Source organism: Amycolatopsis sp. NPDC024027 (assembly GCF_040638975.1).
Lineage (GTDB): Bacteria > Actinomycetota > Actinomycetes > Mycobacteriales > Pseudonocardiaceae > Amycolatopsis.
The window spans coordinates 1-57,467 of the sequence record NZ_JBEZYY010000021.1; the positions used below are offsets into that span (position 1 = coordinate 1).

50 protein-coding genes, 4 tRNA genes and 2 pseudogenes (1 of these 56 running past the window's edge) are annotated in these 57,467 nt (G+C 68.4%); 28 read left to right on the plus strand and 28 right to left on the minus strand.

Annotated elements, in window-relative coordinates; translation table 11 throughout:
* Positions 1-189: 189 nt before the first annotated feature.
* Entirely contained in the window at positions 190-1,713 is a 1,524-nt protein-coding gene (locus AB0F52_RS38375) for a sugar transferase (protein WP_360181712.1), read from the minus strand.
* 769 nt (positions 1,714-2,482) lie between these two features.
* Positions 2,483-2,554 (minus strand) — tRNA-Val (locus tag AB0F52_RS38380).
* Between the two features lie 390 nt (positions 2,555-2,944).
* Here AB0F52_RS38380 and AB0F52_RS38385 point away from each other — a divergent pair.
* From AB0F52_RS38385 to AB0F52_RS38400, 4 genes are all read left to right on the plus strand, one after another.
* Positions 2,945-3,370 carry an SsgA family sporulation/cell division regulator gene (locus AB0F52_RS38385; protein WP_013227152.1) on the plus strand — a complete coding sequence of 142 codons (426 nt, stop codon included), beginning with the start codon at positions 2,945-2,947 and terminating at the stop codon, positions 3,368-3,370.
* Positions 3,371-3,482: 112 nt separating this feature from the next.
* Positions 3,483-3,555, plus strand: a tRNA-Gly gene (locus tag AB0F52_RS38390).
* Positions 3,556-3,578: 23 nt separating this feature from the next.
* Positions 3,579-3,649 (plus strand) — tRNA-Cys (locus tag AB0F52_RS38395).
* Position 3,650: 1 nt separating this feature from the next.
* Positions 3,651-3,725, plus strand: a tRNA-Val gene (locus AB0F52_RS38400).
* A gap of 50 nt (positions 3,726-3,775) precedes the next feature.
* On the opposite strand, the gene AB0F52_RS38405 is transcribed toward AB0F52_RS38400, so the two are convergent.
* Together AB0F52_RS38405 and AB0F52_RS38410 are read right to left on the minus strand one after the other, a co-directional pair.
* Positions 3,776-4,987: an integrase gene (locus AB0F52_RS38405; protein ID WP_360181715.1), complete on the minus strand. Its 1,212-nt coding sequence runs from the start codon at positions 4,985-4,987 to the stop codon at positions 3,776-3,778.
* Positions 4,988-5,143: 156 nt separating this feature from the next.
* Positions 5,144-5,482, minus strand: coding sequence for a helix-turn-helix domain-containing protein (locus AB0F52_RS38410; RefSeq protein WP_360181718.1), 339 nt, complete (start codon positions 5,480-5,482; stop codon positions 5,144-5,146).
* A 218-nt stretch (positions 5,483-5,700) separates the two neighbouring features.
* Here AB0F52_RS38410 and AB0F52_RS38415 point away from each other — a divergent pair, with 218 nt between their 5' ends.
* Complete coding sequence (locus AB0F52_RS38415) at positions 5,701-6,126, plus strand: Lsr2 family protein (RefSeq protein ID WP_360181721.1); 426 nt, start codon at positions 5,701-5,703, stop codon at positions 6,124-6,126.
* Positions 6,127-7,266: 1,140 nt separating this feature from the next.
* Here the strand turns inward: AB0F52_RS38415 and AB0F52_RS38420 are convergent.
* Complete coding sequence (locus AB0F52_RS38420) at positions 7,267-8,142, minus strand: hypothetical protein (protein ID WP_360181724.1); 876 nt, start codon at positions 8,140-8,142, stop codon at positions 7,267-7,269.
* A 105-nt stretch (positions 8,143-8,247) separates the two neighbouring features.
* Between AB0F52_RS38420 and AB0F52_RS38425 the strand changes: the two genes are divergently transcribed.
* Positions 8,248-8,628, plus strand: a complete 381-nt coding sequence (locus AB0F52_RS38425) for a hypothetical protein (protein ID WP_360181727.1) — start codon at positions 8,248-8,250, stop codon at positions 8,626-8,628.
* A gap of 321 nt (positions 8,629-8,949) precedes the next feature.
* Here AB0F52_RS38425 and AB0F52_RS38430 read toward each other — a convergent pair whose 3' ends face one another.
* The 4 genes from AB0F52_RS38430 to AB0F52_RS38445 form a co-directional block, all read right to left on the minus strand.
* A complete protein-coding gene (locus AB0F52_RS38430) occupies positions 8,950-9,507 on the minus strand; it encodes a hypothetical protein (RefSeq protein WP_360181730.1) in 558 nt (185 codons plus the stop codon).
* A complete protein-coding gene (locus AB0F52_RS38435; RefSeq protein WP_360181733.1) occupies positions 9,507-10,415 on the minus strand; it encodes a hypothetical protein in 909 nt (302 codons plus the stop codon). Before AB0F52_RS38435 ends, AB0F52_RS38430 begins: the two co-directional genes overlap by 1 nt.
* On the minus strand, positions 10,412-10,669 hold the full coding sequence (locus tag AB0F52_RS38440) for a helix-turn-helix domain-containing protein (RefSeq protein ID WP_360181736.1): 258 nt from the start codon (positions 10,667-10,669) through the stop codon (positions 10,412-10,414). The genes AB0F52_RS38435 and AB0F52_RS38440 overlap by 4 nt, the downstream gene beginning before the upstream one ends.
* Positions 10,670-11,229: 560 nt before the next feature.
* Entirely contained in the window at positions 11,230-11,601 is a 372-nt protein-coding gene (locus AB0F52_RS38445; protein WP_360181739.1) for a hypothetical protein, read from the minus strand.
* Between the two features lie 1,265 nt (positions 11,602-12,866).
* Here AB0F52_RS38445 and AB0F52_RS38450 point away from each other — a divergent pair.
* Together AB0F52_RS38450 and AB0F52_RS38455 are read left to right on the plus strand one after the other, a co-directional pair.
* Positions 12,867-13,013, plus strand: coding sequence for a hypothetical protein (locus tag AB0F52_RS38450; RefSeq protein ID WP_360181742.1), 147 nt, complete (start codon positions 12,867-12,869; stop codon positions 13,011-13,013).
* Between the two features lie 85 nt (positions 13,014-13,098).
* A complete protein-coding gene (locus tag AB0F52_RS38455) occupies positions 13,099-14,736 on the plus strand; it encodes a hypothetical protein (RefSeq protein ID WP_360181745.1) in 1,638 nt (545 codons plus the stop codon).
* A 394-nt stretch (positions 14,737-15,130) separates the two neighbouring features.
* Here AB0F52_RS38455 and AB0F52_RS38460 read toward each other — a convergent pair whose 3' ends face one another.
* The 3 genes from AB0F52_RS38460 to AB0F52_RS38470 all read right to left on the minus strand — a co-directional run bounded on the left by AB0F52_RS38460 (position 15,131) and on the right by AB0F52_RS38470 (position 18,064).
* Positions 15,131-15,307 carry a hypothetical protein gene (locus tag AB0F52_RS38460; RefSeq protein ID WP_360181748.1) on the minus strand — a complete coding sequence of 59 codons (177 nt, stop codon included), beginning with the start codon at positions 15,305-15,307 and terminating at the stop codon, positions 15,131-15,133.
* Between the two features lie 592 nt (positions 15,308-15,899).
* A complete protein-coding gene (locus AB0F52_RS38465) occupies positions 15,900-16,121 on the minus strand; it encodes a hypothetical protein (protein ID WP_360181751.1) in 222 nt (73 codons plus the stop codon).
* Positions 16,122-16,381: 260 nt separating this feature from the next.
* Entirely contained in the window at positions 16,382-18,064 is a 1,683-nt protein-coding gene (locus tag AB0F52_RS38470) for a pentapeptide repeat-containing protein (RefSeq protein WP_360181753.1), read from the minus strand.
* A 111-nt stretch (positions 18,065-18,175) separates the two neighbouring features.
* On the opposite strand from AB0F52_RS38470, the gene AB0F52_RS38475 reads away from it, so the two are divergent.
* The 6 genes and pseudogenes from AB0F52_RS38475 (at position 18,176) to AB0F52_RS38500 (ending at position 24,604) form a co-directional block, all read left to right on the plus strand.
* The gene (locus tag AB0F52_RS38475) at positions 18,176-18,433 is read left to right on the plus strand and encodes a hypothetical protein (RefSeq protein WP_360181756.1); all 258 of its coding nucleotides are present in this window, start codon (positions 18,176-18,178) and stop codon (positions 18,431-18,433) included.
* Positions 18,434-18,583: 150 nt separating this feature from the next.
* Positions 18,584-19,351 carry a DUF6283 family protein gene (locus tag AB0F52_RS38480; RefSeq protein ID WP_360181759.1) on the plus strand — a complete coding sequence of 256 codons (768 nt, stop codon included), beginning with the start codon at positions 18,584-18,586 and terminating at the stop codon, positions 19,349-19,351.
* A gap of 22 nt (positions 19,352-19,373) precedes the next feature.
* Positions 19,374-20,849 (plus strand): Mu transposase C-terminal domain-containing protein, encoded by a 1,476-nt coding sequence (locus AB0F52_RS38485; protein ID WP_360181762.1) that lies wholly within the window; start codon positions 19,374-19,376, stop codon positions 20,847-20,849.
* 2 nt (positions 20,850-20,851) lie between these two features.
* The gene (locus AB0F52_RS38490) at positions 20,852-21,973 is read left to right on the plus strand and encodes a TniB family NTP-binding protein (protein WP_360181765.1); all 1,122 of its coding nucleotides are present in this window, start codon (positions 20,852-20,854) and stop codon (positions 21,971-21,973) included.
* A 177-nt stretch (positions 21,974-22,150) separates the two neighbouring features.
* Positions 22,151-22,402, plus strand: a pseudogene (locus AB0F52_RS38495) (TniQ family protein); the annotation flags it as partial.
* 270 nt (positions 22,403-22,672) lie between these two features.
* Positions 22,673-24,604, plus strand: coding sequence for a LysR family transcriptional regulator (locus AB0F52_RS38500; protein ID WP_360182251.1), 1,932 nt, complete (start codon positions 22,673-22,675; stop codon positions 24,602-24,604).
* A gap of 406 nt (positions 24,605-25,010) precedes the next feature.
* Here AB0F52_RS38500 and AB0F52_RS38505 read toward each other — a convergent pair whose 3' ends face one another.
* A complete protein-coding gene (locus AB0F52_RS38505; protein ID WP_360181768.1) occupies positions 25,011-25,394 on the minus strand; it encodes an SH3 domain-containing protein in 384 nt (127 codons plus the stop codon).
* Between the two features lie 851 nt (positions 25,395-26,245).
* On the opposite strand from AB0F52_RS38505, the gene AB0F52_RS38510 reads away from it, so the two are divergent.
* Positions 26,246-29,140: a BTAD domain-containing putative transcriptional regulator gene (locus tag AB0F52_RS38510; RefSeq protein WP_360181771.1), complete on the plus strand. Its 2,895-nt coding sequence runs from the start codon at positions 26,246-26,248 to the stop codon at positions 29,138-29,140.
* 441 nt (positions 29,141-29,581) lie between these two features.
* Here AB0F52_RS38510 and AB0F52_RS38515 read toward each other — a convergent pair whose 3' ends face one another.
* The 4 genes from AB0F52_RS38515 to AB0F52_RS38530 form a co-directional block, all read right to left on the minus strand.
* Complete coding sequence (locus AB0F52_RS38515) at positions 29,582-30,418, minus strand: pentapeptide repeat-containing protein (protein ID WP_360181774.1); 837 nt, start codon at positions 30,416-30,418, stop codon at positions 29,582-29,584.
* Positions 30,419-31,979: 1,561 nt separating this feature from the next.
* Positions 31,980-32,273, minus strand: a complete 294-nt coding sequence (locus tag AB0F52_RS38520; protein WP_360181777.1) for a hypothetical protein — start codon at positions 32,271-32,273, stop codon at positions 31,980-31,982.
* Between the two features lie 30 nt (positions 32,274-32,303).
* Positions 32,304-32,606: a hypothetical protein gene (locus AB0F52_RS38525; RefSeq protein WP_360181779.1), complete on the minus strand. Its 303-nt coding sequence runs from the start codon at positions 32,604-32,606 to the stop codon at positions 32,304-32,306.
* Positions 32,607-32,833: 227 nt separating this feature from the next.
* The gene (locus AB0F52_RS38530; protein WP_360181782.1) at positions 32,834-33,256 is read right to left on the minus strand and encodes a hypothetical protein; all 423 of its coding nucleotides are present in this window, start codon (positions 33,254-33,256) and stop codon (positions 32,834-32,836) included.
* A gap of 109 nt (positions 33,257-33,365) precedes the next feature.
* On the opposite strand from AB0F52_RS38530, the gene AB0F52_RS38535 reads away from it, so the two are divergent.
* The 4 genes from AB0F52_RS38535 (at position 33,366) to AB0F52_RS38550 (ending at position 38,329) form a co-directional block, all read left to right on the plus strand.
* Positions 33,366-35,582: a BTAD domain-containing putative transcriptional regulator gene (locus AB0F52_RS38535; RefSeq protein WP_360181785.1), complete on the plus strand. Its 2,217-nt coding sequence runs from the start codon at positions 33,366-33,368 to the stop codon at positions 35,580-35,582.
* Positions 35,579-37,342 carry a type VII secretion-associated protein gene (locus AB0F52_RS38540; RefSeq protein ID WP_360181788.1) on the plus strand — a complete coding sequence of 588 codons (1,764 nt, stop codon included), beginning with the start codon at positions 35,579-35,581 and terminating at the stop codon, positions 37,340-37,342. The genes AB0F52_RS38535 and AB0F52_RS38540 overlap by 4 nt, the downstream gene beginning before the upstream one ends.
* Before the next feature lie 104 nt (positions 37,343-37,446).
* Positions 37,447-37,680: a hypothetical protein gene (locus AB0F52_RS38545; RefSeq protein WP_360181791.1), complete on the plus strand. Its 234-nt coding sequence runs from the start codon at positions 37,447-37,449 to the stop codon at positions 37,678-37,680.
* 124 nt (positions 37,681-37,804) lie between these two features.
* Positions 37,805-38,329 carry a hypothetical protein gene (locus AB0F52_RS38550; RefSeq protein ID WP_360181794.1) on the plus strand — a complete coding sequence of 175 codons (525 nt, stop codon included), beginning with the start codon at positions 37,805-37,807 and terminating at the stop codon, positions 38,327-38,329.
* Between the two features lie 300 nt (positions 38,330-38,629).
* Here the strand turns inward: AB0F52_RS38550 and AB0F52_RS38555 are convergent, their stop codons facing one another.
* Positions 38,630-39,235 (minus strand): hypothetical protein, encoded by a 606-nt coding sequence (locus AB0F52_RS38555; RefSeq protein ID WP_360181797.1) that lies wholly within the window; start codon positions 39,233-39,235, stop codon positions 38,630-38,632.
* 47 nt (positions 39,236-39,282) lie between these two features.
* On the opposite strand from AB0F52_RS38555, the gene AB0F52_RS38560 reads away from it, so the two are divergent.
* The 4 genes from AB0F52_RS38560 to AB0F52_RS38575 all read left to right on the plus strand — a co-directional run bounded on the left by AB0F52_RS38560 (position 39,283) and on the right by AB0F52_RS38575 (position 44,184).
* Positions 39,283-42,075, plus strand: coding sequence for a BTAD domain-containing putative transcriptional regulator (locus AB0F52_RS38560; RefSeq protein ID WP_360181800.1), 2,793 nt, complete (start codon positions 39,283-39,285; stop codon positions 42,073-42,075).
* An 864-nt stretch (positions 42,076-42,939) separates the two neighbouring features.
* Complete coding sequence (locus tag AB0F52_RS38565) at positions 42,940-43,125, plus strand: hypothetical protein (RefSeq protein WP_360182265.1); 186 nt, start codon at positions 42,940-42,942, stop codon at positions 43,123-43,125.
* A complete protein-coding gene (istB, locus tag AB0F52_RS38570; RefSeq protein ID WP_360181803.1) occupies positions 43,122-43,895 on the plus strand; it encodes an IS21-like element helper ATPase IstB in 774 nt (257 codons plus the stop codon). Before AB0F52_RS38565 ends, istB begins: the two co-directional genes overlap by 4 nt.
* 88 nt (positions 43,896-43,983) lie before the next feature.
* A complete protein-coding gene (locus AB0F52_RS38575; RefSeq protein ID WP_360181806.1) occupies positions 43,984-44,184 on the plus strand; it encodes a hypothetical protein in 201 nt (66 codons plus the stop codon).
* A 40-nt stretch (positions 44,185-44,224) separates the two neighbouring features.
* On the opposite strand, the gene AB0F52_RS38580 is transcribed toward AB0F52_RS38575, so the two are convergent.
* The 4 genes and pseudogenes from AB0F52_RS38580 to AB0F52_RS38595 all read right to left on the minus strand — a co-directional run bounded on the left by AB0F52_RS38580 (position 44,225) and on the right by AB0F52_RS38595 (position 48,376).
* Positions 44,225-46,099 (minus strand): WD40 repeat domain-containing protein, encoded by a 1,875-nt coding sequence (locus AB0F52_RS38580; RefSeq protein WP_360181809.1) that lies wholly within the window; start codon positions 46,097-46,099, stop codon positions 44,225-44,227.
* Positions 46,100-46,284: 185 nt separating this feature from the next.
* Positions 46,285-46,533, minus strand: a pseudogene (locus AB0F52_RS38585) (leucine zipper domain-containing protein); the annotation flags it as partial.
* A gap of 203 nt (positions 46,534-46,736) precedes the next feature.
* Entirely contained in the window at positions 46,737-47,888 is a 1,152-nt protein-coding gene (locus AB0F52_RS38590) for a nitroreductase/quinone reductase family protein (RefSeq protein WP_360181812.1), read from the minus strand.
* Between the two features lie 47 nt (positions 47,889-47,935).
* Positions 47,936-48,376, minus strand: coding sequence for a hypothetical protein (locus AB0F52_RS38595; protein WP_360181815.1), 441 nt, complete (start codon positions 48,374-48,376; stop codon positions 47,936-47,938).
* A gap of 276 nt (positions 48,377-48,652) precedes the next feature.
* Between AB0F52_RS38595 and AB0F52_RS38600 the strand changes: the two genes are divergently transcribed.
* Positions 48,653-48,952, plus strand: a complete 300-nt coding sequence (locus tag AB0F52_RS38600; protein ID WP_360181817.1) for a hypothetical protein — start codon at positions 48,653-48,655, stop codon at positions 48,950-48,952.
* A gap of 37 nt (positions 48,953-48,989) precedes the next feature.
* Here AB0F52_RS38600 and AB0F52_RS38605 read toward each other — a convergent pair whose 3' ends face one another.
* The 6 genes from AB0F52_RS38605 to AB0F52_RS38630 form a co-directional block, all read right to left on the minus strand.
* Positions 48,990-50,327, minus strand: a complete 1,338-nt coding sequence (locus AB0F52_RS38605; protein ID WP_360181820.1) for a wax ester/triacylglycerol synthase domain-containing protein — start codon at positions 50,325-50,327, stop codon at positions 48,990-48,992.
* Positions 50,324-51,343, minus strand: a complete 1,020-nt coding sequence (locus tag AB0F52_RS38610; RefSeq protein WP_360181823.1) for a nitroreductase — start codon at positions 51,341-51,343, stop codon at positions 50,324-50,326. Before AB0F52_RS38610 ends, AB0F52_RS38605 begins: the two co-directional genes overlap by 4 nt.
* 6 nt (positions 51,344-51,349) lie before the next feature.
* Positions 51,350-51,811, minus strand: coding sequence for a DUF6292 family protein (locus AB0F52_RS38615; protein WP_360181826.1), 462 nt, complete (start codon positions 51,809-51,811; stop codon positions 51,350-51,352).
* Positions 51,780-52,229, minus strand: a complete 450-nt coding sequence (locus tag AB0F52_RS38620; RefSeq protein ID WP_360181828.1) for a hypothetical protein — start codon at positions 52,227-52,229, stop codon at positions 51,780-51,782. Before AB0F52_RS38620 ends, AB0F52_RS38615 begins: the two co-directional genes overlap by 32 nt.
* Before the next feature lie 171 nt (positions 52,230-52,400).
* The gene (locus AB0F52_RS38625; protein ID WP_360181830.1) at positions 52,401-53,135 is read right to left on the minus strand and encodes an ABC transporter permease; all 735 of its coding nucleotides are present in this window, start codon (positions 53,133-53,135) and stop codon (positions 52,401-52,403) included.
* Complete coding sequence (locus tag AB0F52_RS38630; RefSeq protein WP_360181832.1) at positions 53,132-53,857, minus strand: ABC transporter ATP-binding protein; 726 nt, start codon at positions 53,855-53,857, stop codon at positions 53,132-53,134. The genes AB0F52_RS38625 and AB0F52_RS38630 overlap by 4 nt, the downstream gene beginning before the upstream one ends.
* Before the next feature lie 166 nt (positions 53,858-54,023).
* Here AB0F52_RS38630 and AB0F52_RS38635 point away from each other — a divergent pair, with 166 nt between their 5' ends.
* The 4 genes from AB0F52_RS38635 to AB0F52_RS38650 form a co-directional block, all read left to right on the plus strand.
* Entirely contained in the window at positions 54,024-55,574 is a 1,551-nt protein-coding gene (locus tag AB0F52_RS38635; RefSeq protein WP_360181835.1) for an AAA family ATPase, read from the plus strand.
* Positions 55,574-56,584, plus strand: a complete 1,011-nt coding sequence (locus tag AB0F52_RS38640; RefSeq protein ID WP_360182254.1) for an NAD(P)H nitroreductase — start codon at positions 55,574-55,576, stop codon at positions 56,582-56,584. The genes AB0F52_RS38635 and AB0F52_RS38640 overlap by 1 nt, the downstream gene beginning before the upstream one ends.
* A 13-nt stretch (positions 56,585-56,597) precedes the next feature.
* On the plus strand, positions 56,598-56,834 hold the full coding sequence (locus tag AB0F52_RS38645) for an SHOCT domain-containing protein (RefSeq protein WP_360181838.1): 237 nt from the start codon (positions 56,598-56,600) through the stop codon (positions 56,832-56,834).
* A 100-nt stretch (positions 56,835-56,934) separates the two neighbouring features.
* A protein-coding gene (locus AB0F52_RS38650) for a wax ester/triacylglycerol synthase family O-acyltransferase (protein ID WP_360181841.1) crosses the window boundary here: on the plus strand, positions 56,935-57,467 show its 5' portion. The gene runs 898 nt beyond the window's last position; the window shows 533 of its 1,431 coding nt (coding positions 1-533); it begins with the start codon at positions 56,935-56,937; its stop codon lies off the right edge, out of view.

Genomic DNA, 57,467 nt, shown 5'->3' on the forward strand with positions numbered 1-57,467 from the left:
GGGGCCCCGCCCCGGGGCCCCGGCCGGCCCCCGGGGTCGCGAATGCCTCTTCCGGGCCGGCGGTGGCCCCTATTGTGTAATACGCGACCTCGGCGGGGTGGGGGCCGCGGCCCGGAAACGGACACGGCCGCCGGCTCCCTGGAGTGGGAGCCGGCGGCCGTGGTGCGCGGCGCGCGGTGTGCGGACGGGTCAGTAGGCGCCCTGCCCGCCCATCACCGCGCGGAAGGTCTTCCAGAGGATCACCAGGTCCAGGGCGAGCGACCAGTCCTCGACGTAGCGCAGGTCCAGCCGGATGCTCTCGGCCCACGTGAGGTCGCTGCGCCCGCTGACCTGCCAGAGGCCGGTGAGGCCCGGCTTGACGAGCAACCGGCGGCGGGCGTCCGGCGGGTACTGCTCGGTTTCCTCCGGCAGCGGCGGCCGCGGGCCGACGAGAGACATCCTCCCGGACACGACGTTGAACAGCTGCGGCACCTCGTCGAGCGAATACCGCCGCAGGAAACCACCCACACGGGTGATACGCGGGTCGCGCTTCATCTTGAAGAGCGGGCCCGCGCCTTCGTTGTCCGCCGCCAGGGTCTGCTTGATCGCGTCGGCGTCGGTGACCATCGTCCGGAACTTGAGCATGGTGAACGTCGCGCCGTCGCGGCCGACGCGGCGCTGGCGGTAGATCACCGGGCCGCGGTCGTTCAGCTTGATGGCGACCGCGATGACGAGCAGCAGCGGGGACAGCAGGGTGAGCAGCAGGGCCGAGCCGCAGCGGTCGACGATCTCCTTGACCACGCGACGGCCGCCGGTGAACATCGGCGCGGTGACCCGCAACAGCGGCATGCCGAGCACGCCGGTGACGTTGAGCCGGGGCCCGGCGACCTCCATCAGGACGGGCGCCACGACCATCTCCGCGCCGGTGCCCTCCATGTCCCACGCCAGCCGCTGCAGCCGTTTCGGCGTCCAGTACTGGTCGGCGGTGATCGCCACGACCCGGTAGCCGCCGCGCCGGACGTGCCGGGACAGCTCTTCCAGCCGCCCGACCACCGGGACGCCGTCGATCTCGCCGCTGCCGCGGTCTTCGCCGTGGCCGCTGAACGTGCAGGCGGCCTCGACGCGCCAGCCGACGTGCACTTCCGAGCGGGTGCGCGCGATCAGGTCGGCGACGGTTTCCGGGCTGCCCGCGGCCATCACGGGCAGCAGGCAGAGTCCCTTGGCGCGCTTGCGGTGCAGCACCTGGCGCAGCAGGTAGCGCTGCGGGAAGGCGACCAGGGCGATGGCCGGAACCACCACGAACACCCAGACCTGGACCTCGAGCGCGCCGAACAGCAGGCCGCCCAGCGCGACCAGGACGGCCGCGGTGATGAAGCCGCGGCCGAGCGTGCGGTACTCCTCCGCGCCTTCGCCGAGCACCCGCGGGCTCCACGCCCGGCTGGCGGGCAGCGAGACGAACACCGCGAGCATGGTGCCGAAGGCGTGCATGTCGTGCGGGGCAACGCGATCGATGACGAACGCGCTGATCGCGATCACCAGCAGCGTGATGAACACATCGCTGCCGATGACCCAGGCTCTGTACCGCGCTTCCCAGGCCGCGGGCCACGCCTTGGCGGACGGGCCCCCGTTTTCGCCGGGGTGGTCGCCTCGCTGGGCGGGACGCGGGATGGCCTGGAGGTCGATGTGCGGCGGTGGCTGGCTCACCGTGTACGAAGGCCGCACCGACTCTTCCATCTGACCTCCCGGGAACTGGATCGAGTTGAGCCGCGGGCACGCAGCGTCACCGGAGATAACTTCGGAGAGTCACTGCCTATTCGTGGTCGCGCAGAGCCCGCGGAGGCTTCACACGGCAAGTTATCGGCGACTCTCTCGGCAGTGTTACAAGGGATTTCCAGCCACATGCTGCGTGACATCCCCGCCAGAAAATGGCCGGAAGATAACGAGATGAAGACGATGCGCGAGAGGGCGTATCCCCACGAAAACTACGTTCTGTAGCCAACAGGGTGATGCCCGCACCCGGGTGGACCAAGCTGAGCCGAACGGCCCAGCGGGGCTTTCCGGAATCTACAGTGGACACTACGGCGCCGACCGGTCCACAGTGGACCAGCCGGGGCCGGCGATCGCCGGCCCGCGGGCCCGGCGGCCACCGACGGTGACATTCATCGCCGCGCCGTCACGCGCGCCGGTTCTGTCACACGTCGTCGTCGCGCGGCCTCAGGGCGGCGCGACGTGCCGAGGATCACATCCGGCCTCCCACAGGTGGCGTTCGACAGAAAACCGCCGCAGCGGCAGGCTTCGAAGGCAGTTCCGGCGAGCCCCGGCGGCGGGGGCGCGAACCGCTCTCGTGAGCTGATACGGATGATCCGAACGGATCGTTCACTCCGGTTCGGCGGACGAGGGGACTCGGCCGCAGAAATGCGGGCCGACCTCGGAGCCCGATCGCCGGAGGCAGCAAAAGAGCCCCGCCGCCTCTTCGGCGAACAGGGCTCTCTCGACTCTCGCGTGGGCGATACTGGGATCGAACCAGTGACCTCTTCGGTGTGAACGAAGCGCTCTCCCGCTGAGCTAATCGCCCGCTCGCGGCGTTGCCCGCAACTTTAGCGTACGACTTTCAGGCGCCTGCAAACGGGTGGTCCTCAGCGACCACACTCCGCTTACCGGCGAGTACGGAACGCACAATCCCGAGCTAGCCAGGGTTGTCCGGCCGGGGGGCCGCCTGACGCCACGTTCGACATCCGTGCGACGGTGCTATCGCCCGGCGACTAAACCGCGCAGTATGGAGGCGTGGGCTCCGCGGGGCGCGCCGGTCAGTTGCGCGCCGCGGGTGGTCACGGGTGAGGACGGGAGCCGAAGCGCCCGGACGGGTGATCTGCGGCGCACCCGCGACGGAATCGGCCTCCTGATGCGTCCAAGTGGTGACGCCCTCGGCCGGGCCGGGCCGGGAAGGGAGACGAAGGGTAGGACGATGCGCAACGATCACGTGACGCTCCGCTCGACGGCGGTCTTCGACCTGCTGGCGCCGCGGACTCCCGCGGTTCCGGTCAAGGTGGAGCTGCGCTACGACACACGCGACCCGTACGCGGTCGTAGCCGCCTTCCGCACCGGCCGCGCCGGCTGGGTCGAGTGGGTGTACGCCCGCGACCTCCTCGCGGACGGCCTCCTGGCCGACGCGGGTGACGGTGACGTCCGCATCCGGCCCTCCGTCGAGGACCCCGAAGCCGTCCTGATCGAGCTGAACTCGCCGTCCGGGCACGCCATGTTCGAGGCGTCCGCCCAGGAGCTGGCCGACTTCCTCGACCGGACGTACGACGTGGTCCTGCCGGGCAACGAGCACCTCTGGGTCGACGTCGACGACGCGCTCACCCACCTCATCCCGCACGATCTCGCCTGATGACGGCCCCGCAACAGCGGAGTGACACCCCGGTGTCGAACCCGCTTCCGGGGTCCGATATGGTTTTCCCACACCACGGCGACGGGGGAACGACCTCCCGGAGCTGCGGAATGCGGATGTAGCGCAGCTGGTAGCGCATCACCTTGCCAAGGTGAGGGTCGCGGGTTCGAATCCCGTCATCCGCTCGGTAGGCTCTCGAGCCTGTCACGGTGGAGTGGCCGAGAGGCGAGGCAACGGCCTGCAAAGCCGTGTACACGGGTTCGAATCCCGTCTCCACCTCGCGCGATTAGCTCAGCGGGAGAGCGCTTCCCTGACACGGAAGAGGTCACTGGTTCAATCCCAGTATCGCGCACCACATGTTTTCGCAGGTCAGAAGCCCTGTCCCTCCCCGGAGGGGCAGGGCTTTTAGTCTTCAGTCGGCGACGATCCGGCGACGGCCCCCGGACCCGGTCCGATCGCCCGCCGGGACCGCAGGTGCGGGAACCATGCCACCAGTTTCGCCCGCTCCCCCGGGTACAGCGACGCCAGCGACCGCAGCCAGCGTTCCTCCAGGACGTCCAGGATCTGGTTCACCATCGCCGGGGTCACGTGGTCATAGACCCGGGCGATGCCCTTCATCTTCTGCCCCAGCCGCGCCCGTCGGGCGACCTCCGGGATTCCGTCTTCGGTCAGCCACGTGCTGTGGGTGTGCCGGCCTTCGTGGAAGGTGAAGGTCGGCAGGATCGGCGGGCGCCGCTCCCCCGCGCCGGCGTCGTCGAGCTCGACCCCGTCCCACGCCGGCCGCCAGAACCGGATCCGGAAGTTCGAGCGCCGCCACGGATGCCCCTCCGGCGTGCACAGCACGAAGGGCTCGCGGTGGCTGTCCATCAGCTCCTCGTAGAGCACCGCGATCCCCGGCGGCAGGGCCACGAACCGCGTGCCCGCAGGAGTTTTCGTCCGGCCCTTCCTAGGCCGGGAGTTCCCTCGCCGCGTCGGCGGCCGCTGACGACCATCCGCGTGATGATCATCACTCTTCCGGCCTCCTTTGTAGACCTTCCCGCCGACCTCCTTCAACGGAGTGCGGATCTCGATCCCGCGCTTCTCGGAGTCGTACTCGTGCCGCTGCTGCCCGACGAGTTCACCCCATCGGGCGCCGGTATAGACATCCATCAGGCACAGCACAAACCCCGACATCCCCAGACCCAGCTCGTAGAGCCGCATCGCGGCCCGCAGCGCCTGCGCCGGCGTCGCGACGAGTCGCTCGGTGTCGAACTCGCCATTGGACACGCGGACACCGCTACAAGGGTTGGCCGGGATCATCCGCGCCCGCACCGCGCCGTTCAGGATGGTCGAGAACAACGCGAAATACGAGGACACCGACGACTCGGCGTAGTCCTCGTGCAGCTCCGATAGCCACCTCTCGATCTCCACGTAACCGTTGAAGATCGCAATGAGAGGCCACGCCTTCCACTGCGGAAGCAGCTGCGTGTCGAGGAACGACCGGTACTTCGCGACCGTGTTCAGCTCCAGCCGCGGAGATACAGCCGCCAGCCACTCCTCCGCAAAGTCGTCGAACCGGGTTTCGCCATCACGTGGGTCCAGCCACAGGTTTCGCCGGATCAGCGCCTCCTGTTCCACTGCCCAGTCCTCGGCAGCCTTCTTGGTGGGGAACCCTGACCTGCTCCCCCATGTCCCATCGGGACGCTTGTACCGGGCACGCCACTCACCCGTGCCGGACTCTTCCTGTCCGAAGGCCATCCTTCACTCCTCTTCTTCTCTGTTATTCCGGCCGCCTCACGCGGCCCGGAAGTCCTTAGCGACGTCCTCAACGGACACCCGCCGCCGCAGCGGCTTCACCGGAGCAGCGCTTAGCCGAACGATCTCGGCGACATCACTCCGGGTGAACCGGTAGTGCTTCCCGAACCGGTGATGCGGCAACACTCCAGCGGCGGCCTGGTCCTTCAACGTCCTCGGCGACAGCTGCAGCAACTCCCCCACCTCTTCCGCAGTGAGCAACGCGTCCGGATCCGCCGGTGGCACCGGCACAGTCGCTCGCACCGCATCCGCCAGCTCACGGACCGCGGCCGCAACAGCACAATCGCGGGCCTGAACCTGCCCCCGTTCGGTTTCCATCACCTACTCCTTTGCGTTTCTCGTTTCTCACACAAGACGGGGACAGGGAAGTGTTCGCTGCAACACATGACCATCCATGCGGACGAACCAACGAGCAGTCAATGGCTTCTCGAAAAAACCTCAAAGAGCCTCGTCAGAACACACACCGCCGACCGGCCGTGAATTTCGGACGTTACTATCAGACCGGTTCATCACACGACACAACGAGGGATGCGCAGATGACCAAGAAAGTCACGATTGAAATTTCCGACGACATCGACGGCAGCCAGGCCGACCAGACTGTCCCGTTCGGACTCGACGGCGCGGCCTACGAAATCGACCTGTCCAACTCGAACGCCAACGCGTTGCGTGCAACACTGGAGCCGTTCGTGGCGGCTGCCCGTCGCACCGGCGGACGCCGGATCAAGGTCGCAGTCGGCCAGGCGACCGACGCCACGGAGAAAGAACCTCGAACGGCGGACGACTACACCGCAACTCACGACATCCGCTCTTGGGCCCGGAACAAAGGGTACGAAGTAGCCGACCGGGGCCGAATCCCGGCTTCGGTCGTCGACGCATACCACGCATCCCGCACGACCGGCAGCCCGAAGATTTCCCGGAAACCGGCATCTCGATCCAAGCGACAGCAACGAACCATGCGTTAGAAAACACTCCAAGTGACACAGCACAGAAGAACCATCAACGCCTCCCAAGTAGCCATCAGCACCGGACATAGCGTCATTCACGCCTCTAACTCCGGCAATCCACGCGTCGGGAGACAAGCTGCGACCGACTTTCCGATTCCACCGAGCGCCGCCGGGACGACGCAGCCACTGCGAGACGCGACTCGTCGAAGTATCCGGCCGAAGCACGGAACTCCTGACCAAGCGCACGGCGACGCGCGGTGTACGACGCTCATGTCAGAACGCCGAAGCCCCAGCCGCGTGGCGACTGGGGCTTCGGCGCGTATCAGCGGATCGAGTTGATCTATAGTCTTACCCTGAACTTGGCCACCAACCTGCAGCTCAAGAGCCGGCGCCGGTTCGCGAACTACGCGGTCCGGACGACGAAACGATCGCCGAACGCCTCACAGAACACCCGAGCCACGACATGGGAGGTTCTCGTATCAGTGTGTTCAAAGGGGGACTCGAACACATGTTCGTAGCATCCATGCACAGGATGCGTGTTCATGCGACAGACCATAGCTGTACGCCCCCGCCCATCGCCAGTTGACATTCGTCCATCTTGGCCGGTCAAGCACCTGTTCCCCTCTTCGGCGCCGCCGCGCCGATCGTCTGCTGCAACGGATTCAAAACCCGTCCAGTGTGAGTTCGAATCTCACCGGGGGCACCATGTCTGACCTGCGGAAACAGGTCTCTGGCTAGGGATTTTGGAGCGGCGTTCCAGTCCGGGATGTCCGGTTGTGTACGGCTGAAACCGGTGGTCTGCGGCCAGTCGCGGTCTATTCGCGGTCTACTTTTTGGCTGGATCCGGGGCCTTGGACAGGCGAGGAGCTGGCTGCCCGCTCCGTGATCCGGGGAGCGGGAGACGACGGTAGCGAGCGGCGGCGCCCGTGCCGGCGCGGAGTGCCTCCGGACCACCGATGTCGCCGGCATTGGTGGCCTGGCGCGATCGGCGTCGACGGCCACTTCCGAGGCGCGGCCCGAGCTCCAGGCCGGCCGGCGCGTGCAGGCCAAGGTCGTCATCGATCTCGAGATCAGATCCGCAGCGCGAGGTGGGCGTATCCCGGCGGGCCGGGATCGCGAGCTGGCTGGCTGCCGGGCCGGGCGGAGCCGGGAGAACTCCTAACGCGCGATCGCGTCGATGCGGACGTCGTCGCCGACCGGGATCACGTAGACGGCGTCGCGTCCGCGCTGCCACTGGCGGGACACCAGCAGGTACCGGTCCGAAGTGTGGATCAACGAGACGAGACCGGTGTAGCAGAATTTGTACTTGGCATCCTTCTGGATGATTTCCGTCGCCGAGACGCCCGGGCCCGACACGGCCAGCCGACCGGCGCTGTAGAGGGCGATCGCCGGGCGGGCGTCCAGGTGCCCGGCGACGTCACCGGCGGACTGCTCCCCGGTGGCGTACGCGTAGGAGGAGACCGTCCACAGTGCACCGATGACGGCCAGCGCCACCAGCGCCGACTGGCGAACCGCCGAGTTTTCCGGCGGCGGGCCGCTGGTGCGTTTCTGCCGGCGGCGCAGGTGGTCCGGATAGGCGATGAGCCCGGTCGCGGCCAGCAGCGCGAGGGACAGCACGATGGTCGGAGCCCAGCCGAGTGCGGCGGGAACCAGCAGCCCGACGCCGATCACCGCGAACACGGCGAAGCCGGTGACGTACCCGACGACGATCATTCGGTCGGCCAGCCGGCGCCGCGCGGTCGTCCGCGAGGAAACGGCGGCCGGCAGCAGTACCGACCGGTGGAGCAGCACCGAGAACACGACCAGGATGCCGGCGCCGATCAGCGGCAGGAAGGTCGAGTCGATGCTGCGCAGGGCGTAGTCCGGGGTCGAGAAGCCCAGCAGACTGGTGTCGATCCCGAAGTACTCCCACGCGGCCTGCGTGCGGACCCAGCCAAAGTAGTACAAGACGGCGGACAACAGCACCGTCTGCGACAACAGCACCGAAATCCGGGACCACGGGCCGTCCTGCTCACGGGGTTTCCCCGTCGTCACGGCGATTCGGTCGTCGTCGGCGACGGGCGGTCGGAACCCTGCGGCTCCGGCGGCGGCTTCGGCGTGGTAGTCCCGCTCATCGAAGGCCAGGGGATCGTAATTCCGGTGGCCTGGGGCTTCGGCACCGGTCCAGGCGGATCGACCGGTCGGCTCGTGGTGACGACATCGCCGCCGTCGGTGGGCGCGACGCTGCCGCCGCCGTCGGTGGGCGCGACGCTGCCGCCGCCGTTGGTGGGTGCGACGCTGCTGCCGACGGTCGGCGTATCAATACCGGCCGGACTCCCGGCGTCGTCGCAGCTCTCCGCCGTCAGCCAGGGAAGCAGGACCACGGCCAGGAGAACCCCGGCGGCGCGCCGCTGGAATCGTGTCATCGGGTACCTCGTCTACGAAGTCTCGTCCGGCGTGAGTCGTGACGTTCTTGACGAACGTGACATCTTCGCGTGGGTTTCCGTCGAATGGCGGAACGGTGACACCTTCGCCGCGTGAACGCCCCAGCGCCGGACCCGTCGCCGCGGGGCGACCTTCGCAAAGGCCAACCTCTGCGACACGATCGTCACCGGCAAACCTCATTCGACCGGGCGATCGTCGGTGTTGTTCCTGTTTCCGTGGCGCATCCAGGTTCACGCAGAGAATTTCGTCGATCGCTGGCTTGAACAATTCTGTTTTCGACCAACTCGACGACGGCTTCTTCCGCCAAATTTCTCGTCGGCCCGACCTGACAGCGCCGAGCCGACAACGGCGCATGCCACCTGCCCGAGCAAACGGGCTCCGATCGACCAGCCCTACCGTTCTTGGCTGTTCGCGGGCCTACTCGCGGCCGAGGTCGTCCTCGTCATCGAGGGGCAGGCCGAGGATGCGGGCGATCTTGCCCAGCGATTCTTCTTCCAGCCCGGCCAGCACCTTGGCGTACACCTCGTGCAGGACGGCCACCGAGTGCCCCGCCCACAGCGCCACCTGAGCCGAGATCACGCCACCGGCGAGCCACGTCGACACACAGGCGTGCCGCAGATCGTAGGGCCGGCGAGCCAGCGGCGACCGGTACTCTTCGGGCGTCAGCGCTGCTTTGCGGGCCTTGTCCCACACCCGCGCCAGGGTCGACTCGGCGACGTCGCCGCCATCGATGCTCCGGAACAGCCGGCCATCGTCGGCGACGCCGTACTGCTCGATGTGCTGCTGCAGCAGGGCGGTCAGCGGCGGCGGGGACGGCACCGGCCGCACCTCCCCCTTCGCCCCCTGCTTGAGCTGACGACGGTCACGCCGCTGCCCGCTGTCGGTCCACGCCGCCCCCGCGATGGGCGCTGTCTCCGACACCAGCAACTCGCCCCAGCCCTTCCGCGGGAGCTTCAAGTCGATGTCGCGCAGCATCACCGCTTCCTCGGGGCGCAGCGCCGAGTAGTACATCGTGGCGAAGCACGCGACCAGCCGCGGCCCGGACGAACGCCGCTCCACGACCACCGGCTCGGACGCCCCGGCGGTACCCGCATCACCTTCTGGGCGGCCATCGCGGCCAGCAACTGCGGGCCCTGCTTCGTGTTGACCACCACGCGGGTGTCAATCGCCCGGACCCGCTTCGGTGCCGTCCACTTCACCTCAGGCAACCGGTTCGCCGGCAGCAGGTCCCGCTCCACTGCGTACTCCAGCGCGTTGAACACCACCGCGCGCTTGCGGTACACCGTCTTCGCCGCGGCCGCCGTCCCATCCATCTTCAATGCCAGCTGACCCAGCACACCCCGCAGAGTCGTCAAGTCGCCCAGCCGCGACACGGTGACAGTGTTCGACTCCAGCCACGCCAGCGCAGCCTCGATCGCTGGGGGCTTGTCGGTGTCGCGTCGGACAGTGTTGAATGCCCAGCCCGTCATGGCCCGGCGCAGCACCGCGTCGGCCGGCTTCCCGCGGCGGGTCGCGAGCAGAGCCAGCGTCGCCGTCGCCAGCGCGTCAGCGTTGCCGGAACGGGACTTCGCCGCCGCCCGGCGCCACTTCATGTCCACATACGCCTGCGCGAAGCTGAACCACGACTGGTCGTTCTGCACTCGCGCCATGGACACCGGAAGGCCGTCCACCACCCGGAAGGCCTCACCGTTGCGCTGAGCCACGATCAGCTTGGAGCGGAAGCTCTCTGCCAACGTCGCGTTCGCGTACGTCTCCGGGAACACCGTGCCCGCGACCACCCACCGGACGATGTAGGACTTCTTGGCCGGCTTGCCGTCCTTGCGGGCGCGGCCGGTCTTGACCCGCACGTCCCAGATCCGGACATCGAACGTCGTGTCCGTCACGCAGAGGCCTCCTCGTGCGAGGCAAGCCAGCGCTCCAATGCGGACCGCCGGAACCGCAACTGTCGGTTGGGTAGTCGCACGCAGGGCGGCGCGCACTGCTTGGCACGCCAGTCGTTGAAGGTCGAACGGGTAACGCGCAGTCTGGCGCAGACTTCATCGACGGTCAGGAGGTCCTCAGGAACCGGTGACTCGGCAACAGACGGTGCGCTCGAGGACTCACGCTGTGGCAGACGTGCGGGTCGGTGGGCGGGCATCGGAGACCTCTCCCCTTGTCGAAGAGCTGTCTCGTTCCATCCCGCGCTCCGCGCGGCGAGCCCCGTCCGAGTCCGTCCCTCGTCCCGCGAACCCCGACAGGGCTACAGCGGTCTGGCATCCGCCTGGATCGGCAGTGTCATCCGGACACCACCTTGCCCCCAGACTATCCAACCGCAGTGCGATCGCAACACTGGATACGTTGATGCGATGTGATTTCCACACTGTCGCAGGGTGTTCTTGGCTCCGGGCGCGCTGCGTTGAGGCGTGGCAGGGCTCGCGATCCCTGCCATCGGCTAGCGGCAGGCCAGCTTCACGAGCTCACGGCATCCGTCTCGTCGTGAGCTTCCCCGACTGGGAAGGCTCCGGAGACCTCCGGCTGGGGCCGGTCTGGGTACATAACGGCCGACACCGCGGCGTCGTAGGCATCGTCGAGTCCGGCTCCGCTCGTGCCGAGGATGCTTTCCCAGTCGAATCCCATGGGCGGACCCTATCCGCACCCCAGGTTCGCCCGGGTCCAGCATGCGCCCCTCCGGCGTACGGCTCCCTGACCGGGATTGCTTCAGCTCTGCAAGCCCTTGAGGAACACGGCGAAGTTCGCCACGGCATCACCGACCAGCTCACCGCGGCTCACCACGCCGTCGGCGTCGTCAGCCTCAACGGCTTTGGCCATCACATCCAGGGCGTTGATCACCGAGTCCCGGATCGTCGTGAAGGCGCCGGCGCTCTCGCCGGGCACCTCAACCAGCCTGGCGGCTTCCATGACAGCCTCGGTCGCGAGCGCCGCCCACCGCGCAGTGTCGGCGGTCCGGCCGCCCCTGATCGCCTGCCGCAGGCTCGCCAGCGCTTGTTCCGTCGCGAAGTCCGCGGTCAGCAGGGCCATCCCCTTCTTCAGCGGCAGCTCGGAAGCCGCAGGCCGGTGTGGTGTCGACATGCGCGGAGGATACCGACCACTACCGACAGCGTCGCCGCACAACGCCGGCACATGTCCGCCTGCCTCTGTTCGGCCAGGAGCTGGATGGATCGCGTCGAGTGCACACGTCCGAGACGGGCCCGAACGGGACCCTTTGAGTCCTAATGGGCCGATGTCGCCAGGTGGACGCCCCTGGGCTCCATTTGTAGCGCTGGTTCGAAGGCGGCCTTCTCCAGGTCTTCCGCAGGTCTGCACCGAGCCCCGACCTTCGACGCGGCCTGTTCGAGGTCTTGTTCTGGGCGCCGTCGCGTCGCGGTGAGGACCACAACTGGGTCAAGATGAGCTGTAGGACCAATCGAGGTCTCCTGCTGGTGCGTTTCAGGTCCGTTCGCCAGCCATGAACGACAGAACCCGCATCACGTGACACATGCGTCCGCGGAGCAGGGTCGGCGCGGCTCAACGATCGCCGAAGCCGACCGTGCTGAAGCGCTGCACGGCGACCAGTCAAACCAGAACGACCACGAGGAGCCGCTTCCGCCAGAGGAAGGGGTCACCCCGGCCGACCGAGCTATCCGACGTTGCCCGCACCATCTGGGACGGCTCGCGCCGACCGGATCGCCGCCGGTGTCCTCACCGGCTCGGAGGTCGACGCCTTTCATCATCATGCGCGAAGCCCTCGCGCTACCGATAGCGACGAAGCTCCAGTCCGGCTCGTCACCAACTCGCTCCTCGGACGCTGACTTCCCTGCGTCGATGCCGTGCACACTTTCCGCTAGAAAGTGGCCGATATGCTCGCGCTCGTCCTCCTCCAACATCCGCGCCAGGCAAGGACCAGCCGCCCGATGGCGGTCACGAGACACCGTGCGACGCGTTCCCCGTGTCGACCGATGTCGCACGCTAGGCGACATCCGCGGGACGGGCTTGGAGGCCGCGGCTTCGGCCTGACGACCGCCGCCGCGGCTGCTCGTACGGTACAGCCGGTTCCGGACCGGGGAAGCGGTCCAGCAGCGCAGCGAGGTCGACCCGCTCGATCCGGGTCAGGGGCGCGCCGACGCAGTAAGGCAGCCGGTGACCGAACCTGACGTGCGGATTCTCCGCCCTGGCCGGGTCGAGCAAGTCAGAGTCGGCACAGCAACCCGGGTCGCTGTTGGCGGAGGCCGGCGACGGCATCACGGTGTCCTCGGCAGGCCTTCGTCAGCCCGGGCATGTGACATCGACCATTAAAGAGCCTCGCTCGCGTGCTTTTTAATCGACTCAATATCACAGGATCGAGAACGCGGAGGTACATGATGGAGCCCAGCGAGCAGGACGAGCACAGCCACACCCCTCGCGAGCCCTGGCGGTGGACGCGGCTGTGGCAGAAGGTGAAAACTCCTGTGCAGCTGATCGCCGGGCCGCTCATCAGCTGGGTACTGCACAAATGGCTCGGCTGAGCAGTTCCTCGGCACGGGATCGGCGAGGCTTGGCAAGGGCGGGAAGGCCTTGCAACGGATGCTGTCGTCGAGGCGATGATGTCGTGTGAGCGTTCACCGGGAAACCAATGTGCGGCTGTTGCCGTGCGTGATCGAAGCCTTGATGCGCATCGCGGTTCGCCGGGGGATATCTAGGGACGCGGCAGCGCGGCAAGTGCTCGCCGAGCACATCGATGCACAGGAAGCACGTGAACCCGAGGATCGGCTGACGCACATCTCGACAGTCCTGCGGTACCCGCCGCCGACGCGCGGGGACGAGCGCGTGGATCAGCCGTTGCGGTTGCGGCTGCCACCGGGGATGGTCGACCGTGCGCGAGCGGTGTCGTTGAGGCTGCCGGGGCAGCATCAGCGCGCGCACAAAGACTACCAAGCGCGGTCGCTGACCGACTCGATGGTGACCGCGATCGCAGTGCAGGAGTTCTTCACCGACGAGACGCTCGACGGTCTGCTCCCCTTGCTGCGGCACAAGGCCGCAGTGGGGCTCTGGCAGTTAGTAGTCGCGGCGACAAGCAGCAGGCCGGAGCTCAGAGTTCAGGACGCCGCCGACCACATCCGGGCCCGGCCCCCAGGTCCTCGCAGCGCGGAGGACGATCACATGTTGCTGGTCGCCGAAGCGCTCGATGACGAGGTGTCGTGGCATAGCCAGATCCGATTCGACGTCGCCACGCGCATCGCCAGTGAGAGCCTGCGGGGTGAAAGTGCGGCGGCGTACGAAGAGATGCTGTTCGCACAGAAAACGGAGTGGGGCGAGGAGCGGCTCGAGCGGCGGTTCTCCAGGCAGGGCAGCGAGTGGTTCGAGGGAGTACCCCACGCCGAGGTCACCGGGCGTGGTGCCACTGCGGTGTGGCGTGCGAGGCGCAGGGTTGAACTGCAGGACTTCGAAGACTGGCTGAGGAACGCACCCGGTGATCACCTCGGACGGCGCCGCGTGGTGAATCCACCCGGCTGGTCGGTGACCGTTCCCGCCGGGTGGCACGCGGCGGCACTACGCGGTAGCGAGCTCCCTGCGCAGTTCGCGCGGTGGGCCGCGGAAGGCAGGGTGCTTGTGCTCCAGCTCAGCGGCCGGCGCGTTGTGTGGCCGCTGTGCGCTGGAAAGCCTGTAGCTGGCGCCGTGCCGCTTGTCGCCGCCGCGCGCACGCTCAAATCCCAGGACCTGGTGTCGTTCGTCGAGTCGACTCTCATCGAATGGGGCACGCACCTCGCCGCCAGTGACCTCCTCGACGTTGAACTCGGCGATGACGACGAGCTCGACATTGGGCTTGGCACGAGCGAGGCCCGGCTTCGATGGGCCGAGTTCGAAGCTCGCTACAAGTCGCCGCAGTTGTGGCTGCCGCTCGACAAAGCCTTCGAACTCGGGCTGGTCGATGCCACGCAACGACGCGATGCCATGGCGGCTGCACGGCTGGACAATCTCGCCCGTCCCAGTAAGCGGCGCAGCGGCGAACCGTCTTTGGTTGCTCCCATCGTGACCGGGGATCCTCGGATCTGCCTGTTCGTTCCCCGGCTAGGTAAAAAACGTCAGGCGAAACCCATGTGGCGATGGCCGGGCGGCTCAGTCGCGCAGGCGGTCGGCGCGCAGGCTCATCCCGAGCTCGTCCGGTGCCTGGCGGAAGCGGCCTGCTGGACGCGTGGGTGGACGCTGCACCGCACGATGCACCAGGTCTGGCGCGGCGCCTTCCGCTAAAGGCGGTTCCGGCGACGACCACACTCCCGACAGATGCGGAGGTGAAGTTCTCCCTCATCCTCCCAGCTCACAGTTCTTCCCGGTCAGCGCCTTTGCCTCGCCCGTCGCCTACTACTCGTGACGACCACCGCACGATCGGGTGTGTCGGAATTGAAGGATTAGTCAGCAACAGGGGGTCGCAGTGACCTTCGCGCGACGGCCGCACGGCGGAGGTGTCCGCTCTGGCAGTGTCACCACACTCCACGGTGGGAGGCCTCGCCGCGCTGAGGATGATGTGGCGTCAGAGAGTGCGAAGGTCACGCCGCGGTCGCAGAATGCCATCCCGCGGCGACCGCCGGCCGTTCGCCGGGCGAGCTCCTCTCGGCACACCTGCCGGTGGGTGACCGGCCAGGTGTCATCCGGGTTCCACGCCCGCCGGCTGCTGCTCGGCGGCCGCGCGCAAGTCCTGCTCGGCGACGAGCACCTCGTGCGCCACCGTCAGCATCTGCGTCAGCCGACGGCTGTCCTGCCAGCGCTCGGCCATCGTCGCGACCTCCAAGCCGTCGACGTAGGGCTCGAGGTCGAACCCCACTGGCCGAAATGGTGGTCAGACCTGCTAGCGGAGGCTCATGATGACTGTCTCCAGCTCCGCTACAACGCGCCTAAAGGATCAGGCTCATCAGGACGCCGCGGCGGCACACCATACTCAGCCGGTTCGAACAGACGCCCGTCGATCATTGCCCTGTCGAATCTGGCGTCGCCACCGAACTCCGCACCGCCGAACTTGGCGACGTTGCCGAACTCCGCCCCAAAGAACTCGGTGGCGCCGCCGAACTTCGCTCCATAGAACCAGGCGTCGCCGCCGAACTTCGCACTGGCGAACCCGGCATCGCCACCGAACTCCGCACCGTCCTCGGCGTCTCCCGTCAGTGTCCGGGCTGGGGACGAAGCGCCTGGACTTCGGCCGCCTCGTCGGCTCGGGCCACGGCCTGGTAAGCGATGGTCTCGCCGTGGCCAGCGAAGCGATAGTAGCGACGCCGTGTTCGCCCCAGGTCTTCGTGGTCGGCGGGGTCCTCCCAGAAGCTCTCGATCAGCCCGGCCCGCGCCAGACGGCAACTGCGACGAGTCGTAGCACAGCCGCTCTCGTTGGCCAGGAGCGCCTCTGAAGGGCAGTGTACTCGGCATCATGACCGCAAGACGGGCATTCCGATGCTGACCGGGCCGCCGTCGCGGGCGCGCGCGATCGCGCGGTCCAGGTCGGCGAGCTTGGCGGTGGCGGCGTGCAGGCTGACGGTCAGGCCCTCGACCTCGCGGAGCCAGCCGTTCATCCGAGCTTCGGTGATCCGGTCGGGGAGGTTGCGAACGATCTCGGCAAGCCGCTGCCGCTGGCGCGGGTCGACGCGCATGACGGGACAGCGGAGGCAGGCGTGCTCGTGCTGACGGCCAGCCAAGCCGGCGGGCGAGTGCCAGGACGGTCGGCGCTCGTCCGGCGCCGGTGGAAGCGTCGGCGTTCAGGGCGTCGAGCGCGGCACGCACCTCGGCGGTGGTCGGCAAGTCGGTGTAGCGGTCATGGGGCCTTCTCAGCGTGCCGGGTGAGCACACGTGGCGAGATCGCGGCGTCACCGTAGGTCACTGCCCGGGGGCCCGGCACCCCATCCGGTTCGGGTTAGTGAGGGTGCTTGGGTAGTCCGTGCTCAGCCGGATCGAATGCGCGTCCGTCGTATACGGCCTCGTTGAACACGGCGACGCTGCCGAACTTCGCCCCGTCGAACTCCACCCTGCCGAACTTGACGCCGCCGACGAACTGCACGCCGCCGAATACGGCGCCGCCGACGAACTCCACCCCGCCGAATACGGCGCCGCCGACGAACTCCACCCCGCTGAACACGGCGCTGCCGCTAAACTTCGCCCGGTCGAACCTGGCGTCGCCGCCAAACTCCACGCTGTCGAACACGGCGCCGCCGCCGAACTCCACGCTGTCGAACCTGGCGTCGCCGCGAAACTTCGCCGCGTCTACCTCGCCGGCGCCGCCGCCATATTCTGTCCCGGCGAACACGACAGCGTCGCCGAACTTCGCCCCGTCGAAGCTAGCGTCGCCGCCAAACTCTGCCCCGCCGAACAGGCCGCCGCCGCCGAACTTCGCCCCGTGGAACCTGGCGTAGCCGCCAAACTCCGCGCTGTCGAACTTGGCAATGCCGCCGGACTCCACGCCGCCGAACACGGTGTCGCCGCCGAACTTCGCCCCGCCGAACTTGGCGCTTCCGCCGAACTTCGCGCTGTCGAACACGGCGTTGCCGGCGAACTTGGCCCAGTCGAACCTGGCATCGCCGCCAAACTCCACCCCGCCGAACAGGCCGACGCCACCGAACTCCGCGGTGCCAAACCCGGCGTAGCCGCCAAACTTCGCCCCGTCGAACACGGCGTCGCCGCCAAACTTCGCCCCGTCGAACACGGCGTCGCCGCCAAACTCCGCACCGTCGAACAGGGCGACGCCGGCGAGGGTCGCATTGCGGAATGAGACTTGGGCGACTCTGCAAGCGGCGAGGGAGAAGTCGATGAGGGTGGTGCCGGTGAGGTCGATGGTGATGTCGCGCCAGAAGTCGGGGTCCGGGTGTTTGGGGTCCGGGCCGGGTTGCAGGTGCTGGTGCAGGATGCGTTGCGCGGTAAGGCGTACCTCGCGTTCTTGCAGCTGGGTTTCCCGGGCGACGTCGGGGGGAGCGGCCGCGCGAGTTTGGCTGCGGTCCGTGGCATCCGGCGGCAGGGTGTAAGGGTTGCGGAGGTAGGCGCAGATCACGTTGACCACGGTCTGCCGCTGGTGGGGGTTGTCCTGCGCGACGCGCTCGAGGGCATACAGACCGCCGTGCCGGACCGCGGCTTGTGGCGAGCCGAGTTGCTCGACCGCCTTGAGGTATAGTTCGCTCAACCGCCGCTCGGCGGCATCGTGCTCGGTGGCGCGGGCGACCCGGTCCTGGTGAGCCACCGTGGCGGCGTGGACCTCTTGCTGGTGGCCGAGGGTGCGTTCGCGGTTGTCGAGGTCGGCTTCGGTGGAGCGCTGGCGCCGCCACGACAGGTACAACGCGACCGCGCCGCCGCTGCCCAGCCCGATGCTCAGACCGATCTTGAGCGCGTCCAGCCGGTTCTTCACCAGGTCGCCACCGGTGAGCCCGGCGGTCGCCGGCCACCACAGCACCACCCCCGCACCCGCGGTCAGCACCACGATCACGGCCGCGGTCAGCCACATCGTCTTCGGCGACAGCTCCCGCAACCGCGCCGGCTGATGCGTCGCAGCAGCCGGTGACGGAACGGAGACACCAGGGCTCGGCGGCAGTGACGTCGCGTCGTCGGTCATGTCCAGCTAAGTCGCAGGAGCAGGCCAGGACGTTGCAGACCACCACGGCGGCCACGGGCCGGGGACGACCCTGTTACAGATTGGGGTCCGAGCGCGACATTATCGTCGAACGTGACGGGAAGTGGGTCGATGACGGGCGAACGACGAGTACTGGTCCAGGCGGAGACCCGCGCGGTGTCGGCGACCATCGACGGCGCCCATGCGGGATTCCAGTACGCCGGGGTCACCATCCAGCGCCTGGAGAACAGCGATGTCGTCGAGCAGACATGGGTGCCGGTGGGAGCCTCCCCCACCTACGCCGACGACGAAGCACTCGTCGATGCCTGGCACGCCGCCCTCGAATGGAGTTGGGCTCGCTCCCAGGCCTAAACGGTGACGATCCTTGCTGCCGCCCCGGGCGAACTACACTCGCTTCGCACCGAGCGAAGGGAAGCCCAGGGTGACTGTGCCTGATCCATCGGAGAATGCGCCCGCGGCGCGGGGTGCCGAAGTCGTGGCTGTGCGCGAAGGCGCGGACGGGTGGGTGTCGTCACGGTCTCCTCGCCCGGCGGTGCCTACCAGGTGGAGCCGTGCCTGCGGTGCCCGTGGCTGCTCGACTCGCCAGTCGGTGCGTTCCCACCGGAGGTTTTCCAGCTCTCAGCGCACACCACCTACGACCAGGCAACGCGAAGGTTCGGCTGTCACGCCAGCAAACCCGACGAGCCGAAGACCTGTGCCGGGTTCCTGCTGCACGGCGCCGCCCACAACCTGACGGTTCGCATGTACGGGCCAAACATCACCAGCGACGTGTCGAGCGATCGTCCGCTCTACGCCAACTACCGGGACATGGCCATCGCCAACGGCGTCGCCCCCGACGACCCCGTCCTCGCGCCCTGCCGCGACGCCCGTCCCTACCTCGACGAGGACGCCACAACCTCCGCCGCCGACCTCGCTCGAGACCGAGCCGCGGCGACTGTCGCTCGCGCCGTGCGGATCATCCGCGACTTCATCGTCGAGAGCGCCGGCATGGACCTCGGCGAGCCGATGACCGCCGACGCGACCCTGCTCGCCGGTCGCCTGGCCGCCGCGGGGCACCTGACCGTCCCACCACACGAGTACTACTCCGGCAGCGAATCCGCGGTCGAGCTCATCCGAGCCTTCATCGTCGAATGCGTGGGCAGCGACACCGGGGACGAGATGACCCACCAAGCCGAGCAGATGCGCCAGCGCATCGCCGCCGCAGGCCTGCTTGTCGGCGGAGTTCACGAGCCGGTTCGGATGAAGGCCGCCCCGGACCAATACAAGTAAGCGTTGTGGAACTTCACGGTATGTGCCACTCGGCGAGCGCCCCGAGCAACTCCATCGCCGCGGCCGCGCGGGCGAACACCCGCAGTACGTCCCGCTCGGCGGCCGCCGGCGGGACCGCGACATCGCGGACCGGCCAGACGGGGCGTACGGGAAGCTCCGGCCGACGCGGCCGGGTGAGTACGTGCTGATGGACTCGACACGGCTGGACGTGTTCGCGCTGGACCCAGTGACGTTGCGGTGGATCAACTGCGAGCTCACGGTGGCGATGGACTGGTACACCCGCTGCGTCACCGGGATCCGGTTCACGCCGGTGTCGACGAAGGCCATCGATGTCGCATCCGTGTTGTTCCAGGTGTTTCGGCCCCGACCCGCAGGTGCGGATTGGCCGGATCACGCGGTGTGGCCCGAGCACGGCATCCCGCGCACCGTGCTACTCGACGTCGACGCCGTTGAGCGCCCCGCGGTTCGGCGGCCGGGCGTGTCGGGGCCGGCGATGGTGCCGGAAACGATCGTGGTCGATCACGGCAAGGTGTTCGTCTCCGAGCACCTGACCAGCGTGTGCGCGCGGATGGGGATCTCGATCCAGCCCGCGCGGCTGCGCACTGGGCGGGACAAGGGCCCTGTGGAGCGGTTCTTCCGCACCCTGCGGGAGGATCTGCTGCAGGCGCTGCCCGGCTACAAGGGGCCGGACGTACACGCGCGCGGCATCAACCCGGAAAACGACGCGTTCTTCTTCCTCGACGAACTGGAAGCGATTATCCGCGAGTGGGTCGCGGCGGTGTATCACCATCGGCCGCACGACGGGCTGCTCGATCCGCACCTGCCCGCGGTGCGGATGTCCCCGGCGATGATGTTCGGACACGGCCTCGCCCGCGCCGGCTACATCGAGGCCCCACGAGATCCGGATCTGGCACTGGAGTTCCTGCGCACCGAGTGGCGCACGATCCAGCCCTACGGCGTGGAGATCGACGGACGCCGCCACAACGGGCCCGCTCTCAACGCCTACCGCGGCCGCAAGAGCTCCTACACCGGAGTCGCGCGCGGGCGGTGGCCGTTCCAGGTCGATCCGGACGACATCAGCCGCGTGTACTTCCGCGACCCTCACACCCGCACGTGGCACACGCTGATGTGGGAGCATGCCCCGGCGCTGGACATGCCGTTCAGCGAGGACGCGCTGGCATTCGCCCGCAAACTCGCGGCGTCGCGCTACACCTATCCCGACGACAAGGTCTCGGTAGCCGATCTGCTGGAGCGCTGGAACGCCGGCCTCGGCCGCAGCCTCGCGGAACGCCGGATCGCACTGCGCCTCGCGCGGGAGCAGGCCGCGCTCGATCCGCCCGCCACCGAGCCAGTGGTTTCGGCGCTGCCCTCGGTGGCCCGCGTTCTCGACGCCGCAGCGCAGGCGAACGAGCCGGAGCTGGGCGACGACGATGTCGACGAGCCGTCCGAGCTGGTCATGGACGGCGACTTCTACGCCGACGCGCTGGAGGACGTGTGAGCATGACCGGTCTTGACAACCTCACCCTCGCGCGCAAGGAGGGCTGGCGGCGGTTCGTGGAGGCACCCGCGCGCACCCAGCCGGAGACGTTGTCGCGCGAGCAGATCCGCCGGCTTGACGACCGCTCGCGAGCGGATTACGACCGGCGGCGTCGGGAATGGCACGCGAACCTCGGCCCGCTGCGCACCCCGCAGCTGGCCGAGCTGCACGAAGATCTGTGGGACATCGTGGACAGCAACGCCCACGACGGGGACAAGGCCAAGGGCGCGGTCGCGATCGACGCGTTCCCCGGCTTGGGCCAGACCACCTCGGTGCTGGCCTTCGCCAAGCAGTTCCACCTGCGCGAGGTCGCCGAGCACGGCCCCCGCACGCCGGAGGGGCATGAGCGGTGGCCGGTATGCCGGGTCGGGCTGACCGGCAATACCGGGTTGAAGGACTTTAACCGGGCGATGCTGGAGTTCTTCGCCCATCCCGGAACGGGCCGGGGCACCGCGAGCCAGTTCGCCACCCGCGCCCTGGACTGCATGATCAGCTGCCACGTCCGGTTGCTGATCGTCGACGACCTGCACTTCCTGCGCTGGCGTGCGAGTACCGGAGTGGAGATCAGCAACCACTTCAAATACATCGCCAACGAGTACCCGGTCACGCTGGTGTTTGCCGGCGTCGGACTGGCGCAGCGTGGCCTGCTCGACGAGGTCGATGCGGCCGGCAACCCGGTGCTGGCGCAGTCCGGGCGCCGGACCACGCGGCTGGGGATGCAGCCGTTCCTGATCGACACCGCCGAGCATCGGCGGCAGTGGCGCGCGGTGCTGCTGGCGATCGAGCAGCGTCTGGTGCTCGCCGAGGCCCGGCCGGGGATGCTCGCCGACGACCTGTCGGACTACCTGTTCGCACGGTCGACCGGACACATCGGATCCTTGATGACACTGATCAACCGCGGCTGCCAGCGCGCCGCGCGCACCGGCGCCGAACGTCTCGACCAGACGGTGCTCGACGGTGTGAAGAACGACGCCGCGGCGGAGAACGCGCGCCGCGAACTCGACGCCGCGCTCACCGCGCGCCGCATCACCAGCCGCAACAGCACGACGACCACCCGCGGTCATGCAGCGGCAACCGCGTCGTGAGCCGGTTGAGACAGCTGCCGGTGAGCGTGGTTCCGGTGCCGGGCGAGAGCCTCGCCTCCTGGCTAGAGGCGTTGTCGCGGCGACCGTCGACGCCCACAGTGGATCTGTTGCCTGCGCTCGGGCTCGACGTCGCCGCCCAGCGGCGCCGGGCCGCGGCGCCGGGCCGCGGCCTTCGCGGTGTTCCTACGGCCGAACGAAGCGTCTCGCATCGCTGCGGTCACGGGGATACCAGCCCCGAAGTTACAGGAGATGACGCTGGCCCACTATGACGCGGTTGTACGAGTCGACCCCGACAGGAGGCGAGTCACGGCGCACCACGCGTGGGTTCGGCGCCCGGGAACGTGGTTCTGCCCGGACTGTCTGGCCGAGTCTGGCGGCCGGTGGCAGCTGAGCTGGCAACTGGGCTGGTCCTTCGCCTGCACCCGCCACCGCTGCCTGCTCGCAGACCGCTGCCCGGACTGCGGCCACGTTCCGCGGCCCGGGACCTTGTGGTTGCACGTCCCGCAGGCCTCGCGGTGCAGCACGCGCCCGGGGACGGCCCGACGCAACTTCGCGCGCTGCGGCGCTGACCTGACCACCGCTGCGGTGCACGAGCTCGCCGCCGGGCACGCGGTACTGGCCGCCCAGCACCTGCTCGACACGGTCCTCACCACCGGCACCGCCGCGTTCGGCCTCTACACCGCGAGCCCGGCGCACCGGATGCTCACCGATCTGGCCGTGCTCGCGTCCCGGATCCTGCGCACCACCGAAGCACCCCGCGCCGGTGATCCCCACGTCGGCGACCTGAGCGGCGTGTACCGGACGGCGCTGGTAGACACCGACGGCTCCGGGCGCCGCCCCGGTACGGCGCCGGCGCACGCGATCCTTGCCGGGGTCGCCACCACCCGTGCCCTGACCGTACTGAGCGCCGCCGATGAGACGACGGCTGTCGCCCTGCTCACCTCCTTGTGCGCGTCTGGCAGTGCAGGTCGGAGAATGGTTGCACCGCACCACTCCCGGCAGCGGCCCATCACCCCGCAGCTGGCCGGTGTCCTGCAACGGGCCCGCCGCACACTGTTCCCGGCCCCAGCCCCGCCTTCGTTCGCCCGCACCTCCCGAGCGCTCACGCCGTTTGGACGTCGTCGCGACCTCCTCGGCAGCGTTCAGCGCTGCCCGATCCGCGATCGCTCCGCCGCGATCCCGACCGTGTTCTGGCCGTGGTGGACACTGCGCCTCGCTCCGCTGTGGAGCATGGGTCGGCTGGTGCGCGGCGCGTTCGCGTGCCTGACGGTATCCAGCGGCACCGCCCTGTCCATTCCCGCGACGATCGCCCGGCTCGACGCCGATGTCTCGAGAGCCTACGTCGCCCAAGCCTTGCAGCGCATGGCCACGGAGCCCGCGTGGGACGCCCAGCGCGCCGCGCTCGCCCGCATCGCCCGCCACCTCGATCAGCACGGCGCCCCGATCGACTATGCACGCCGGCGCGCACTTGGCTACACCGATCTGCTGCCCGAGCCGCGCTGGGGATCCCTCCTGGTCCGTACCGGCTTCCGCCGCCACAGGGGCACACTGCGGTCCATGCGCTGCCTGCTGTTCGAGACGATCAGCGGCAAGCCGGCCTCCGCCGCACCCCCGCACTACGCGCCGCGCACCAAGATCCAGCGCGACGCCTTCTCTGACTTCCCGACGCTGCTCACGGCTCGCCTGGTCACCGAGCTGCGCCTCGTCGCCACCGAGTTCCTTACCGGTCATGGCATCGACGAACCCGTAAGCTGGCAACCACCGCACAAGCTCGCCGACGGTCTCGACCTGCCCGGCCCCGACCCCGACACGCTGCCCCGGCAATCGCTGGTGGATCTGCTCCGCGCGGACCTTCCGCTCGGACAGGCCGCGTCGCACTCGGGCATGACGCTCGACGCCGCCCGATACCTGCTCGCTCACTACCCTCGCGACACCAGCAACGACCACGACAGCGGCGAACGGCTGCGCGTCCAGCTGCCCGCCGAGACGTTCCGGGATCTCTACCTCGACCACGGCTGGTCCATCTCCGCTCTCGCCGCCCGCTACCAGGTCAACCGGCGCCGCATCACCACCCTCGCCACCGCCTACGACATACCGCTGCGAGACCCGAGCAAACCACAAGCCGGCATCAGCCAGCGGTGGCTACATGAGCAGTACGTTCGCCGTGGCCGCAGTTCAGAAGACCTCGGCGCCGAGCTCGGCCTACACCCCGCCACGATCCTCAGCTGGTGCCGCCGCTACAACTTGCCCGTGCGTCCAGCCGGCCCCAACGTGCACCACGACGCTCTCTACCCGACCGACGCCATCCCGCCCGAGCTCCGGCCGGCGCTGACCGGCTCCCGCCCGTGGAAACGCCTGGCCGCGTTCGTCCACCTGCGCGACCACCCGACGCTGCGGGCCGCCGGGGCCGCGATCCCGATCGATCCCAAGAACCTCGCCCGCTACATCCGGCAGCTTGAACGCGAACTCGGACAACAACTCGTGCACCGCTCCGCCCCGCCGAACCCGATCACCGGACTCACTGAGCACGGCCACGCTCTCGCGAACACAATCGCCACCGCCCTCGAACAGACACCCAGCCTGGCGCGCACCGAGATCACCCGGCTGCCCAGCAGCCGCTCACACCGGTGAACCGCTCGCGTTCAATCGGCCGACGGCTGGTGTTGGGCCTCGAACCGGTCCCAGCGATCGGGGTACTGCTCCAACTGGCCACCTGCGACATCTGGTGGTGTCACATAGAAGGCCGGGATCTCGGCCTGCCCGCCGCGCGAAGGCCCGACTGTCTCAGTGCACATGTCGCGTCACTGGCCAGGGCGAATCGTCACGCCATGATCATTGGGACCTCACCTGCTTTCCGTCCGATCATGATCATCACTGAGCTGAGTGCCTATCCGTTGTGTCTCAACGGAATATCATCCAGCACATCAGGGCATGGCGGCCCGACACTATGGCCTAGAACGGACACCGCTGATCTGTCTGCTGAACGGGCTCAGTGAAGGTGGCGGCACCGTCGGGTGTCCGCCACCTCACTTCCTGCTCAGAAGCCGCAGTACTCGATGCTGCCGCGGGTGAATCCGTCGGCGTTGAGGTCGAGCAGGGTGTCGCGGACCCAGCCCCGCACACCGGTCCGCTGATTGCGCAGGTAAGTCCAGCTGTAGTCGTCGTTGCCCCAGGTGTAGCAGTAGTAGAGGGCGTCGTCGGTTGGCTGCAGAGCACCAGGCGCGGAGCAACCGGTGGAAGAGCCGCTGCGCTGGTTGGCCGCGCCCCCGGCCGGGGCATCGGCTTCGACCCGATTTTCGAGGTTGGGGCCGGCCGTGCCACAGTTCGCGTGCATTGGACCGATGGCACCCGGGTCAATCTTCGGTGCCGCGTTCGCCGGCATCGCCGTGATCAGACCGGCTACGGCGGCCGTCGCCGTCATCGTGGTAGCGATTGTCCTTCTCATATGTGATCACATCCCGATCTTCTTAGTTTCCCGATAAGTCGACTCGTGTCGGCAGTAGATGGCCTGATGCGTTCACCGGTCCGTCGCCGTGGCACATCTGGTGATCTACCGGTGTTGCGTTGTCCACGATCGGTGAGAACCCTGGCGGACAATGCGGACTTTGGTCGCTCAGGGGGGATACGAGCTCCAGGGGGGCGAATGCCTCGTGGGCAACGGCAGCTGGACCTACACCAAGCTCCTTTCCACGTTCGCGGCACACGCAGGGTCCCAAATTCGATGACACTTTCCAAAAGATCTTGCGACTGAGATGCCACCAGCGACATCGAAAACGGGATTGGACGGCAACCGATGCAAGCGCAGCCGGATCAGCGAACGTCAGTTCCTGTGCCTGTTGCCGTTCCAATCGACGTACCACGAACAGCCCGAGCCCCTCTCGCACACCATTGACATGTAGGCATTCTGCTCCTTCTGTGCTTCATGCGAAGGCATGAAGTGGCAAACGGGTACTAGGGCCTTTCATGCGGATTCAACGGGAGTTTCGATGGCTATCTCGACTTCCTGCGGAGACCGCGCGATATCGGCCAAATCGTGCGCCACCGAGCGGGGGCCTGCGACACGTGGCCGCGTCGCGGATTTCGCCCGGTTGCGACGACTTCCGCGCGTTCGGCTGCGAGCCGGTGGGCGGCTTCGATGTCCAGCAGCCCGATCATCGGGGTTCCCCCTCTCGTCGTGGTCACCGATGGTCACGTACGGGTCTGTGTGGGAGTCTGGTGAGAAACCTTGAAGTCGCAGGGTCAAGCCATCTGACGAGTGCGCGGAGGGGCGCCATGACGATGGAGTTTCGTCTGCTGACCGGTCTCGAGGTGCTCGTCGACGGGCAGCCGGTGGCTGCTGGGTTCGCCCGGCAGCGGGCGGTGCTGGTGGCGTTGCTGGTCGACCTCAACCGCCCGGTGTCCATCGACGAGCTCGCCAAACGCGTGTGGGGTGAGCGCCTGCCTCGTCATCCCCGCGAGGCGCTCTACGGGTACGTGTCACGCCTGCGCGGCGTCCTGGCGGCGGCCGGCGATGTGGCCATCGGCAGGCAGCCCAGCGGATATGTGGTGACCGCGGATCCGATGACGGTGGACCTGTTCCGGTTCGAGCACGCCGTCGCCCTGGCACGGGGCTGCGATGAGGCCGATCGGGGTTTGGACCTGTTCACCGCCGCTCTCGATGGGTGGCGCGGTGAGCCGGTGGCGGTCGTGGACACGCCCTGGATGTGTGCCCTCCGGGACCGGTTGCGGCAGCTGCGCCGAGCCGCCGAGCTGGATCGGCATGACCTCGCGCTGCGTCTCGGGCAGCACGCCGCTCTGCTCCCGGCTCTGGCCGCGCAGGCCGACCGGTACCCCCTGGACGAACGAGCGGCCGGACAGCTGATGCTCGCGCTCTACCGCAGCGGCCGTCAGGCCGAGGCCTTGGCGCATTACCGGCGGGTCCGGCTGCGGCTGGCCGACGAGCTCGGCGCCGACCCCGGTGCCGCCCTGCAGCGGCTGCAGCTGCGGATGCTGTCCGCGGCGCCCGACATCGACACCCTCGAGGAAGCAGCGCCGGTGTCCCCTCGGGTACTGCCCCGGCAGCTGCCCGCTGCCCCCGCCGCTTTTGTCGGCCGTGTCCGCGAACTCGCCGCGCTCGGTGGGATGGCCGGCCGGCCCCGGGAACCGGGATCCGCGGCGATGGTGTGGGTGTTGTCCGGTGGCGGTGGGGTTGGGAAGACTTGGCTGGCCCTGTGGTGGGCTTATGGGCACCTCGCTGAGTTCCCGGACGGGCAGCTGTTCGTGAATCTCCGCGGCTTCGACCCTGCGGCGGAATGCGTGGCGGCCGAGGCGGCCCTGCATGGGTTCCTGACCGCCCTCGGCTTGCCACCTGCCGCGATCCCCGCGGATCCAGACGCCCGGGCCGCGCTGTACCGGAGTCTCGTCGCCGACCGGCGGCTGCTGATCGTGCTGGACAATGCCCGCGACACCGCTCAGGTCACTTCGCTGTTGCCCGGTGGATCATCCTGCACGGTGCTGATCACTAGCCGGCACCGGCTGAGCGCCCTGCTGGCCACGCACGGCGTGCGACCGCTGCCGCTGGACGTCCTCGCCGCCCCGGAGGCACGCGAGATCCTTGTCCGTCACCTCGGAGCGGCCCGGATCGACGCCGACCCGGACGCCACGCAGGAGCTGCTGGACCACTGCGCGGGCCTGCCCCTGGCCTTGGGTATCGTCGCCGGCCGAGCCGCGACCCGCCCGGGCTTCCCGCTCGCCGGGTTCTCCGCCGAACTGCGCGTCCCCGCTGAACGGCTGGACGCGCTCGACACCGGTGAGCTGCCGTGGAACCTCCGGACGGTGTTGTCCGCCTCCTATCGCGTGCTCGACGCGCAGGCCGCGGCGGCATTCCGGTTGCTCGGCCTCGCACCCGGACCGGATATCGCGCTGACGGCTGCCGCAGCGCTGACCGGCCTGGCTCGCGCCGCGGCCCAGACCGCCCTGAGCGGCCTCGAAATGGCCAGTCTGGTCGAGCAGTACCGTCCAGGCCGGTACCGCATGCACGACCTCACCCGCCTCTACGCCACCGGACTCGCGCACAGCCACGACACGGAGCCCACCAGGCGGGACGTGCTGGCCCGCCTGTTCGGCCACTACTGCCATGTGGCTTCCGTCGCCGCGGACATGCTTTCCCCGGACGAGCGTCACCGGCGGCCACCGATCCCTGCTCCCGTCGGGCCAACGGTGACGTTGCCCGACGTTCACGCCGCCTTCGCCTGGCTCGACGCAGAACGCGAGAACCTCGTCGCGACCGCACTGTACGCGGTCGACCACGGCCGGGCAGACGTGGTCATCCACCTATCCCCGACCCTGTTCCGGTACCTCGACCATGGCAGCCACTACCAGGACGGCTTGACGCTGCATACCGCGGCCTGCGACGCCACGGCCACCCACCACATCGACCACGCTCACGCGCTGTGCAACCGCGGCTTCGACCTCATCCGTCTCGGCCGGCCCGACGAAGCGCTCAGCGACCTCCGCCACGCGCTCGAGCATTCCCCCGCCGACCCGCTCGTGGAGTACGCGGCCAACACCAACCTCGGATTCGTCCACGACAACCGCGGTGACCACGACACGGCATTCGAGCACTTCACCCGCGCTCTCGCCGCAAGCCGCCTCATCGACGCCCGGTCCACCCATGGCATCGCGCTCAACAACCTGGGTGAGTGCTACCGCAAACTCGGCCACTACGACGAGGCGATCGATCACCTTCGCCGCAGCATCGCCATCGCAGAGGAACTGCACTACTGGGGACTGAGCGGCTACGCATTTAACTGTCTCGGCGACCTGTACTGGGCACAAGGCAACCATGACGAAGCCCACGACAGCTATACCGGCGCACTGGAGCTGGCCCACGTCTTCAGAGACCGTGGCCTCGAAGCGGAGATTCTGAACAAGATGGCTGCGGCAGAATCTGACCCGCACCACGGTCTCGAGCGGTTCCGGCAAGCGCTCCGGATTGCCTGCGAAATCAGCTTCCCCCTCGAACAAGCGCACGCGTACTTCGGCATGGCGCGGATCCACCGCGCGCTTGGCGACCTCGCGACGAGCCAGAATCACGCGACCCAAGCATTGAGCATCTACGCCGTGCTGAAAAATCACCAGACGAGCACCGTCGAAGAATTCCTCCGCGATCTGCCCGCAACGCCGTAGGGACGCTCAGTCGACCCCTGTTCCTCGACTTCCCCGAAGCGGCAGACTGCACTCCGACTGCTGACAGACACCACATCGCCATTTACCCGCAGGTATGGAAAGTCGGTTTCGGCTTGCAGAAAGGAAATGTCAAGCGCATGAGACCGATCATGGTGACATCGCGGTGAGGCAACCGAGAACCCGCAACTCACAGAAGATCGACATGCCATCGGGGGGCGAGAACCTACAGACGTCTGTAGGGTCTCACCCTTGACTTCATTTTCAAGTCGGCTGACTTCATGTTGAATTCATTTATGAAGCGCATGTGAGATCCGGCTGTCCGCACCGTCTATCTCGATATCAGTGCTGCGACTGGTCGATCTGTCGCGCTATCCCTGGGTTGCCTCGGCAACAAGGTCTGCGATGTGCCTCTGGTCGCGGTTGTGTGGGCTACGGGGAGAATTATTTGAGTCCGACAACCTTGCTGAGGTCCACGCCGCGGACATCAGTGCTGTGAAGGTCGACACCGAACAAGCGCGTATAGTCGACGGACGCCTCACGCAGGTCCGAATGGAAAACTGTTGAATCGGAGAGTTCTGCACCGTTGAGGTCGGCATGAAATAAGACTGCGTAGCTGAGGTCCGCACCACGAAGGTTGGCATGAAAGAGTCGGGCACCAGTGAGGCAGGTGTGAGTGAGGTCAAGACGTCCTGGGCCGTCCCACTGTGGGTCGCGTTGCGCCACCACGGACAGGGCGGCTTGGATATCTTCAGGCAGCTTACTGCCCTTGTCTCGGGGACAGGATTGCTCCGCTGGCGCGTGTGTACGAATGAACGCGGTAAGAAGTTTTATCACGGTAGGCTGGTAATCGCTGGTGTTTCGAACAAGGTGTTGCAGGGCATAGATCCCACCGAGGCGGACATCGACCTTCTCCGCGCCGGGTTGTCCAAGCTGCTCAACGGCTTTACCGAACCGGTCCGTGTATTGGCCCTGCTCTGCAATGCGTACTTGGTTTTCGGTGGCACCAGACTGTCTCTGCGTGGCGACCAGCGTCTGGCTGGTGAAGTAGAGGGTTGCCAGCAGCGACAGGACCCCGACTGTGACGGGTATCTTCGCCCAACCCTTCCACCGCGCCCATTTCTTGATCTTGTACGCTGCACGTTGGCGTCGCGTCGATCTACGACCAGGCGGCTGGGACCGTTGCTTATGTCGAAGACTTACGAGCGTCGGCCGCCTAACAGGTACGGCGGCTACTGTTAGAGGGCGCCGCCGCCGCGGCGCACCGCGTGACTCCGTCATACCGCGAACCTACGGCACCGGAACACGTGGACCGCGATGAGGTCACCGGCTAGTGCGTCGCACCACGCCCCGACCAGGTGATGTGGTCATGCAAAGTCACCTGGTGAACCTAATGCAGCTCATATCGATGTGAGATCAAGTGCAGGCCGAACGCACTCTCAAGTAGCCACAAAGTCGCGCTCTTCTAGATCGGATCTAAGCCACCGAGCGCCGACCGCCAACATCTATCAATAACCGCCGATAGCAGCTGCAGAGTCGATCGCCGTGGGCACGCAGATGACCCCTCAACTACGCGGAGGGCGCTGCGTCCATCCCGAGCGCGCCGATCTTGTTGGAACAGCGTGATAAACGACCATGCCCCCGCGAGGAGGGCCGTATCCGAGGTGGAAACGGGCCGTATCGCTTGCACCTGGGACCGCAACGCGTCGACATCTTGTTCAGGCCCGCGCACTGCGGGCATGACCAGTACTGCGCTAGGGGAATCGTCTGGTCGTTGACTGCAGCACCGACGTCATGGCGGACGCTGGCGTCAGGGTCGAGGAGTGCTTGTTCGTGCAGCGGGTCGCTGGCGTCGAGCCAGGCTGAGGCCGTTCACCCAGGGTCACATCGACCACGCCCACTACACGCCTCCCAACGCACTCTTCGGCTGCGAGGAGTGCGTTCGCGGTGGCGTTGGACCGGTGTCCGCGTTGCCCGATCAACGCCGCCGTCACGCACGCTGCCGCTGAAGAAATGCCACGAAACTGAGACCGATCTTGAGTGACATCGGAGTGAGACAACTCGAAACAAGCAGGTCACAGAAGATCAACATGTCACGCGCGGTGAGGCCCTACAGGTCCTAAAGTCGATGACACTTTCCCAAGGATCTTGGCACTGAAATGGCACTAGTGCCATGAACTGGGATTGATCGTTCTTCGACGCCTGATGGGCCGTTCGAGCGGGAGTCCGCGACGCGCCGTCGATCATCGAGCGATGGCGGTACGAGCTCTGGAACGAGTCTCCGCGCGTCGAGCTGCCCTGGCCGGCTGAGAAGTGGCCGCCGCTATGCAGGGCGACACATCCGTCGCGCATGTAACGCCCTTAAGGCTCGGAACCGGGGGCAAGGCCGACTCCAGCCTGGTGACCGACCCGCCGCTGACCTCCGCGGCGGGCGTGGTGTCGTCGCGGCACAGCGTCCCCGACAGCCTGCACGGCGTGCTGTTCGTCCGGATCGTGCCGCTGACCCGCGGTCCCCGACCTGACGGGCCTGTCCCCCTTCAGTCTCGGCGACGTGATCTCAGGTGCGTTGCCCGGCACTTGTCCAGCTGTCAGCGGAGGCCCCGCAGCACCCTGGTCGACCTGGTCACCTTGCCGACGTCTCCCGCATTCACCCACACCGTGCCGCCTGGCACGGCCAGGTACCACGCGCAGCTTGCCGATCCGTGGGGAAGGAAGGGAATCCTAGTGGCCGTGGGTCCGGCCCGAAGTTCGCGACCACCCGGTCGCGCCGCGCTGGGGCCGACCGGCTGCCCGGTCGGCCCCAGCAGAGTGAAAGCAGCCGCGACAAGGCCTTCAGGCCCGGTCAGAACACACGAACCCACAACGAGTACCCGTCACGGTAGTCGTCCCACTTGCACTTGTAGTCCAGCCACTCCTTGGTGATGACGCCGATCCTGCCAGTGAACTTGCAGGTGCTGAGGAATTCGAAGGTGTGCGAGTACTCCCAGAGCTCACCGCCAAACTCCACGGACGCCGCCGATGCCGCAGACGGCGTGGCATGCCCGCCGCCAGGCGCGGCACTCGCATGAGCACCGGTGGCGGGCATCACCAGAAGCGACAGCGCGAAGGCTGCGGCGATGACAATTCTTCGCATCATGTTTCCTCCCTTGTTTCACTGCTGAAGCAATCAGTGGTAGGGCTTCACCCATAGGATCCACGGCCCGGTGAGGCCCGATTTCACGCACATCCAGCTCGACCACCAGCCCTGGTCGAGCCCAAAGTTCCCCCACCCCTTGCAGGACCACGGGTCGGGGAACGGGCCGTCGTACTCCCATTCATGCGTTTGCGCCGTCGACACGGACTGCGTCACCGTGGCCGTCGTAGCCGCTCCCGCGGGCTGTCCCAGTCCGAGCAGCAATGCAAGTGCGACGACAAACGGAATGCTGATCATCGTGATCTTCTTGCCCGTTCGAGTGGCGTTCTCTTTCACGCCGATTCCCCTTCCTTCCGAATGTGCACCTGGCACCTGGAGACAGTCTTGGTACGCGGCTCGGCACTACGCCACCAGCGCGGCCGTGTTGGGGACGGCTGGGACAGCACGCGCTCTTGAACCGCCGCGCTGATCTTTGAGCTGGACGCCATCTACGGATCAACCGGACCGCTTACGGCGAACGAACTCCGAGCCGTTCCCCAGCAGCCGACCGGTCAACGTCGAAACTATGAAACGCCTCCGGCGATCGCGTAGTCACCTGGGTCGCATCGCGCGGTGGAGGTGGAACCGTAGAAACCCCACGGTGCCATGTATTGGGTTCCGAACACGGGATACTGCCAGTTGATGCGGACATCCACGCACGTCAGCCAGGCACTGTAGAACTCTTTCGGGAGCAGCGCGCTGCGCTTGCAACTCCCGCTGATGTAGGTCCACGGGCTGATGTCCTTCACAGTGCGACAGGTCTTCGACAGCGTCGTCACGTCACTGGTATGGGCCGCGGAATCTGCGCCTGCGGCCTGTACCGGAGCGGTCAAGGCAGCCCCAACGGTGGCGAGCGCCGCACAGAACACCACCGCACATTGTGCCGTTCGAACCATGACTTCTCCTTCGCTGTTGGTCTCGTCGACTGATACGGACGTGATGAACACCGTGGACTCCCGATTCGCCGTGACCTCACCACGCTTTGGCAATCGCCTGGTCAGCGGTTGTAAGCCGGTGTCCGGGCGGAGTAGTACAGGGGCTGGGGAGGTGGGCATCGTGGCGACAGAACTGCGTGTGCTCGAACAGGTCGAGCTGCGGGTCGATGGCCGGTTGGTGGAGGTTGGTCACGCACGGCAACGGTGCGTGCTGGCGGTCCTGGTGGTGGAGGCGAACCGGATCGTCACGATGGAGCAGCTGCTGGAGCGCGTGTGGGCGGATCGGTTGCCCTACAAGGCACGTCAGGTGGCCAGCAACTACGTGTCGCGGCTACGACAGGTGCTGACGCCGACTGGCGACATCGCGGTCGTGCGGCGGCGCGGCGGGTACATGCTGGAGGTGGATCCGGAGGCGGTAGACCTGCACCGGTTCCGCCGGCTCGTGCAGCAGGCCCGCAGCGCAGACGACGCGCGGGCGCTGGCGCTACTGGAGGAGGCGACGGGGCTGTGGCGGGGTGAACCGTTCGCCGGGTTGGACACCCCGTGGCTGACTGTTCTGCGCACTGGCCTCGAGCGGGAACACCTCGCCGCCCGGCTCGACCGTGTCGACGTCGCGTTGCGTTGCGGCCGGCACACCGAGGTGCTGCCCGAACTGTTCGCGCTGGCGGAACAGGAAGACGTGGACGAACGCGTCGCTGCTCAGTTCATGCTTGCCCTGCACCGCGCCGGACGCACCTCCGACGCGCTGATCCACTACCGGCAACTGCGTGCCCGGCTGATCGAGCAACTGGGCACCGAGCCCGGCACCGCACTGCAGGACCTGCATCAGCGCATCCTTGATGCCGACCCCGCACTCGCCCCGTCCTCAGCAGCGATGACGGGGGCGGCGACGAACGCGAAGCAGCCGGTGCCCCGGCAGTTGCCCGCGCCACCGCGGTGGTTCACCGGCCGCGACACCGAACTGGCCCGCCTGGACCAGGCTCTGACCGCCGAGCTGGCTGAGGGGCCGCAGCCAGCCAGCACCGGTTCGGAAACAGGAGCCGGTACCACAGTGGTGATCTCCGCGATCGGCGGAGCGGGCGGGATCGGCAAGACCTGGCTGGCCCTGGCATGGGCGCACCGGCACACCGAGGGGTTCCCTGACGGGCAGCTGTTCGTGGACCTGCACGGGTTCAGCCCCACGCAACAGCCGATGGCCGCGGCGGTGGCGGTGCGTGGGTTCCTCGACGCCCTGGGAGTCGATCCCGACCGGATCCCGACCGACTTGGACGCGCAGGCCGCGCTGTACCGGAGCCTGGTCGCCGACCGGCGGATGCTCATCGTGCTGGACAACGCCGCGACCGCCGAGCAGGTCGTCCCCCTTCTGCCTGGCAGCCCGTCCTGCACTGTGCTGGTCACCTGCCGCACCAGGCTCGCCTCGTTGATCGACCGGCACGGTGCCCGTCACCTGCAACTCGACGTCCTGACCCATGACGAGGCCCGCGCCTTGCTCGCCGCACGCCTCGGCGCGGACCGCGTCGCCGCCGAACCCGGCGCCGTCGACGAGCTGGTCGCGCTGTGCGGGGGCTATCCGCTGGCTTTGTCGATCACCGCCCGCCACGCCGCCACCCGCCCCGACGTCCCGCTGACCGAGATCGGCGCCGAGCTGCGCGAGCTCGGCCTGGAGATGCTCGACCACGACACCGACGGACGATCGATACTTCGCGACTCTCCAGGCGTGTCTGATCCGAACGGTCAGCCGGGGCTTGCACCGCTGCTGGACGGCTACCAGTACGACGTTTTCGTCAGCTATCGCCGGTCCGGACCGGGTAACGCGGCCCGGTGGGTGCAGCAGCACTTCCACCGGATGCTCGAGGACTGCTTGGCGGATCAGATCGGCCAGACCGCGGTGTTTCTCGACACGAGCGCCGAGACAGGCGTCCATTGGCCGACCATGGTCCAGGCTCTCGCACGCAGCAAGATGCTCGTGGCCATCTGGTCGCCGCCCTACTTCGCCTCGCGGTGGTGCCTGGCCGAGCTGGAGACAATGCTCGCCCGCGAACGCGCCTTCGGCGGACTGACACAGTTGGTGTATCCGATTGTCTACTCCGACGGCGATACTTTCCCCGAATGGGCCAGGAAGCGCCAGGGCCGGTCGGTCCACAAGGTGTCCAACCCCTTCCCGTCCTTCGAGGGATCGCACCGGCAAGCGGATCTGTACGACGAGACGTGCGCGATCGCGATCGAGCTGGCCGTGCAGCTCGCCCGGGTACCGCCGTGGCGGCCGGACTGGCCGGCCTGCGACGTCCCACTCGTTCCGCCGCGGACTCCAATCGCATTCCCGGTGTATCAGCCATGATCTTCACGTTCACCACCGAAGAGCCGAACCGTCCGTTTGGCCGTCTGGCTTACAAGGTCGCGGTGCAGTTGGCCCGGTGGCGCTACCGGGTCCTGTACGTCGACTGGAACACGTCCGACAAGGCGGGCGGCGTTGCCGACCTCATTGCCGATCGGCTCGATCCGCTCGACGCCGTGCGCACCCTAAGCCTTCGAGGATCTGATTCGGTTGACGTCATCGTCGGGGGAACGGCCGATCGGCTACCCGCGAACCGGGAAGACTGGGCTCACGCCTACACCGACGGAGTCGCCGATTTCCTTGAGGAATGTGCCGAACGTTGGCAAGCAGTCTATGACGTTGTGGTCATCAAGGGCGGGCGGCCGGGCGACCCGAGCCGGGCGATCGCGGTGGCGCATCTGCCCGACGCCGTAGTGCTCGACTGCCGCGGTACGACGGCCGCGGCTATGCACGCGGCGAGCGCGAGCCGGGACCTGCTGCCCTATGGCCGAGCCCAGCTGTTGGTGCTGCCGCTGCACGGAAACGCTGAAGATTACGAGCGATGGACATTGCCCTGGGTGCACGCCACAGTCCGGCCCGAGCGCGTGGCCGACCTCGCTGCCGGGGACATCCGGGTAATTGCCGCGCTCCTGGCCAATGGGCTCGCCGGGACCGACCTGCTCGTCGCCGACCCGGCAGCGTATGTGTTCGCCACGAAACACCACGACGGTGTCACGGAAGCGGCCCGAGCCGTGCGTCCGGAGCTAGCGCAGCTGGCTCCCGAGCGTGCAGACCTCGACAGGATCCTCCGCGAGTTGCTCACCGCACACCCGACACCCGTCGCCCGCCTCCGCGACGTGCTGGTGTCCGACGCCCACCTCGACACATGGCTGGCGGAGCTGCTCGCCGACCTCAAATTGCGGCCGCCAGACGCTCGGACGTCGCTAAGCGCCGACGCCCCCGTCCGCCACCAGTGCCCGATCGACGGCAACTACGTCTGGTATCGCCACCGCAGCGAACCAGTACCAGAATGCCCCGATCACCAGGTGACTTTGGAAGCCGCGCCCCTGGCAGGTCGCGTCGCCAAAGGGTCGTTGATCGCCGACGGGGCCAGCGAATCGATCGCGACCAGTGGCCCCGGACCCCGACCGGCTTCGGGGCCTGGACATGAAGCGCCAGGCCCCATTGACGCTGCGCCATTGGTCCGCGACCTTCCATGGAAGACCGGCAACCGGCGCCGGCTGTGGGGCGTGGCCGGTGTCGCGGTGGTCGTCGTGGCCGCGCTCGTCGTCGCCGGGATCTTCGTGTTCCGCGACTCCGGCACCCAGGCCGAACCCGGCTGGACGCTCTCGCAGTACGACTTCAAGTTCGTCGCGCCGGAAGACTGGGTCCAGACCGACGACCGGGTCGCCCAGCGGCAGGTCGTCATCCACCCGCAGGAGTCCCGCGACGGCAACGACCTCCTGGTCGCGCAGGAATACGTCATGGACTACGACGCGACGGCGGACCCGCAGAAGCTCGCGGACGAGCTCCGGAAGGGCGCGGAGAACGACACGCAGCAGCAGTACAGTGCGTACAACCCGAGCGCCTCGTACGCGGGCCGGACGGTGATCTTCTATCACCAGGTCAAGCCGGACCGCCCCGATATCCAGGTCGACTGGTACGTCGTGGCGAAGGGCCGGATCCGCGTCCACGTCGGCTGCCAGTACGCGACGGCCCCGCTGCGGGACCGGGTCGCCGCCGCCTGCGCGCAGGCCGTGCGCACGGTCGACATCCTCAACTGAGAGGGGGCACGCGGTGCCGTCCGAAGAGTTCGAGAGCGCCGCGGCGTCCTGCGGTGTCCGGTGTCGACGCGTCCCGCGCTCCGGAGGAGGTGCTCACTGGTGCGGTGAAGCCGTTGGTGGACAGTGGGGCGGCGGTGCAGGTCCAGTTCAGCGACCCAAACTCGCCCCGCGGGCGGCTGGCCCGGCGCTGGGAGAACGAGGGCAACGCGCGGCGTCCGGAGCGGCTGGCGCTGTTCCGGCACCACCACGACCCCGTTGGTGAGGCCGACACCCTGGACAGCCTCGGGTTCATCGCCCACCGCACCGGCGACCACCAGCAGGCCCTCGACCATTACTGATGCGGACATCGTCTTCGGTGATCAGGATTTGGTCGGTGGTGAGCAGGCTGATCGTCGACGGGCTCTGCGCATAGAGGAGCAGCAGCAGGCAGGCGAGGCGGTCCTCGGAGTCGAGGGTGCTGTCATGCAGCAGCCGGCCGATCAGCAGGTCCGTGAGTTCGTCTGCGGGGACGCGTTCTGGCAGCAGGCGGCGTACAGGCTAATCGTGATGGCCGACCTGGTGGTCATCGACCTGTCTGGACTTACCCCAGGGTCACTCGGTCTGCGGTTCGAGCTGGAGCAGGCTTTCGCCACCAAGCGGTCCGATCAGGTCGTCGTGCTGGCCGACAACTGGAGCGACCGGGACTACTTGGCCGGGCTGGTCCGCCAGGCGTGGACCTGGTCACCGGGCAGCCTGGCAGTGGTGAACGCGTACATCGTCGACAAGCTCGTGTCGAAGTGGGTGACCGTGCCTGGACCGTCTTCAGCCTTGGGAGAGCCCCAGCTGGGCCGGGAGTTCACGTTGCGCTCCGTCCGGGAGGAGTCACGGCGCCTGCTGAGGTCGATCCTGGAGTCAGGACTCCTGAGCGAGGTAGGCCCAGCATGCCGCTCACTGCCCGCGTTGTGGCTGCCCGTGAACAACAATCCGAGGAAGTTCCACGGGAACTGAGACTGATCATGGTGACATCACAATGAGACACGAGGAGATCCTCAGGTCACACGAGATCGACATGTCATGAGCGGCGAGACCCTACATTCGGTGTAGGATCTCACGATTTGTGTCGAAATCTCAGCGGTCGTGTCGTGCAAATGTCGTCAACGACATTCTCGTGAGATTCCGTGCGGGGAAAATTGATGTTGGGATGCTGACGTGCGGCTCCTCGCCGCGATCAACGGCGAGGAGGGTCTGCCGCCCGTCAGTGCTGCTGCCTACCTCGTTGGTGCTGCGGACAACCGCCTGGTCGGTGCTTCAGTTGTCCCAGAGCCACGGTGATTTGGGTTCGACCGAGGACTGCACCCTGATCTTCGACCACGAGAAGTGGTACTTATCGAAGGCGTAGCCGGTGATCCCCCGATACCCGCCAGAGTCCCTGTCATAGATCCAGACCGTAGCGTCGTTGGCCGTCTTCGCCAGGTGGCTGTTGGCGAGCAACAAGGCATCGAAGTAGCAGTCGATGAACAGATGGTCATTGATGCTGATCGGCTGCCAGCGGTCCCACAGTCTGAAGTAAACGTCACCCGGAATCGCATAGAGGTAGTAGTCCGGGCCGACCAGGTAGACCGTGGCATCGGTTGATGTCTTGACTTGCTCCCCCCTTTCCGGGCAATACGAGGCCGCCGTGAAACCTGCCCTCGGCGCGCCGGGTGCCGGGGCGGAGGCGGCTTGTGCGGCGCTGACCGGCGCGAGGATGGCGAGGACTGCAGCGAGCACAAATGTGAGCAACCGTCGAAAAGACATCATTCTTTCCTCCATGTGGATGTGGATCAGGAGAGGCAGCTCGCCCCCCAGTACACGGTGGGCTACCGGTTCGTCGTAACCACACCGCGTTCTGGAAATCGCCTGGTCAGCGGTCATACCACGGTGTGTGAGCGGAGTAGAAAGGGGGCGGGGAGGTGGGCATCGTGGCGGTGGAGCTGCGGGTGCTCGGACAGGTCGAGCTGCGGATCGACGGCCGGTTGGTGGAGGTTGGTCACGCGCGGCAGCGGTGTGTGCTGGCGGTTCTGCTGGTGGAGGCGAACCGGGTCGTCACCGTGGAGCAGCTACTGGACCGGGTGTGGGCGGATCGATTGCCGTATAAGGCACGGCAGGTAGCGAGCAACTACGTCTCGCGGCTGCGGTGTCTGCTGGCGGACGAGGTCGAAATCGTGCGGCAGGGCGGTGGATACATCCTGGAAACGGATCCGGAGACGGTGGACGTCCATAGATTTCGCAGTCTCGTGGAGCAGGCACGCGGGCGAGACGATGCACAGGCGTTGGCGGAGCTGGAGGAGGCGGCCGGGCTGTGGCGGGGCGAGGCTTTCGAGGGACTGGACACGCCGTGGATCGCCGCTGCCCGTGAAAGCCTGGCGAGGGAACGGTTAGCCGCCGACCTGGACCGGGTGGACCTTGCGCTCGCACAGGGCAAACACGCGGCGTTGTGTGCCGAGCTGGCCGAGCGAGCGGACGCGCATCCGTTGGACGAACGGGTCGCCGGCCAGCTGATGCTCGCCTTGTACCGCAACGGCCGCCAAGCCGAGGCACTCCTGCGATTCGACAACATCCGCGCACGCCTAGCCGACGAAGTAGGTGCCGACCCAGGACCCGAGCTGCGCGACCTGCACCGGCGAATCCTCAACACCGACCCTGCCCTCGAGCGCAATACGACGCCGGACGTGCCGCGGCAACTACCTGCGCCTCCGATGCTCATCGGCCGCGCCGCCGAACTGACGCTGCTGGACGAAACGCTGGCAGGAACATCTAGCACCATGCTGATCTCGGCGATCGGCGGGGCGGGGGGGATCGGCAAGACCTGGCTCGCGCTGGCCTGGGCGCACCGCCACCTGAACCGATTCCCCGACGGACAGCTGTTCGTGGACCTGCGCGGATTCAGCCCCACCCAAGAGCCGATGACTCCCGAGGTAGCCGTGCGCAGGTTCCTCGACGCCCTGGGAATCAATCCCGGCCGCATCCCGACCGACCTGGACGCGCAGGCCGCGCTGTACCGGAGCCTGGTCGCGAGCCGACGAATGCTGATCGTGCTGGACAACGCCGCCACCGCCGAGCAGGTCGTCCCGCTGTTGCCGGGCAGCCCGGCCTGCACCGTGCTGATCACCGGCCGCACCAGGCTCGCCTCGTTGATCGACCGGCACGGCGCCCACAGCCTGCACCTGGACGTTCTGGACCGCGCCGAGGCGCGTGCAGTGCTGGCCGCGCGCCTGGGCGCCGACCGCGCCGCCGCCGAACCAGATGCCTTCGAGGAGCTGGTTGACCTGTGCGGGGGCTACCCACTGGCCTTGTCGATCACCGCCCGCGTCGTCGCGACCCGCCCCGCCGTCCAGCTGGCCGAGATCGCCGCCGAGTTGCACGAGCTGGGGCTGGAGATGCTCGACCACGACACCGATCCCGCCGCCAGCCTGCCCGCCGTCCTCTCGTGGTCCCTGTGCCGGCTCACCGACACCCAGCGCACCGTGTTCGGGCTGCTGGGCATCGCTCCCGGGCCCGACACGACCCTGCCCGCCGTAGCCGCCCTCACCGACCTGTCCCCGGCCCACGCACGCAAAGCGCTATCGGCACTTGAGGAGGCATCCCTGCTCGAGCGGCGGCCGCACGGCCGGTACGCGATGCACGACCTGGTCCGCGATTATGCCGTCACCACCGCTCACCGTGACCTTGCCGAGCCCGTACGGGAGGCGGCCCTGGTGCGGGTGACGGACTTCCACGTGCACACCGCCCACACCGCCGACCGCCTCCTGGAACCCCACCGCGAAATCATGCAACCCGACCCTCCCACGCCCGGGGTCCACCCGCTTCTGCTACCAGACGCAGCGGCCGCACTGGCCTGGTTGGACGCCGAACACGCCACTCTCGTCGCCACCCAGCGTGCCGCCGTCGCCCTCGGCCGCCACCACGCCGTCTGGCACCTCGCCTGGACACTGGATCTCTTCCACTTCCGGCGGGGGCACCTGCGCGACGCACTCGCCACGTGGCGAGCCGCGCTGGACGCCGCTGACCACCTGTCCGGCCCCCCTCTCCGGAGCCGCACTCACCGGTTCCTCGGCAGCGCCTATTCGCGGCTGGGCCTGCACGAGGAAGCCACCAGACACCTCGACCAGGCCCTCGACCTGGCCGTGCGTCACCACGACCCCACTGAAGAAGCAGCTACTCACCAGGTGCTCACGTATGCATGGGCACGACGGGGTGACGATCAACAGGCTCTGGCACACGCCCGACACGCCCTGGACCTCCACCGCGCCCTCAAACAGCCGGTGCGGGAAGCCTATGCGCTCAACTCGGTGGGCTGGCACACCGCGCGCCAAGGCGACCTCGAAACTGCGCACGACCACTGCCACGCTGCTCTCATTCTGCACCGACACCACCACAACCGCGATGGTGAGGCGGACACCCTGGACAGCCTCGGGTACATCGCCCACCGCATCCACGACCACCCACAGGCCGTCGACCACTACTACCAGGGCCTTACCCTGTACCGCACCCTCGGCAACACCTACCAAGTCGCGAACACCCTCGACAACGTCGGCCACCCTCTCGCAGCCGCGGGGAACCTCGACCAGGCACACAAGGCGTGGCAAGAGGCTCTGGAGCTGTACCGGGAACAAGGCCGCGACGAAGATGCCAGGCGGGTGCAACGACAACTCGACGACCTTGGTTCGGCACTGGAGTCGATCAGGCCGTCGGGTGCGGGCGAGACCACCTAGCACACGCGAAGCTCGGCATGCCGCGTCTCGATCTCCAACTTGAGCGTGCGCTCGCAGCGGGCCGCCAGCACAGGCCCAACAGCCCGCTCCACCGGCCACGATGAAAGCCGCAGGGTTGACCACGCCCAGCTACGCCACGGCTTCTCTCGGAAGTCTGCGCCATTGAGGAAATGTCACCGTCATGAGACCGATCATGGTGACATCACCGTGAGACAACCCAGATACCGGCAAGTCAGCCAACATCAACATATCATAGGCCATGAGACCCTACACCGCCTTGTAGGTTCTCCCGATTTGTGTCGAAATCTCACCGGTCGTGTCGTGCGAATGTCGTCGACGACATTCTCGTGAGATTCCGCGCAGCACAAGTTGATGTTGGGCCGTTCGCGTGGTGTCGCCGACGTGCGCACCGAGGTCACACCTCCCGGCGATTGTCCCGGTGTAGGGGTTGAGCCCGTCAGGTTCCGCCCTTGTCGCCGAAGAGGCTGCCATGACCAGCAGACCCGAAGGCGCACTGATCAGTTTTCGACTGCCCGGCGACCTTCGCGACGCGCAGACGCGGCCGTGGTCCGAGGTCGACGCGTCGCTGTTGAGCACAGCGGCTCCGTGGCGCACTTTCCGCTGGCACCGGGACCAGAAACTTCTGGTGCGCCGTCGGCAATCGGCTCGGTTGCGGCCTGCACCAGGTCGAGGCGCTAGGCGACGGCAAGTGGTCGTTGAACTCAGCAGCGAGCCGAAGTGCGCGCAGACGTCCCCGTCGGACCGGGCGGCTTCGACGACGACGGCCAGCACGTGGGTTCAGGAGTTCATCGTGCTATTCCGTGCTGTGGATTCATAGAGTGCCGTCCTCGATCGCGCCGGAAGATGGATGCCGGCCGGGTCGACGACGCGCTGGGGTTGGCGGCGATCGCGGGCCGGTTCGCCGAGGACGACCTCGCCTCGATCCTGGACCACCTGACCTCCTCCGGGCCGCCGAGCGACGTGGTGGTGGCCGATGAGGCCCACTCCGCGCAACCGGGCACCAGCGGCTGGGAGGTGTTCGGCCAGTGAGCAGCCCCAAAGCCCCCGCCCTGCCTGAGGAACTGGACCTGGTGCTGCGCCGGATGCGGTTGCCCTACCTGCGCAAAGCCGCACCCGACGTCCTGGCCACCGCGCGGGCGCAACGCTGGGATCCCGCCGAGGTGCTGCGCGTCCTGCTCGGTGAGGAGGTCACCGGCCGCGGCGCCGCGACCCGGCGCATGCGGCGCAAGACCGCGAACTTCCCCACCGGCAAGACGTTCTCCTCCTGGCGCGCCGAGGAATCCTCGATCTCCGAAGCCACCCAGAACTCACTATCCACATTGGAATGGATTGGGAGACATGAGAACCTGGCCGTCGCGGGGCCGTCGGGCACCGGGAAGTCGCACTTCGTGGAAGCCCTCGCGCACTCGGCGATCGAGAACGACATGCGGGTGTCCTGGTTCACCCTGGAAACCTTGACCGCCGCGGTCGGCAAAGCCACGGTCGACGGCTCAGTGGCCCGCACGATCTCCCGGATCTGCGGCTGCGACCTCATCGTCGTCGACGACATCGGGATGCTGCCCGCCGGACAGGACGCCGCCGAGGCGTTCTACCGGATCATCGACGCCGCCTGCGAACGCCGCTCGATCGCGGTGACCAGCAACATCCATCCCAGCGGGTTCGACTCGATCATGCCGAAAACCCTTGCCACGGCCACCGTCGACCGGCTACTGCACCACGCCCACCTGGTCACCACCAAAGGCGACAGCCACCGCCTCGCCGAAGCCATCGCAGGCAAGGGGGTGGTCGCCTTGACCTAACCCAGATCCGGAGAACCGCTGTCCATCAGCCCGGAGAAATACTGTCCGCCAGCCCGCAGACCAGCTGTCCGTCCGCCCGGAGTTCCCGATGACCGTTGACAGCCTGCTTGGCGCCTACCTCCGGGAGAACAGTCCCGAGGGCAGCCAAAGCATGCTCAGGTACGCGCTGACCCGCGAGGAGAACCTAGGTTTGGAAGGCGCCGCCGCCCGCGCGTACTTCCAGCTCTGGCGTGCGCTCCTCGATACCGTGCTGGGTTCACCGCCCGCAGCCAGCGCTTACTTGAGCTGAGCGAACTGCTGGACACAGGCCCACGCCTCTTGGAATGAAGTCAGTGTTTCGCAATACGATCGAGCACGATGAGGTCCCAGCCCGCCGCGATCATGAGCTCGCCGCCAGGCCCAACCGCTACGGCGCCGACAAATCGGAAGTCGAAAGTGGCGAGAACCTCACTCGTCGCGAAATCCCAGACCCGCGCGGTGCCGTCGTGGCTGGCAAGGATGGCGATGGGGCGGTTGTCGAGGGTGCCAGTGGCGATTGCTGTCACCAAGCCGGAGCCGGTGAAGGTGGTGAGTTCGTTGCCAGTGGCGATGTCCCAGGCCCGCACGGTCTCGTCGTGGCTGGCGGTGACGGCGATGGGGTGGTTGTCGAGGGTGCCAGTGGCGATTGCTGTCACCGAGCCGGCGTAGCCGGTGAAGACGGTGAGTTCGCTGCCGGTGGCGATGTCCCAGACCCGCACGGTGTCGTCGTGGGCGCCGGTGACGGCGAGGGGGCGATTGTCGAGCGTGCTGCACGCCACCCCCACCAACGAACCGCGGTGGCCGTTGAAGGTGGTGAGTTCGCTGCCGGTGGCGATGTCCCAGACCCGCACGGTGCAGTCATAGCCGGCGGTGACGGCGACGGGGCGATTGTCGAGCGTGCTGCACGCCACCGCCGCTACCCAGCCGTTGTGACCGGCGAAGGTGGTGAGCTGTTCGCCGGTGGCGATGTCCCAGACTCCCGCGGTGCCGTCGCGGCTGGCGAGGACGGCGACGGGGTGGTTGTCGACGGTGCTACATGCCACCGCCGTCGCCGAGACGGCGAAGGTGGTGACTTCGTAGCCGGTGGATAGATCCCAGACCCGCAAGGTGTCATCGCGGCTGGCGGTGATCGCGACCGGACAGCCGCTGAGCACACTGCTTGACGCAGCGACGATGAAAGAGGAGTGACCCGCGGCTGCGGGAGAATGATTGCGGCCAATGGCATATCGCCAGACCCGCGCGGTGCTGTCCATGCTGGTGCTGATGGCGACGGGGCAATTGTCGACGGTGCTGGTGGCGACCGCTGTCACCCAGTCGGTGTGCCCGGTGAAGGTGGTGAGCTGCTCGCCGGTGGCGATGTCCCAGACCCGCACGGTGCAGTCGTAGGCGCCGGTGACGGCGATGGGATGGCTGTCGAGGGTGGTGCATGCCACCGCCGCTACCTGGCCGGTGTGGCCGGTGAAGGTACTGAGCTGCTCAGCGGTAGTGATGTCCCAGACTCCCGCGGTGCCGTCGCGGCTGGCGAGGACGGCGATGGGGTGGTTGTCGAGGGTGCTGGTAGCGACCGCTGTCACCGAGCCGGAGCCGGAGCCGGTGAAGGTAGTGAGCTGCTCGCCGGTGGCGATATCCCAGACTCCCGCGGTGCCGTCGCGGCTGGCGAGGACGGCGATGGGGTCGTTGTCGAGGATGCTGCATGCCACCGCCTCTATCGGGCTGGTGTGGCCGGTGAAGCTGGTGAGCTGCTCGCCGGTGGCGATATCCCAGACTCGCACGGTGCCGCGGTAGCTGGCGGTGATGGCGATGGGGTGGTTGTCGAGGGCGCTGATAGCGACCGCTGTCACCAAGCCGCAGCCGGTGAAGGTAGTGAGCTGCTCGCCGGTGGCGATATCCCAGACTTGCACGGCGTCGTCGTCGCTGGCGGTGATGGCGATGGGGTGGTTGTCAAGGGCGCTGATAGCGACCGCTCTCAACCCGCCGGAGTGACCAGTGAAGGTGGTGTGGATTGCCGGATCGGCTTGCCTGCCGGTCGCCCAGCGTGGCCGCCAAGTCAGCGGTGCAGACAGGTCGTCTTGAAGCCGTGGAACCTGGAAGCGGGCGGCGTCGGCGGCGAGAACCTGTCGACGCCGTGTTGTTGGGAGATGGCGGTGGACGTCGATGGAGCAGCGGTACACCGCAGCCGTGAGCACACCGTCGTCTGTATTTGTTCGATGCAGGGCCAGTAGGAGAGCGTCGGGTCCCGCGTGCACGAGGTAGTCAGCGTCGGCGACCAGTGTGTCGATCTGGCCTGCGCGGGCGGCGTGGGTGGCGAGGTGCCGCAGCGTGTACGGATGGGCGCGGGTCCAGTCGCGGTGGCCCTCGAGGGTGCGCGGTACGCGGGCGATGCGGTGGGCTGGTGGTGCGGGACGCTCGAGTGGTCGAGCAGGCCCTTCTCGCCGTGGCGACGCCAGCGGTTGACCCACTTGGATGCGCATTGGCGGGAGATGCCCATCTCGGCGGCGACGTGGGCGATCGGGCGGGTCTGGCAGCGCGCGATGAGCCGGCGGCGGCCTTCGATGGACAGCGGGGCATTTACGGTGGTGCATGGACGGGTCTTTCGGTTTGGCGGATGTGTTGGTCGCACTTCTCATCCTGCCGCCGAAAGACCCGTCCCCTTGTCTCAGGCCCTGTCAGCCGCCACCAACGCCATGACCCGCAACAACTAGGACTGACTGGGCTCACCGTCCGAACGGCTCGGGCGTCGCCCTCGCTTGCATCGCACCTTGTTTTCCGTCCTCGGCGGTCAGGCGGCACGGCGCTGGTCATACAACGCCCACGCCCTCGCGATCATTCGTCGGTCGCCGGCTCGGCGACGATGCGGAAAACCGGGATGTCCGGAGCGACTTGGGCGAAGTCCTCGACCGGGGCGCGCCGGTCGACGGGGATGTGGGCCCGCGCTCCGGGTGCGCAGGCGAGATAGCGCCGAAGGATCGGCGGGCGCAGTTCGGTCGCCACCTCTTCGAGCCGGACGGCTTCGCGGCGACCGTGCCGGAGCAGCACGTGACCATCGACCGCACGAACGTTGCGCACCCATTGAGTCTGCGCGCCGAGCATCGCTACGAGGTAGCGGTCCCCATCGTGATCGGCCACGACGAGCGGAACCCGGACAAGCCGGCCGGTGCGCCTGCCGGGCACCTCCAGCGTCACGACCCGATGCCGCAGCACCCCGGCCGCGTAGATGAGCGCGGCACCGCGGTTCAGCGCCCGGGCCAAGCCTTGGGGACGCCCGCCGCGGTAAAGCCACCGGTTCACCCGCCCGCCCGGCGACGCGGTCTCGTTCGGATGGCCGTCGACGAGCGATTCGGCGTCCTGGCGGATGGTGCGCAAGGCTGCCCGCATGACGGTGCGCGCGAACGGCCGCACCAGCCACCAGTACCGCGCGAACCGGCGTGCCGACCGGGAATCGGTGGTGGCCGTGCGCGCCTCGTAGGTGACCAGCGTCCGGGACGGGCCGTAGGGGCGCAGCGACAACCCCGCCGCGATCCGGCCCCAGCCCGGCTCGGTGAATCCGGCGAAATCGTCCGGCGTCATGCCCTGCACGTCGTACCATTCGATGTCAGGCTGCCAGAACCGCCCGACGGCACCCAGGACGACCTCGCGCCCCGGGGTCTCGCCCAGCGGCAGCCATCCCGGCAGCGCGACACCCCCGCCGAACAGCTTCAGCTCCGCAGGCGGCTCGGCAGGTCCGGCTCCGTTCAGCCGCCGGGCCAGCACGGCGGGCACGCTCCGCACGAACATGGCCGCGTCCATCAACGGCGAACGGATCCGCATCACGTCCAGTTCGCGCACTGCCCGCCAAGTCTCGGCGATGCTCGCGTCGGCGACGACGTGCACGATCAGCGTCACGTCGAACCGGGGCAGGAACCGGTCGATCAGCAGGCCTTCACCGGCGAGCGCCGGCTCCCGCCGGTCATCGGCGACGAGCACGGGATCGGTCATGGCCGAACCTTTCTTCGTAGGGAACGAGACATCTGCGATGCCTGCCTTCAACGCCGCCGCACACCGGCCCGGACCAACGTCACCGCCTGGACCAGCAGCCCGATCGCGGTCCCGGCGATGCCGACGACCAGCAGGATCCGGGCCGTCAACGGCCAGTCGAAGGAGGACCCGGCGAAGTCGAAGGGGAAGACCTGCCAGATCCGGACGATGGCGACCAGACCGGCGAGCGCCGTCACCACCCCGCCGAGCGCCGTGAGCCACTCGGGGTCACACCACACGTAGACGACGCTGGTGACCAGACCCGCCACCAGGCACAGGTCGACCACGCCCACGACCAGGTGTGTTTCCGCCGTCAGGAACGGCACCACTTCCCAGCCGGGCCGGCCGTTGACGGCTACCAGCAGTGCGGCGTTGATCAGGGCACTGACGACGTAACCGGTACGGCGCGCTCGCACGGACGGGCGGCGCGTCTTCTCGCTGGTGGTCATCGTGACCTCCGTTCGCACCACGATCATCGGCCCGCGGCACCATCGGAGAGCAGAGTCTTGGGTCAACGGGCGCAGAGTCGAAAGACCGCTTCGCGCCATCCGCAGGGACCTCTGCCCCGTTCGCCGGCGCCGGGCCGGCGCCGGCCGGCACAGGACTGCTCTCCGCGTGCACGACCACCGAAACCAGCGTCCCCCTGATCCTGCCCACCGGCCCCCGGATCGGGCAGGGGGTAGCGCGGCGCCGCACCACCGGCTCGACCGCGGGCTCTCCCGCCCGTGATCGTCGGGGCCTCAGGCGACCCCGGCGGCTACGACCACGACTGGACCGTGGTGCTCGACGACTGGATCGACGGCACCAGCACCCACCCCGACGAGGTGCTCACCCTGCTACGCCACAAGACGCCGGTGACATGGGCTCGATGCACGGCATGGACAGCGGCCCAATGGCTTCGATCCCGCCCGGCCGAGCTGGACGGCGAACTCCTTCGCTACGACAGGCTCAAGCCGGCCGAGGAAGTGCGGCTACCCGCCGAGACACCCGATGTGCTGCTCCGGCCAGACCTGACCGGCGCATGATGAGCTACGACGAAACCGGCATGGCGACCATCCTCGGCTACCTGACCTGACCTCGCACCAGGTCCAGCTCGGCACGCAGGCCGTCGACGAGCACTCCGAGATCGAGACACCGGCCGTGGTCGGCGAGCACCGAGATCGTCAGGGTGCCCGCATACGACAGCACTTCGAAGACGACGGTCAGGTTGCCGGTTTCCCCCACGCTGAGCGGGATGGCCTCCCGGACCGGCGTCCCGCCGAAGGTGACCGGCTCGGCCGGACCTCGCACGTGGCTGACGAGCGTGTGCATCCGGTGCTGGTGGTTCATGTACCAGCGGTAGCCGCCGAGCGCGGCCACCGGCCGGAACAGCGGACCCAGCAGGGCGATCGGCGGTGGCCCAGTCGCGGCCGCCTTGGCGGCACGGACCTGCGCCGCGACGTGCGTCAGCCGCCCGGCCAGGTCGCCGGTGGCCGGGACGGCGACGAGCATCGGGCTGACCGCGTTGCCCAGCGCCGTGCGGTCTTCCGCGGTCCGGCCGGACACCGGCACAGTGATCACGAACGTGCCGGCGTCCTCCCCTCGGGCCAGCAGCAACCGGCGCAGGGCAGCGGCCACCGCGACCAGGACGGCGTCGTTCGCCGAAGCCCCGTACCGATGGGCGGCCGCCCGCAGCGGCTCGAGCTCGGCACGGACCACCGCGACTCGCCGGTGGGGTCCGGTCGGCGCGACGAGTGAGCACAGCGCCGCTCGCGGCGGGTGCAGACCGCCACCGGCGGAAGTGGACGCCCGCAGCGCCCGCAAGGCCAGTCCGGCCCGGCGCACCGCACGCAGCCTGCCCGCGAAGGCGTCCCGCACCAACGTGCCCGTTCCGGGTGGCGTACGCGGGAAGGGCTCCTCGGCTGCCACGGGGCCGTCGTCCACCAGGTGGGCCAGGACGGCGAGCCCGCCGACACCGTCCGCGAGCACGTGGTTCAGCACGACCACCAAGGCGGCTTCCCCGTCGGCCAAGCCGGTCACGAACACGGCCGACCACAGCGGCGCGTTCCGTGGCAGCGGGGCGGAAACCTGCGAAAGAGCCGTGTCCAGCACCGCCTGCCGGTCCCCGGGCGGCGCACACTCCGCGGTCCGGACGTGGCGGTGGATGTCGAAGGCGGCGTCGTCGACCCAGATCGGGCCCCCGCAACCCCGAGGCGGCCGGACCAACCGGCGACGCAGGCGCGGGACGGCCGGGATCCGCTCGGCGATCAGCTGCCGGACGCGGGCCGCATCGAGTCCGCGGGCTTGGCCGAGCAGCAGGAGAACGCCGAACTGCACCGGGACGTCGGCCGATTCCATCGCGAGGAAAGCGCGATCGGCGGAACTGGCGCGTTCGACGACCGGCCGCGAGGCGCGGGTCATGGTCCCGGTGGGCGAACAGCCGAGTCCGGACCTCCGGGTAGTACCTCCTGCTCCCCCCTGCGTGGCGAAGGCGGGTCGGCTTCCGCGGCGTACCCGACGCGCAGGAGCGCCTGCGGGAAGCCCGTGAGCTCCAGGTCCTCGCACAGCGCGGAGCGCACCGGCTCCAGGTGCAGCGGTTGCGTCAGCACCCCCGCCGCCAGGCCGAGGTCGACCGCGGCCAGCCACGCCCGCTCCAGCGCGTAGCCGGCCCGCACGTGGTCACCCCTGGCGTCGTCCGCGGTGACGAAGACCAGCAGCGTCTCGCCGGCGAGGTGACGCTCGAGTTCCGGCGTGGCCGGGATCTCCGTGGCGCGGCGGACCAGGCCTGCCCACGGCACCGAACCGGCCGGGACCCGGCTGGCGGGGATCCCTACTCCGTGCCGGTGGGCGTGTTCGTCCCGGATCGTCCAGAGAGACAGCTCGCGCTGGTAGCCGCTGTCGGCTTGGAAGCGTTCCGCGGCGAAGTGCAGCAGCCGGGCGACCACGGCGACCTCCCGGCCGGGCCGGACGGGCCGCGCTTCCACGCCGGGCGCTCCGCCCGCTTCGGCGAGTCTGCGCACCACAGGTGTGGGTACGGCCACCCCCTCGAAGGGCGCACGGTGGCTGGCCCGCCGGGCGATCGCTCCGAAGCGGCGCAGCTCCTCGACGGTCGGCGCGGACTCGGCGCCGGCCAGGACCCGGGCCACCAGATCCGGCTGCTTCTCGTCGGGCAGGAAAGTGACCTCCGCGGACCGGCCCAGCGCCCGGACGGCGAGTTCGAGGTTGGCCACAGCGGCGCCGCAGGACGCCACACGGTCGCGACCGTGTGGGTCGTGGTGCGGCAAAGCCGGTTCGGCTCGTTCGCGCACCCGCAGCTCCCCGGGTGCGACCTCGATCACCCACGGCTGGGTGTTGTGCACCGAGGGGGCTCGCATCATCGACCGGACGAGCACCTCGGTCTCGGCTGCCGTCCAGGCCCTGCCTTGCGCAGTGGACATCGCGGGTCACCCGATCCGGTGCAGGATCGGGACACCCGCGGCCCACAGGTTGCGCCGGTAGCGAAGCAGGCTCGCCCGCACCTCGCTCCGGTCGCCGCGCAGGTCCGGAGGTTCCGGCGCGGCTTCGGGGCCGCCGGCAGCGCGGACACCGGCGACGAACCGGCGGACACGGGGCGGCGCGGGCACGAGATCGCCGCCGAGGTACGCGAGCACCAGCAGGTCTTCACCGGAGTGGGTCTCCATGGCCAAAGACCACCCGTGGTGTTCGTCCCACAGCAGGGCGAGGTCTCGGCCCGGGCACCGCGGTAGCCGGAGGTCCAGGGCGATATAGCCCGACGTGGGACTGTCGAGGTCGACGGTGCAGGACTCCACGCCCACGCCGACCGCGGAACTCACCGCGGCCAGGTAGCCGGTCAGCCCGCTCCGCAGGCCGTGGTCACGATCGATGCCGGTCAGCAGGAGAATCACCCTCCATCACCTCGGGATGTTCGCCGGCCACATCGGACCAGCGCCCTCCTGACTCCGACATTACGATTTCGCCGCCTCCGGCGGATGGCGTCGTTGGGCCCCCATGAGAAGGACTTTCGTCATCTCGACGCCGCAGCGCGCGTAGGAGATCCGGGAGCACCGGCACGCCGGGCCGGTCGTCGATCTGCCGCACCCCGACCAGGCCGGCGAGGAGAACCGCGATCCCGGCACCGAGCAGCACCACGCGCGCCGCCGGGATGCCCGGTGGCGCCTCGCCGAGGCCGACGAGCACGCTCGCGACGGCGATCGAAACCAGCAGTGCGACCCGGCCGCCTGCCTCCACGAAACCGAACGCCCGGCCGCGCAGCTCGTCACCGACGTCGCCGCCCAGCAGCGTCCAGCCGACGAGGAAGGTCATGCCGGTCCCGGCGCCCTGGCCCACGCAGGCGGCCGCGGCCGTCCCGGGGCCCGGGGTGAGCGCCAGAGCCGCCACCGAAATCCGGCGAGCACGATCGACAACGCGAACCAGCGACGTCGTGAGAAGGCGTCGGACACCGCTCCGGGCTTCACGCTCCGCGCCACCCCGGCCTCACGGTGTGCGGCGGCGCAGGGTGGCCGCACCGAGCAACAACGCCACCACCGCGCAGCCGGCGATGATCGCGACGTTGCGGACCAACGTGCCATCGACCGTCGCCGAGTGGGTCACGTGGGTGAGCGCGTCCACCGCATACGACAGCGGCAGCACGTCCGAGACCGCGTTGAGCACCCAGCCCATCTCGTCGCGCGGGACGAACAAGCCGCACAGGAGGAACTGCGGCAGCACGAACACCGGCAGGAACTGGATCGCCTGGAACTCCGTGCGCGCGAACGCGCTGACGAACAAGCCCAGCGCCGTGCCCAGCAGCGCGTCCAGGACGACGATGAGCAACAGCGTCCAGACCGAGCCGGCGATGTCGAGGCCGAGCCAGGTCAGGCTGATTCCCGCGGCCACCAGGACCTGCAGGGTGGCCAGGAGGCCGAACGCCAGCGCGTAGCCGAAGAGCAGGTCGAGCTTGCCGATCGGCAGGGTCATCAGGCGTTCCAGTGTCCCGGTGGTGCGTTCCCGCAGGGTGGTGATCGAGGTGAGCAGGAACATGATCGTGAACGGGAAGATGCCCAGCAGCGCCGGGGCGATCCCGTTGAACCTCTGCTCGGAGTTCAAGACGTACCGCAGCAGGATCATCAGCAGGCTCGGCACGCCGATGATGAGCGCGACCGTGCGCGGGTCGTGCCGCAGCTGGGTGAGGATCCGCCGGGTGGTGGCGAAGGTGATCGCGGCACTCATCGCGTGACTCCTTCCCGGCCCTTGATCAACCGCAGGAACGCCTGCTCGAGATCGGCTGCCCCGGTCCGCGCCCGCAGCCCTTCCGGCGTGTCCTGGGCGAGCAACTTCCCTTGGTGCAGCATGAGGAGCTCGTCGCACCGGACGGCTTCGTCCATGACGTGACTGGAGATCAGGAGCGTGACCCCGGCCGTCGCCAGGCCGTGGAACAGTGTCCAGAGCTCGTCGCGCAGTTCAGGGTCCGACCCGACGGTCGGCTCGTCGAGCACCAGCAGTTCGGGGGTGCCGAGCAGCGCGACGGCCAGGTTGGCCCGGCCGCGTTGACCGCCGGACAGGCGCCCGACCAGCGTGCCGGCCGAGCTTTCCAGGCCGGTCTCGGCGATCACCCGGTCCACGTCGGACGAACGGGTCCCGAGCACAGCAGCGAAGTAACGCAGCGCCTCGGTCACGGTCAGGTCCGCGTAGATCGTCGGGTCCTGAGTCGCGTAGCCGATCCGCCGGCGCAGCTCCGGGCTGCCGGCCGGGCGGCGAAGCACGGTCACCCGGCCGGACTCGACGATCTGCACGCCGACGATCGAGCGCATCAGCGTGCTCTTGCCGCAGCCGTTGGGGCCGAGCAAGCCGGTCACCGTGCCGCGCCGGACCGCGCACCCGATGTCGCGCAGAACCTCCTGCTCTCCGCGGCGGACCCGCAGGTCCTCGACCACGATCGCCGGTTCGTCCACGGCGTGCTCCTTCCGTCCGCGTCCATGGTGTGCGTCCCCGGCCGCCGGTACAGGTGCCCGCGGTCCCGGCTTGCGGTGACTTTCGTCCCCGGTCCGGGACTTCCGGCTCCCGGCCGGTGACCTAACGCCCTTCGCGGTAGCCCCGCCGAACGGCGATCCTCGGGGGATGAACAGGACCTGGGCCGATGTGCACGAAACCCACATCGGCGCGGTCTTCCTCGTCGGAGACCTCGCCTACAAGCTGAAGAAGCCGGTCGATCTCGGCTTCCTCGACTTCTCCGCCCGCGAGACCCGGGAACGGGTGTGCCACCGGGAGGTGGAGCTGAACCGCCGGCTGGCCCCCGACGTCTACCTCGGCGTCGCCGACGTCACCGGGCCGGACGGCGCCGTGTGCGACCACCTCGTCGTCATGCGCCGCATGCCCGAGGACCGCCGCCTGTCCGCCCTGGTCCGCCGGAGCGCACCGCTGCACGCGACGATCCGGCGGCTGGCCCGGCAGCTCGCCGTCTTCCACTCGGCGGCCGAACGCGGACCCGGGATCGACGCCGACGAGACCCGGGACGCGGTCCGGGACCGGTGGCGCGCCAGCTTCGACCAGGTACGGCCGTTCCACGGCGATGTGCTCGACCCGGCCACGGCGATCGAGATCGAAGCGCTGGCCGAGGACTTCCTCGCCGGGCGTGCCGCGCTGTTCGACCGCCGGATCGCCGACGGCCACGTCGTCGACGGCCACGGTGACCTGCTGGCCGACGACGTCTTCTGCCTCGACGACGGCCCGCGTGTGCTGGACTGCCTCGAGTTCGACGACCACCTCCGGCACGTCGACGTCCTCGACGACGTCGCCTTCCTGGCCATGGATCTCGAACGGCTCGACGCCCCGGCGCTCGCGGAGCAGCTGCTCGCCGACTACCGCGAGTTCGCGGGCGACTCCGCTCCCCCGGCGCTGGTTCACCACTACCTGGCCTACCGCGCGTTCGTCCGGGTCAAGGTGGCTTGTCTCCGGCACGCCCAGGGCGATCCGGACGCGGGTGCGCTCGCGCGCGAGTACGCCGACCTCACGCTGCGGCATCTCCGGCTGGGTCAGGTGCGCCTGATCCTCGTCGGCGGAGAGCCGGGTACCGGCAAGTCGACGATCTCCGGCGGGCTGGCCGACTGGCTCGGCGCGACGCTGCTCCAGTCGGATCGGCTGCGGAAGGAGCTGGCCGCCCTCGAACCCGCCCCGCGGGCCCCGGAGGCCTACCGGCAAGGGCTCTACGACAACCGCCACACCGACGCGACCTACACGGAGCTCGTGCGCCGCGCCGGGGAACTGCTCGCGCTCGGCGAAACCGCCGTGCTGGACGCGTCGTGGAACTCCGCCCGGCACCGTGGTCTCGCCGCCGAGGCCGCCGAGCGGACGTGCACCCCGCTGGCCGCGGTGAGCTGCCAAGCGCCGGGAGAGACCGCGGCGCACCGGATCACCGGCCGAGCGGGCACCCTGTCCGACGCCAGCCCCGAAATCGCGCGCCGCATGGCCGCGGACGCCGACCCGTGGCCCGAAGCGCACCCGCTGCCGACCACGGGCACGCCGGCCGAATCGCTCGCGCGGGCGCTGGCGTACCTGGCGCCGGAGCACCCAAAGTCCCCCGCCCAGAGGCATTCCGGCCCTGCTGCCGGCGGGGTGGGCGGTGCGAAGCTCGACTCAGCAGAACACCCCGAACACGAGGAAGGCCGATGATGGAGCGAGCATTTCCGGACGAGTTCACCGTCAAGACCGCGGTGGCGATGGCCGTCCGCGCGCCGTCGGTGCACAATTCCCAGCCGTGGTACTGGCGGATCGGGCACAGCTCCCTGCACCTCTACGCCGACCCCGACCGCCTCTTGCACGAAACCGACCCCGACGGCCGCGACCTGATCCTCAGCTGCGGCGCGGCCCTGCACCACCTCCGCATCGCGTTCGCCGCGCTCGGCTGGACCGCCGAAGTGCACCGGCTGCCGAACCCGGACGAGCCCGACCACCTCGCGGCGATCACGCTGCGGCAGCACCAGCCGTCGCAGGACGAAGTCGCGATGGCGGCGGCGATCCCGCGGCGCCGGACCGACCGGCGCCGGCACAGCTCCTGGACCGTGCCCCGCGGGCACGTCGAAGCCATGGCCAAGGCCGCGGCCCTGGAAGGCACCGTCCTGCAGGTCGCCGACAACTCCGGGCGGTATCACCTGGCCACCGCGATCGAAGAGGCTTCGCAGCGGCACGCCGCGGACCCGGCCTACCGCACCGAGTTGGCGGCCTGGAGCGGCCGCCACGTCTCCCCCGACGGTGTCCCGGCCCGCAACGCCCCGGCCCCGGACGACACCCCGGGCGCGCTGCGGGCGCGCCCGTTCGCCGACCCGCTCCTGTCCCAGCCGGCCGACGCCAAGGCAGAGGACGACGAGACGGTGCTGCTGGTCTTGAGCACCGCGTCCGACGACCGGATGTCGCGGCTGCGCGCGGGCGAGGCGACCAGCGCCGTGCTGCTCACCGCGAACGCGTTCGGCCTGTCTTCGTGCCCGCTCACCGAGCCGCTGGAACTGCCCGACGTCCGCGAAACCGTGACCCAGCGGGTCACCGGCGGGTCGTACCCGCAGATGGTGCTGCGCATCGGCTGGGCCCCCGCCAACGCCGACCCGCTGCCCGCGACCCCGCGCCGTCACCTCGCCGACGTGCTGCTGCCGCTCGAAGCTCCCCCCAGGCACTTCCAGAGCCACTAGAAAGGAGCCGGTCATGCACTACTGGTATCCCGGAACGATGGGCTGGGCCGGTGGCATCGGCATGCTCGTGCTGATGGTGCTGGTGCTGGCCGCACTCGTCAGCCTTGCGTTCGTCCTGGCCCGTCGGGGGCCGCAGCCCCCAACGCCGGGCGAGACCGCGCGCCGGATCCTCGACGAGCGGTTCGCCCGCGGCGAGATCGATCAGGAAGAGTACGAACGCCGCCGTGACGCCCTGACCCGAACGAGCTGACGATGCGCCCGGCGACGATCCTCGTGGCAGCAGTATGCGGCCGCACCCTCGTCGGCTGCGGAAGCGACCAGGGCGCGGCGCCGGCCATCGAGAGGACGTCATGGACCGCCTGAGCCCCCTCGATGCGGACTTCCTGGAGATCGAGGACGAGGACCCCAGCTCGTCGCTGGCCATCGCTTCGATCGCGATCGCCGAAGGGCCCGCACCGGGCCAGGACGAGTTCGTCGCCGCGGTGCGTGCCCGGTTGGACAGGATCCCGCGCTACCACCAGAAGATCCGCACGGTGCCGTTCGACCTGGGCCCGCCGGCCTGGGTGGACGACCCGGCGTTCGACGCCGCGGCGCACTTCGGCCGGGTGGCCCTCCCCGAACCGCACGACCAGTCGGCGCTGTGCGAGCTCGTCGCCCTGCTGATGGGCGAACGGCTCGAGCGCGACCGGCCGCTGTGGGAGTTCTGGGTTATCGAGGGACTGCCGGACGGACGCTGGGCGATCCTGGCCAAGCTGCACCACGCACTGGCCGACGGCCTCGCCGCCACGCGGCTGCAGACGATCCTTTTCGGGGACGTACCGGCACCAGCCCGAAGCGAGACCGCGCCCGACCCCGGTGCGGCCAGACTGCTGCTGGACGCGGC

Coding starts and splice junctions, on each gene's coding strand:
- AB0F52_RS38375 (WP_360181712.1), bottom strand. CDS start 1,713: ATGGAAGAGTCGGTGCGGCCTTCGTACACGGTGAGCCAGCCACCGCCG.
- AB0F52_RS38385 (WP_013227152.1), top strand. CDS start 2,945: ATGCGCAACGATCACGTGACGCTCCGCTCGACGGCGGTCTTCGACCTG.
- AB0F52_RS38410 (WP_360181718.1), bottom strand. CDS start 5,482: ATGGAAACCGAACGGGGGCAGGTTCAGGCCCGCGATTGTGCTGTTGCG.
- AB0F52_RS38415 (WP_360181721.1), top strand. CDS start 5,701: ATGACCAAGAAAGTCACGATTGAAATTTCCGACGACATCGACGGCAGC.
- AB0F52_RS38430 (WP_360181730.1), bottom strand. CDS start 9,507: ATGCTGCGCGACATCGACTTGAAGCTCCCGCGGAAGGGCTGGGGCGAG.
- AB0F52_RS38440 (WP_360181736.1), bottom strand. CDS start 10,669: ATGCCCGCCCACCGACCCGCACGTCTGCCACAGCGTGAGTCCTCGAGC.
- AB0F52_RS38445 (WP_360181739.1), bottom strand. CDS start 11,601: ATGTCGACACCACACCGGCCTGCGGCTTCCGAGCTGCCGCTGAAGAAG.
- AB0F52_RS38450 (WP_360181742.1), top strand. CDS start 12,867: ATGATGGAGCCCAGCGAGCAGGACGAGCACAGCCACACCCCTCGCGAG.
- AB0F52_RS38465 (WP_360181751.1), bottom strand. CDS start 16,121: ATGCGCGTCGACCCGCGCCAGCGGCAGCGGCTTGCCGAGATCGTTCGC.
- AB0F52_RS38470 (WP_360181753.1), bottom strand. CDS start 18,064: ATGACCGACGACGCGACGTCACTGCCGCCGAGCCCTGGTGTCTCCGTT.
- AB0F52_RS38490 (WP_360181765.1), top strand. CDS start 20,852: ATGACCGGTCTTGACAACCTCACCCTCGCGCGCAAGGAGGGCTGGCGG.
- AB0F52_RS38500 (WP_360182251.1), top strand. CDS start 22,673: ATGCTCACCGATCTGGCCGTGCTCGCGTCCCGGATCCTGCGCACCACC.
- AB0F52_RS38505 (WP_360181768.1), bottom strand. CDS start 25,394: ATGACGGCGACGGCCGCCGTAGCCGGTCTGATCACGGCGATGCCGGCG.
- AB0F52_RS38510 (WP_360181771.1), top strand. CDS start 26,246: ATGACGATGGAGTTTCGTCTGCTGACCGGTCTCGAGGTGCTCGTCGAC.
- AB0F52_RS38515 (WP_360181774.1), bottom strand. CDS start 30,418: ATGACGGAGTCACGCGGTGCGCCGCGGCGGCGGCGCCCTCTAACAGTA.
- AB0F52_RS38520 (WP_360181777.1), bottom strand. CDS start 32,273: ATGATGCGAAGAATTGTCATCGCCGCAGCCTTCGCGCTGTCGCTTCTG.
- AB0F52_RS38540 (WP_360181788.1), top strand. CDS start 35,579: ATGATCTTCACGTTCACCACCGAAGAGCCGAACCGTCCGTTTGGCCGT.
- AB0F52_RS38550 (WP_360181794.1), top strand. CDS start 37,805: ATGCAGCAGCCGGCCGATCAGCAGGTCCGTGAGTTCGTCTGCGGGGAC.
- AB0F52_RS38555 (WP_360181797.1), bottom strand. CDS start 39,235: ATGACCGCTGACCAGGCGATTTCCAGAACGCGGTGTGGTTACGACGAA.
- AB0F52_RS38565 (WP_360182265.1), top strand. CDS start 42,940: ATGGATGCCGGCCGGGTCGACGACGCGCTGGGGTTGGCGGCGATCGCG.
- AB0F52_RS38575 (WP_360181806.1), top strand. CDS start 43,984: ATGACCGTTGACAGCCTGCTTGGCGCCTACCTCCGGGAGAACAGTCCC.
- AB0F52_RS38590 (WP_360181812.1), bottom strand. CDS start 47,888: ATGACCGATCCCGTGCTCGTCGCCGATGACCGGCGGGAGCCGGCGCTC.
- AB0F52_RS38595 (WP_360181815.1), bottom strand. CDS start 48,376: ATGACCACCAGCGAGAAGACGCGCCGCCCGTCCGTGCGAGCGCGCCGT.
- AB0F52_RS38605 (WP_360181820.1), bottom strand. CDS start 50,327: ATGACCCGCGCCTCGCGGCCGGTCGTCGAACGCGCCAGTTCCGCCGAT.
- AB0F52_RS38610 (WP_360181823.1), bottom strand. CDS start 51,343: ATGTCCACTGCGCAAGGCAGGGCCTGGACGGCAGCCGAGACCGAGGTG.
- AB0F52_RS38620 (WP_360181828.1), bottom strand. CDS start 52,229: ATGACCTTCCTCGTCGGCTGGACGCTGCTGGGCGGCGACGTCGGTGAC.
- AB0F52_RS38625 (WP_360181830.1), bottom strand. CDS start 53,135: ATGAGTGCCGCGATCACCTTCGCCACCACCCGGCGGATCCTCACCCAG.
- AB0F52_RS38635 (WP_360181835.1), top strand. CDS start 54,024: ATGAACAGGACCTGGGCCGATGTGCACGAAACCCACATCGGCGCGGTC.
- AB0F52_RS38640 (WP_360182254.1), top strand. CDS start 55,574: ATGGAGCGAGCATTTCCGGACGAGTTCACCGTCAAGACCGCGGTGGCG.
- AB0F52_RS38645 (WP_360181838.1), top strand. CDS start 56,598: ATGCACTACTGGTATCCCGGAACGATGGGCTGGGCCGGTGGCATCGGC.